The sequence below is a fragment of the Pararhizobium sp. DWP3-4 genome, assembly GCF_049898205.1.
In the GTDB taxonomy this organism is placed as follows: domain Bacteria; phylum Pseudomonadota; class Alphaproteobacteria; order Rhizobiales; family Rhizobiaceae; genus Pararhizobium.
Window position 1 is genome coordinate 1 of sequence record NZ_JAFCXF010000012.1, and the last position, 57235, is coordinate 57235.

Sequence of the window (57235 nt, forward strand, 5' to 3'; positions counted from 1 at the left end):
ACCATGGCGACCATCGGCACCTTCACCTCTACCGAAACCGGCTTCTCAGGCTCGATCCGCACCCTCGCCCTCAACGTCAAGGCCCGCATCGCCCGCGTCGAAAACCCCTCCGACAAGGGCCCGCAGTACCGCATCTACGCCGGCGCCGTCGAGCTGGGTGCCGCCTGGCAGAAGCGCTCCGAGCAAACTGACCGCGACTACCTCTCGGTCAAACTGGACGACCCGAGCTTCCCGGCTCCGATCTACGCAACCCTGACCGAAGTCGAAGGCGAGGACGGCTACCAGCTGATCTGGTCCCGCCAGAACCGGGACTAGAATCTCGAGGCTCCGCCCATCGGGCGGGGCCTTCTCCCCTAGACAACACAGCCAGGTATGGCCTCTGTGTAAGGTGTCGAAAGACGTCGGACATTTCATGGTCTCTATGTCGAGCGAGGCCATCGATATCGGGTCTGTTGCAGCCAGAATTGCGCCCTATTACACCCAGTTTTCACCTAAGAGCGAGCGGTCACGGTTATCCAGCAAATACAGCAAAGGAGATAACCCAGCCGGCGTTTCACGTCTCGCGGTGTCAGACAATCTTCTGTTTGCGGGGACGGTTTTCGCCGAGGTCGGGCTCCACGGGTCTATATCCTCTTGCCCGCTTTTGACAAACGAGATTGAGGAACAGGTCTACCGCTTCCTCTTCCCGATTGAAGTGATGGGTCATTTTCTGCCCGTTCTTGCCGATGCGGCCCCAGGACCGGATCAAACAGGCCTCTCCGAACAATGTTGCCGTGATTTCCATGGCGTAGTAACGAGCGATGTTCCTTGTAGCGTCGGTGCGTTCAACATAGAGATGATAGGGCTGCATGATCATCTCGGCAGAATCGGAAATTCTCCTGTCTGCGTCCAACGACAGTTTTGAATCGGTTACAACCGATCGATTCATATTTGTGATGAAAGTGTTCGTGACGCCGCTGTTAGGCTCTCATCGCCAGCCAGTCATACCCTGCGACGTTTAACCTCAAAGGATGGCTCGCTACCGTACCTGCCGCGCAAGCGATCGTGCAATGTCGACAATGTCATTGCGTGATGTTGTAGGATCCTCGGCATTCCAGGCGATCCCCAAGCCAATGCGGAAGTCGATGCCCCTCACCTTTCGCAGCGCGACATTGCTGTTTGGAAGGTCCGCCGTCCATTCCGGCGCAAAGCCTATACCGAGTCCGGCCGAGACCAGCGAAACAAGGGAAAAAGTGTCGTCGCATGTGTAGGCGATGTTGCGGGTCAGATCGTGCTCGGCGAATTTCTCGGCAAAATATCTCTCCGTGTAGGAGAGGTTCTGTCGTGAAAATGAGATGATTTTTTGGTCTCGCAGATCGTCGATTCCGATGTCACCGCGCGCTGCGAGTGTATTGCCTTTTTCGATCGCTAGCAGATATCGCTCATGGGCAATGGAGAAAAAGCGGAGCGAACCGATATTCTCGACTGGTCGGATGAATCCAATATTGATCTGACCACTTTCCAAGTTGCGGATGATGTCGTCCGTTGAGCCGCTCGAAATGTGCAGCTGTATCTCCGGGTATTTCCTGGCAATGCGCGCCAGGAATGCCGGCAACACACCGACCGTCGCTGGGTAAATCGTTCCGATCCGAATCCGTGTGACAGTTTTGCCAGCAACCGATCTCGTGATCTCGGTGCTTAAATCGATGTCGCTCAAGATACGAACACATCGCTCGTAGAAAACGGCCCCTGCCCTCGTGAGCTCCACCCGCCGGGTTGTGCGTAAAAGCAACTGAACGCCGAGCTCGCGCTCGAGAGATTGGATTTGCGTGCTCAACGCTGGCTGGGCGATATGAACTCTGGACGCGGCACGAGCAAAATGAAGCTCTTCAGCAACCGCGACAAAGTAGTGAAGCTGGCGAAGTTCCATAAAGCTGTGGTCTGCCCTGGTGTAGAATGAAAACTCATAGGGCCCGCTGGTGGTCGACGTCGATCACAATGCCCTCTGGTACGAATGTAGAGAATACTCCGTGGTTGAATACTCTACAACCGCTTTCTCTGGCGTGTATGGAAATTCGCGAAACATTTGCAAAAAACCTAAGGCGTGTTCGCCAGTCAAAAGGGCTGTCGCAGGAAGAGCTCGCCCACCGGGCTGATCTTGACCGTACCTACATAAGTTCGCTTGAGCGCTCGATATATAGCCCGAGCATAGACGTAGTGGATCGGCTTTCGAAGGTTCTCGGTGTGGAGGCGGCCGACCTGCTTAAGAAGTCGGAGTAACTTTGCGCAGGCTGCATTGATAAACCGACATTATTAATGGCTGCCAATCCATATTAGACCCACTCGCATCTGCCCGTCACCATCCTCCCGGGAACAACAAATCGGGAGAACACGCGGTGAATGCAAAACCATACCTGTCCATAGGCCTTATGCTCGCTCTTGGTGGCGCTGTTCCGGCATCAGCCTTTGCTGAAACCCTGATCGTCAACAGCTACGGCGGTCCTTACGAAGCGATCATTGAAGAACGGATCATCAAGCCTTTCGAGGAAAAGTATGGTGTCGACGTCGTCTATGACGCCGTCGGTTCCGCCTCGCAGGACTATGCCAAGATCAAAGCCACGAAAGGCCAGCCGGGCTTCGATGTAGCGGTCATGACCGCGTCGCAGTCGTTGCAAGGCTGTAAGGACGGGCTACTGGAAAAGCTGGACGCCGGCGCCGTTCCAAACCTCCAGAAACTTGAGCCGACCCTCGCGGCTGTAGCCGGCCCGTGCGGCGCCGTTCACGAGGTGCAGTACATGGCGCTGCTTTATCGGACCGACAAACTGGCTGTTGCGCCGACCTCGTGGTCATCGCTCTTCGATCCGCAGCTTGATGGAAAGATCATCCTGCCGACGTTCCAGAATGTCATGGCGGTCTTCCTGCTCGAAATCATGTCGGTCGTCCGCGGCGGCGACATGATCGAAAACATCGAGCCTGGCTTCGCGGCGATGGCGGAACTTGCCCGGCAATCGATCGGCTTTGAACAATCCTCGGCGATCCTCGAAAGCTACATCAAGGACGGGACCGTATGGGCTATGCCATTCTGGAACGGCCGTGCCCAGTTGCTTGTCGATCAGGGGATACCTGTCGATTACATCAGGCCAAAGGAAGGGACGATCCCGCTGATCGCGACCCTCAACGTGCCGGTCGGCGCGCAGAACAAGCAGGCTGCCATGGCCTTCATCGATTTCTTTCTGGAAAAATCCAGCCAGGAAGCATGGGTGACCGGATACCAGGTCGGAAGTGCGCGCACCGATATCGATATCCCCGTCGATATCCGCAAACGTCAGATCACCACCAAGGCGGATCTTGAAGGTCTGAAACTGCCCGATCTCTCGCGCATTGCCGGAAAGCTCGGCGAATGGGGCGAGCGCTGGGAACGCGAAGTCGTTTCGCAAGCGAACTGAGAGGGTTTCCTATGTCAACCGTTGCACTTGTTGCGCCTGCAGCTTTGCCCCGCATTCCCGCTAAGACATCCGGATACCTGGTTTTGGCGCCTTCCTGTCTCCTCTTGATCATCTTCTTTGCCCTGCCAATGGGCACGATGATCGGGATGAGCTTTACCCATGCAGAGACGCTCGCACCAACGCTCTTCCACTACGAGCGGTTCTTCTCTGATGGCCTTTCGCTTGCCGGCCTCTATCGAACCGCGGTTATGTCGCTTCTCGTCGCGCTTAGCGTCACGGTTCTCGGCTATCCCATCGCCTATTATCTGGCAAGATCGCGATCGCGCTGGCGGGCGCTGGTCTTTGCACTGGCACTGGCGCCGGAGCTGGCCGGCGTCGTATTGCGCACCTACGGCTGGCTGATCATTCTTGAGGATCGGGGCTTTATAAACGACGCCTTGATCAATCTCGGTGTCATTGCCTCCCCCCTCCCCTTGTCGAAGAACCTGTTTGCGGTTGTAGTCGGCTTGACCCACGTCGTCCTGCCGTTCGGTATCCTGTCCCTGACCACCAGCATCCAGGGGATCGATCCCAATCTGGAGCGCGCCGCCCAGATGCTCGGCGCCTCGCGTTTATCGGTCGTGCGCCACATCATCCTGCCGCTCTCGATTCCCGGCATCGTCAGCTCGTTGCTGATCTCCTTCACAATGGCTGCCAGCGCCTATGCCACGCCAGCACTTCTTGGCGGCGCGGGCTTCAAGGTGCTCGCAACCATGATCTACGAGCAGGTTCTGTTCTACATCGACTGGCGCTTTGCCGCCGTCATGGCAATAGCACTCCTGTCGATGATGCTGGCTGTCTCCTTTCTCGGGATCCGGTACGAAACGCGCCGCAGCCTGCGTAGCGGCAACCGCGAAGGAGAAGCCGCATGAACCGTGTTTTGACCTTCATCTTCTGGCTGGCAGTCGTGCTGGTCTTGACCTTCATTACGCTGCCGCTTCTTGTCGTTGTTGCGGCCTCCTTCAGTCCGACCTCTGCCGTCACCTTCGTGCCCTGGGAATGGACTGTCGCCTGGTACGGCGATCTGTTGGCTGATCGGTGGCTGCAGCCCTTTCTGCTCAGCGTCAAGATTGCCACTCTGGTCGCCATCCTCAGCGGCGTGCTGGGCGTTCTTGCCGCTTACGCGATCGTTTATGAGCGGGTACCAGGCAGCGACGCGCTCATGGCAGGCCTCCTGTCTCCGCTTTCGGTGCCGCAAATTGTCAAGGGGGTGGCAATCGTGCTTTTCCTGTCGATTATAGGCCTGCAGGGTTTTCTCGGCACCCCAGCCCTCATTGCAGCCCACGTGGTTCTGGCACTGCCCTTCGTCACACGCATGGCGGCCACGTCGCTCGCCAACTTCGACGGAAACCTCGACCGGGCCGCCCAAAGTCTCGGCGCTTCGAAGCGCCAAAGGCTCCAGCATATCGTCCTGCCGATGATCAAGCCGGGGGTGCTGTCAGGCGTCACGCTCGCCTTCATCATCTCGTTCAACAACATCCCGCTATCCGTCTTTCTCGTTCGCCCCGGCGACACGACACTGCCGATCGCGGTCATCAACTACCTCGAATACAGCCTCGATCCGGTAATGGCGGCCGTCAATGTTGCATCGATGGCCTTCATTCTGACGGTGATTTTCCTGTTCGAGAAGATCGGCGGCTTCTCGGCCCAACTGCATGGTGGAAGCAAATGAGCAATATCGACATCGAACTCGTCTCAGTCAGCAAATCCTTTGCCGGCATACCGGTCGTCAAGGACTTGAACCTGCAAATCCCGCAGGGCGAATTTGTCAGCATTCTCGGACCGTCCGGGTGCGGCAAGACTACCACCCTCAACATGATTGCCGGTTTCAATACGCCAAGTGCGGGAGACATCCGGGTTCGTGGGAAGAGCCAGAACCGGGTTCCCCCAGAACGGCGCAATCTCGGCTTGGTGTTTCAAAACTATGCGCTGTTTCCGCACATGACCGTCGCCGAGAATGTCGGCTTCGGTCTGCGCATGCGGGGGACATCCAGAAGTGACATTGCGGTGGCCGTGGATGCCGCCTTGCACAGCGTGCGCCTTGACGGCCTAGCCGCGCGATATCCAAAAGCGCTTTCCGGCGGTCAGCAACAACGAGTGGCATTGGCGCGCGCCATCGCGCCACGGCCCTCCGTCCTTCTTCTCGATGAGCCCCTGTCCAATCTTGACCTGAAGCTGCGTGAGGCAATGCGGATCGAGCTCAAAGAAATCCAGGAACAGCTGGGCATGACATTCGTCTACGTCACCCACGACCAGGAAGAGGCAATGGCGATGTCCGACCGGATCGTCGTCATGTGGCAGGGTGCCATCGCCCAGCAGGGAGAGCCAGCTTCCATCTACCGCAATCCCGCCACCCGCTTTGTCGCTGATTTCATCGGACGATCTAACATTCTCTCGGTCAAGGCGAGTGACGGCGGCCCGGGATTTCTGAACCTATTGGTCGATGGCACGTCCATCGTCTTGCGATCGAGCCATACCAGCCGTTCCAATTCGGTTGCCTCCTGCTGCATCCGCCCCGAAAGCATTGCGCTCATCACCGTTCCAGCCATTGAGGCCGGTGTGCAAAATCGCCTGGACGGCGTCGTCAAACGGATCGTGAACCTTGGGGCCCAGCTTGAACTCCTAGTGGAGATTTCAGGTGGCCTGAACCTCACCGTCCTTGTCCGGTCAAGTCTGTCAGCCGAGGTGCCGGCTCTCGCAAGCGCCGTCACACTTGGCATCGATCCGCAGGACGTCCTGGTGCTTTCGGACTGACCGGGGATCCATTCGTCAACCGTATCAATGCTTGACGATCGGTATTGGAATGCCCGTCCACCTCGCCCCTAGAGTGGTGCTGGCCTTAGAGGAAGGCCGCAGAAGGAGACAAAAATGCTGACGAAAGAACGACTGCGAGCGGTGCAAAACGAAAGCAATGTTTGCGCCGATATTGAAGGTTTCGATTTCGAATCCTATGACACCCTCGACATCGAGGAACTGCGCCGCTTGTGGCTCCAATATGGTGTGCTTCGCTTCAAGCAGGCCGGCATAACCGACGCCCAGCAGGTGGCGTTTTCCCGCCATTTCGGGGATTTCGTCATTCATCCCAAGCAGAAGCAGGAAGGTGGCCACCCGGATCATCCGGAGATCCTGGTGATCAGCAATGCTATGAAGGACGGCAAGCCGAGTGGTGCGATGGGCAACAGCGAGGCAACCTGGCACACTGACACCTGGTTCTATGAACGGCCGCCGGCCGGCGCCATTCTTCGCGCCGTGACCGTGCCTCCCTCTGGTGGCGACACCTATTTCCTGTCGACCTACAGCGCCTTTGAAACACTGCCAACCGCGTTAAAGAAAGAGACAGAGGGCCGGCAGATTTTCTTCCAGAACGTCTACGACAAGACGGGCGCCCTGCGGCTTGGCAAAAGCGAACCCAGGACCTGGGATTTCCGCGAGTGGAGCGGCATGGTCCATCCATTGGTCCGTACCCATGGCGAAACAGGCCGCAAAGCGCTCTATCTCGGGGGGACCACGGACGGCGCCTGGATCGTCGGCATGCCGCTCGATGAGAGCGCGAGCCTTCTGGTCGAGCTGTGGGATCATACGACCAAGAGTCAGGAAGTGTTCGTCCAGCAATGGGATCAGGGCGACATCATGATGTGGGACAATCGATGCACCATGCACAGGCGCGATGGTTTCGACCCGTCAACGATCCGCATCATGCATCGCACGACGACAGCCGGCGAACGGCCGATCTGAACTGATCCTCCCTCCCTTGAGAGCAATTCCATGACAGCAGATTACCGAATAGAGGCCAGGCCTTCCGCCTGGCCAGCAGATCTGCGCGATCTCCTGGCCGAGGTGGAGACCGCAACGATCGGTCATTTCGAGCATCTGGGCTTTGTTGGCTGCCAGGTGCGCCCGGTCTTTCCCTCAAGGGCGATTGGCAACGCAATCACCGTCGCGGCGCCGGGCCGCGACGGTGTCGTGATCTACAAGGCAATCGACCTTCTTGCCCCCGGCGATATCCTCGTGATTTCGCGTGTCGATCATGACGACATCGCGTGTGTGGGCGGGGGCGTCGCCGCGGCCGCCAGGGCGCAGACCTTACAGAGCCGCGCAAGATTGAGGGGGTCTACTTCAAACCCTATGCCTGCTGCCGCTACATACACCCTGCGATCGATGCGTTCTGCGATTTGAATTCGCAGCATGGCTTTGCAGCCGAAGAGATTGCGAGCATTGAGGTTCAGACATTTGCCTGGGCGCTCAAGCTCGGAAATCGCATCGACCCGGAAAATCTGACCGATATTCAATACAGCCTGCCATACTGCGTGGCGATCACAGCTGCCGATGGCTGCCATGCACTTGCGCCAATTGGCGCGCCTCTGCTGAACCGACCGGATCTATCGCTTTTTGCGCGCAGGGTGCGGATCACCGTGGATGATGCGATTGATCGTCGTTTCCCTACTGAAACGCTCGCTCGCGTGGTTGTCGTCGAAAGACAAGGATACCGCTTTGTTTCCAACGTCACAACGCCGAGGGGAGATGTGGGACGCCCGATGGATTGGGGCGATGTTCGGGAAAAGTTCTTGAGGATCACTGCACCGAAGATGGGACATGAGAAGCAGCGCGCCTTGCTAAATGGATTTGAGCGATTCAAGCAAGGCGATCCCGGACCACTTTTTGCGATGCTGAAGCCGCCCTTGGATAAGTGAGCACTCCAGCTCTCTTGTCGCTATGGGCAATGTGGTCACAAAATTCGCCCGTTGCGAACCACCATCCGGCCGGCGATAAAGACGTCGCGTACCCGTCCGAGGTTCGCACTGTCTGCAACGACAATGTCGGCGCGCTTGCCCTTTTCAATCAACCCCCGATCTCCGGCGAGTTGCGGGAAGGTGCGCGAAACATTCCCGGTTGCCAGTGCAATCGCCGCCGGGGCAGACATCTGCTTCTTGCGAATGATCCGGTGTATCGCCTCCAGTATCCCATCCCAGTGGCCTCCCGCAAAGTCGGTCGATATTGTGTCTACGAGACCGGACCCGATCAGCGCATCAAAATTGACGGCATCGTTTCGCCAGCGGGTCGAAATGCAATCGAGCGTAGACACGTCGATGACGGCGCCGCGATCCCGTAATTTTCTTGCGACCTCGACAGCCTCATCGGGCAGGAACATCGGATGATTGGAATGCCCCGCCACAATCTGTGCCGCGGGGTATTGTTCGACCAGCGCGATCAGGAGGCTGGCCGTTGGAGCGGCATTGTGAAAAATAGCGGGATAGCCCACGCACGAGGATTGTCGGGCTATTTCTTCAAATCCCGTCAAGGCGAGCGAGACGGACGGCATGACGCTGTTGATGACAATGGAGCGGATCTTCTCCGCCCGCGTCATTCCAAGGCCCGATGCATCCAGGATCGTCTGAAGCTCTTCGTCAGGCACCCCGGCTTGCGGATCGAGATGCCGGCCAACGATCGCGTTTTTTAAGCGCCGTGCAATGGACGGATCAATCTTCAGACCGGTTGCAAGCCTGATAGCCTCTGGAATGAACCTGTATTCCTGGGCACCACCGCCGAGGGTCTGGCCTCCTCCAACTTCTCCAAGCGCCTTGGCACCTTGCGCGAGCAACCGGTCAATTTCGCCGTCAACGTGCCTTGCCGACAGCCCGGCGCCGTCGATCGAGAGGGCAGCCTGAATGTTGCTTTTGGTGTGGGCCGTCGAGACATGGATGTCCATCGGATGGGAGGTCGCAGAGCCGTCATCGATTTCATCGGGAAATGCCAGGCCACATACATTGAGGAGCGTGGTCGTCCCTTCAAGAAGATGCCTGTTGCGATGGTGCTCGACCTCGCTGACCTTTAAACTTACAGAGCCACTCGGCATGGACGGTCCATGAATACAGCCGTGGGCATGCGCATTGATGATCCCGGGGATGATCGTGCATTCCGAGCAATCGACCACATCGACAGAGTCCCCCAGATTTTTGTGAAGGCAACCCGATATGTCGATATCGGCTATCTCGCCGCAGCGCACGAGCACATCAGCCCTCGGGAGGTGGGTTGTTCCGTCGCCGGTAATTACGCTCGCGTTCCGAAGGACGATGTTCATCATAATCACTCCATGGCTCTTATCGGGGCCCGGGGTTAGTCGAAATTCCGCTGGAAGAGTTCTCGTCCAAGGCATAGCCAACCGAACGGACTGTCCGGATCAAATCAGAACCGCCTGCAAGCAACAGCGCCTTGCGAAGCCGCCCGATGTGGACGTTCACCGTGCGCGTCTCCACATGGACATTCGGTGGCCAAGCATTTGCGATCAACTCCCGGCGATCGCAGACATGCTCAGGGTGTCGCAACAGATGCTGCAAGAGCCTGAATTCGGTTTGGCCAAGGTGGATGTCAACGCCGTTGCGTTTCACCCGGTGCCCCTCGAGGTCCATCTCGATGCCGGCATAGGCGAGTGGGACGTTGCGGTTTGTTTTACTGGAAATGCCTTCTCCATCCCCAGCGCACGTTCGAAGGTGCTCAAGCAGCTTTATCGGAGCTATCGGTCGCACAAAACACGCGTCGACGCCGGCTTCCAAAAGCTCTGCGAATTGGCTTTCAGCTCCCGGCTCAATCAGCGCGATCAAGGCTAGATCGCCTGTCCGTGGATCGCCCTTCAACGCGCGGCAGGTCTTCGCAGCTGAAAACGACCCAACCCGACTGTCCAGGATGACGGCGTAAGGCATACACTCCGCGGCCAGGTGAAGGACCTCCTCGACGGTTCCACCAAATACGGCGTCGAAGCCCTCGGCCTCCAGAATGTGATCCAGGAGACCATAATAATCTGCTTCCGTGGAGCCTATGACGATGAGAGGTCGCACAACGCGGTCCTGTTTTTCTGGACAGTGGAAACGAGCAGGGCAGTGCCAAGTTTTGAAGAGAGCCCGGGCGGCCGATCTACCGACCGTTGGAACGGTACAGGACCTGCTCGTCTGGCATCAAGCGATTGTATTGCCTGGTATTCCGCAATTATGAGGTGACGTGACATGCGCGACTGACAACAGCGTGCGCCAGGTCAAGGCCCCTCAGTAGCTAGATGAGGTTCAGCCGGACTGCCGTCGCAGCCGCCTGTATTAGTGTGACGGCACCAAGTTTTTCACGGGCGTTGTCCAGATACGCGCGGACTGTCGTGTACCTGATCTCAAGAAGCCTGGCTGTTTCGTCCATCGATTTGCCTTCGGCGGCCCATCGGAGACAGGTCGCTTCTTGCGTCGTCAGCCTGATGCCGCCAAGCGCTCTGTATCGCGGATGTCGCAAGCTGACATATGCGTGGGTCAGGGAAGCGACGGCTATGGAGGGACCATAATCCAGCGCCTGGTTTTCTGTGACTATCGTATGGCTCGAAGCGAAGGTCAGGAGCGTCATATGGCCAAAGCCTGCAGGGACAGGGATGGTCACCCCCGAGCGAATACCCAAAGCATTTGCTTCCCTGGAAAATTCGCGTTTTTTCTCATGCTTGAATTCACGCTCGGCCATCGACCATGTGAAAGGAGCCTTCTTTCGTTTGGCGACTTCAACAACCGGATCCACCTTCTGGTATGATTGCTTGAAATATCGGACTTGCCATTCCCGCGGATAGTTCGAAATGGCGAAGGCGGCCTTTGAGCGAACGTCCAAATAGGCATACATTTCAAATCCGAGATTATGTGCCAGGTTTTGAAGCGACCGCTTGAATTGGCGCTCCCGTGTCGCGAACCGAATTGCATCAATGTAGCGATGAAATTGATTCCATGGATCAATGGGCATTCGTGTCTCCTGCACTGGTTTGCCGTGGAAGCGTGGCCGATCAGATATCTGGCCACCGCCGAGCTCCTGGAAATATGTCCGCAGGATTTCGGCGTTCAGCCAAGCAAGATCGATAGCGTGTGGTGAAGCGCAACGGCCGCAAGTATATAGTCTTCGGGAGCGCCTACCCGTCTCAATCCCTCGCCGCAGAATTTATTGATTGGTGAAAGCGGTTATGACCGACGCAGTGCTTCATGTCGTTGCGACGAAACCAGATGGCGCGACCGCATCGAAGCGGCGGATTGCCAGCCGTAAAGACGATCTGCTCGTCGGCGCGCATGCGCAGGACTTCGTGCGGCTGGATCAACGGCCTGCTCGCCAACAGTTTTGAGCGGGTTCGAGAGGATCCCTTCGACTGGAAGCTGCGGCTGACCTGGTCGATCTCCACAGTCGTCATTCCGCAGCGCCGGGAAATATATTCCGCCGTCTCCGGATCGTTGATTGCCGAGAAGCTGATCCAGCTAACGCTTTCGAACCATTTGCTCGACGCATCGCGACCGCCATAGGTTTCGCGCATCTGTCCGATCGACTGAAAAATCAGCGTCAGCGTGATGCCATACTTGCGCCCGGCATCCCGGGCGGTCTCGAGTATCCGCATATAGCCGAGCCGCGCGACCTCATCGAGGAGGAACAACGCCCGCCCGTTCATGTTTCCATCGCGGTTGTAGATCGCGTTCAGAAATGAGCCGATGATGACCCGCGCCAAACCCGAATGGGTCTCCAGCGTCTTGAGGTCGATGTTGATGAAGACGTCGACCGTTCCGCTAACGATATCCTCGGTCGAGAAACTCGATCCCGACACCAGTGCTGCGTAGTTTGGATAGGAGAGCCAGTGGGTTTCCTTCACTGCGTTTGCATAAACGCCGCTGAATGTTTCCGGCGTCAAGTTGACGAAGGCTGCAACGTTTTCCTTCACGAAGTCCGACTTCGAATTAGCGTGGATTTTCTGCAACCGCTCACGCAGTTTAGGCTCTGGCTCTGCGAGGTTCTGCCGAACCTGACGAAGCGTCTGGTCTTTCACTTCCGTATGACCGGACAGGCAGACATCGGCAATCATCGCGGTCAGCAACTGCAGTCCCGATGCCCGGAAGAAGTCGTCGCGCACGCCGGTTGGCCGGCCGCTGTCGCTCATGATCCAGGATGCAACGGCCGCGATATCTTCCTCCTTCGTGCCGCCGTGCCGGCCAATCCAGTCGAGCACGTTCAAACCCGTGCCGGGGATTTTTGGATCGAGAATGTGGACATCACGTCCCGACTTGCCTCGGTGGCCGGAGACCATCGGCGCGACCTCGTTCGACGGATCGAGGACGACGAGCGATCCACCCCATTTGAGTGCGGTCGGGATCGTCACGGACGTTGTCTTGAAACCGCCGGAACCGGCGAAGACGATCCCGTGCGACGAGCCGAACGATCCGTCGAAGCACAGCAGCGGTGACTTGCCGCCCGCGCCCCAGGTCTCGGGCCGATCGGCGCGAAACGACACGGCCGCAGTGCTGTCCCGATCGACGCGGTAGCGCTCGCCGATTACGATGCCGCCCGTCTCGGAAAACAGCTTTTCCGCCTCGGTCAGTTTCATCCAGTCGGCCTCGCCGTGCATGGCGCGTTTGCCCCTGATGCGCTTCGGTTCGGATCGTGCGAAAGCGGCGTTGCCGATGACACCGACGCGCATGGCGAAGCAGCCGACGATCAGGGCGGCGGCAGCACCGATCATCGTGGCCGGATCCAGATAGGCAGTCACGGATTTGCCCGATGGTACGTTTCCGGCGAAAACCGCAAGGCGGGTTCCCTCACGCAGCGCGGCGACCAGGATCACCGTCACGCTGCCGGCAACGACGCCCCACCCGGCGAAACGGATGTTCACCGATCCGGCCGAGGAAAACAGGAACACCACGCCGATGGCCGCAGCGGCAATGTACGGGGCCGCGATCCCGGCTCGCCCCAGGGTCAGCTTTGCTGCCTCTGTCTTGCCGAAGCCGGCAAGCCAGGTTTCCATTCCGGTCAAGATCAGGGTGATGACGAGCATCAACACGGCTGGCACGATCAAAAGCAAGATCCTATTGCCCGCTCCATCGCCAAAGGCCTCCGCGCCGATATCGCCAAAGGCCTCCGCGCCGATAGAGGTCAACCGTTCCCGCTCACCGTCATCGGACTTCAGACGGCGGCCGAGATCGACGAGCGCGCCCAGCAAGAGCGCGCGCTTCTCGTAGCGAAGTCCAGCTTTGACGATCAGACCTCCGAGCTCGATTTTGTCGCGCGTGTCCTTCTTGCGGGCTTGCGATGTGACGTTCCGACCCATGCGCTCAAGCCTCGCTACCGCTGCCCTGAGCCGCACTAGCCGAGACCGACGCGGTTTCGGACTTCCCAGTGCTGCTTGCGCCTTCCCTCCCCTTCCTGTCCGATCCTTGTCCTCCCCGAAACCGTTTGGCCACGTCCTCGAATGCTGCCTGCAATTCGGTCTCGTCTATTTCGAAATCCCCGAGGCCTGCTTTGAGCGCGATGCGTCCGATCCGCTCGGCTTCACGCGTTTCAGCATGCTTCAACTGGTCCTGCAGCTTGGCGATTTCTTCGCGGATCTTTGAAGATGGTCTCTTCATTTTCGATTGTCTCCTTGCCGAGAAAGCTTCTCTTTCGAGGCAAGAATTCCAGAGCGGAGTGCGGAACGCACTACTGTGAATCCTACAATCGCCAAGGGCGATGCTTTGGTGAATGATCCCAGCCGTTCGCAAGGACGGCTTCCAAGGGCGCAATTATACGTCGCTACCACGACGCCCTGCTTTCAGTGCCCCGGCGGGGCCGCCTCTTGCGAACAAGCTGTTGATTTCATTTGCAACCGGGAAAGAATTCTGCCGTGGCCGTCCCGCATTTCTCAGTCAGCATCGTTGCCCGCGGCTCCGGCCGCAGCGCGGTGCTGTCGGCGGCTTACCGGCACTGCGCCAAGATGGAATTCGAGCGCGAAGCCCGCTCGATCGACTACAGCAGGAAGCAGGGCCTTCTCCACGAAGAGTTTGTCATCCCGGCTGATGCGCCGGACTGGCTGCGCTCGATGATCACTGAGCGCTCGGTCGCCGGTGCCTCGGAGGCCTTCTGGAACATGGTCGAGGATTTCGAGAAACGCTCGGATGCGCAGCTCGCCAAGGACGTCACCATTGCCCTGCCGCTCGAACTCTCGGCTGCCCACAACATAGGCCTGATGCGGGACTTCATCGCTGAGCACATCAGCTCGAAGGGGATGGTGGCCGACTGGGTTTATCATGACGTTCCTGGCAACCCGCATGTCCATCTGTTGACGACGCTGCGACCGCTGACCGAGGATGGTTTTGGCGCCAAGAAGGTGGCCGTGCTTGGCCCGGACGGCAAGCCACTGCGCAATGATGCCGGCAAGATCGTCTATGAGCTTTGGGCAGGGAGTGCCGACGATTTCAACGCCTTCCGCGACGGCTGGTTTGCCTGCCAGAACAAGCATCTTGCGCTTGCCGGGCTCGATATCCGCATCGATGGTCGGTCTTTCGAAAAGCAAGGTATCGAGCTCGCGCCGACCATCCATATCGGCGTCGGCGCGACGGCCATAGACCGAAAGAGCGAGCAGACCGATGGGTCGTCGTCGACGCCCTCGCCAAGGCTAGAGCGGATCGAACTGCAGGAAGAGCGGCGGGCGGAGAATGCGCGGCGGATCCAGCGCAGGCCGTCGATTGTCCTCGACCTCATCACGCGGGAGAAGAGCGTCTTCGACACCAGAGACGTCGCCAAGGTGCTACTTCGCTATGTCGACGATGCGGGTCTGTTCCAGAGTCTCATGGCCCGCATCATGCAGGACCCGGATGTCTTGCGGCTCGACAAGGAGCGGCTTGAATTCGCAACCGGGACCCGGGTGCCTGCGCGGTATACGACGCGCGAGATGATCCGGCTGGAGGCCGAGATGGCAAATCGCGCGATCTGGCTCGACAGTCGCTCCTCGCACGGTATTCGCGACACTGTGCTTGATGCGACTTTCGCACGCCACTCTCGTCTTTCGGATGAACAGAGGGTGGCGATCCGCCATATCGCGGGAGACGCGCGGATCGCTGCCGTGATCGGCCGTGCGGGTGCTGGTAAGACGACGATGATGGCGGCAGCGCGCGATGCATGGGAAGCCGCCGGCTACCGGGTCGTTGGTGGCGCTTTGGCAGGGAAAGCCGCCGAAGGTCTGGAAAAGGAAGCGGGGATCGCTTCTCGCACATTGTCGTCGTGGGAGCTTCGTTGGGAACAGGGCCGGAACCAGCTGGACGACAAGACGATCTTCGTGCTGGACGAGGCTGGCATGGTGTCGTCGAAGCAGATGGCGCTTCTCGTCGAAGCGGCGACGGTAAGCGGCGCCAAGCTCGTTCTTGTGGGCGATCCCGAACAGCTCCAACCGATCGAGGCGGGGGCCGCCTTCCGCGCCATCGCCGATCGCATCGGCTACGCGGAGCTCGAAACCATCTATCGCCAGAACGAGCAGTGGATGCGGGATGCCTCGCTCGATCTCGCCCGCGCCAATATTTCCAAAGCAGTCGCCTCTTACGCCGCCAACGGGCGGATGATGGGTTCTACCCTCAAAGCCGAAGCGGTCGATCACCTGATCGCCGACTGGAACCGGGACTACGATCCAACGAAGACATCGTTGATCCTGGCGCACCTTCGCCGTGACGTCCGGATGTTGAACACGCTCGCCCGTGCCAAACTGGTCGAGCGCGGAATAGTCGAAAGCGGCCACGCCTTCAGGACAGAGGACGGCAATCGTCAATTCGCAGCCGGCGACCAGATTGTATTCCTGAAGAACGAAGGCTCGCTCGGCGTCAAGAACGGCATGCTGGCCAAAGTCGTAGAAACCGCGCCCGGGCGTATCGTCGCGGAGATCGGCGAGGGTGACAATCCGCGCAAGATCACGGTCGAACAACGTTTTTACAACAACGTCGGTCACGGCTACGCCACCACCATTCACAAGAGCCAGGGTGCGACCGTCGACCGGGTAAAGGTGCTGGCGTCACTGTCGCTCGATCGGCACCTGACCTACGTGGCGATGACCCGTCACCGCGAAGATCTCGCCGTCTATTACGGGGCCAGATCCTTCGCCAAGGCCGGTGGGCTGACCGAACTTCTGTCGCGCAGGAATTCCAAGGAAACGACGCTCGACTATGAGAAGGGAGCCTTCTATCGCGCCGCTCTCCGGTTTGCCGATGCGCGTGGTCTCCATCTCGTCAACGTCGCCCGCACGATCGTCCGGGACCGTCTCGAATGGACTGTCCGCCAGAAGCAAAAACTCGTCGATCTCGCAAGCCGTCTCACCGCGATCGGCGCGCAGCTCGGCTTCAAGTACACGACCAAACCCGCGATCCCCAACCCCATGATGGAAACGAAGCCGATGGTATCGGGCATCACCACATTCCAGAATTCGCTCGAGCAGAGCGTCGAGGACAGGCTTTCCGCCGATCTTGGGCTGAAGAAGCAGTGGCAGGACGTCACGACACGGTTCCATCTCGTCTATTCGGATCCGGAGAGCGCCTTCAAGGCGGTCAATGTCGATGCCATACTGAAAGATAAAACCGCCGCGACATCGACGCTGGCTAAGATCGCCAGTGAACCGGAAAGCTTTGGCCGGCTGAGGGGCAAAACCGGTTTCCTCGCCGGGCGCGCGGAGAAACAGGAGCGCGATACGGCACTGGTCAATGCACCAGCTCTTGCCCGAAACATCGAGCGTTATCTGCAAACGCGGACGGAAGCGGAACGCAAGCACGAGACAGAGGAACGGGCGGTCCGTCTCAAGGTGGCAGTCGACATTCCAGCGCTTTCGCCATCCGCCAAACACACCCTTGAGCGGGTCCGCGATGCGATCGATCGCAACGATCTTTCCGCCGGTCTCGAATTCGCGCTTGCCGACAAAATGGTGAAGGCGGAGCTGGAAGGGTTTGCCAAGGCTGTGAGCGACCGGTTTGGCGAAAGAACCTTCCTCGGCGTTGCCGCCAGGGAACCGAATGGAGAAGCGTTCAAATCCATTACGTCGGGCATGTCGGCGGGCCAGAAATCTGAGGTGCAGTCGGCATGGAATGCGATGCGAACCATTCAGCAGCTCGCAGCGCACGAGCGTGCGACGGAGAGCATCAACCAGGGGCAAGTCCTCCGCCAGAGCCAGACCAAGGGACTGTCCCTGAAATGAGCGACCTTGTGCACATCCAAACGGGTACTCGGGCTCAACGCAAGACAGCGGCGACCATTGTCGTGACAGCAGGGATTGGTGCACTCATGGCTTTTACCTTGGGATGGTTTGGCGGGTTTCGGGTCAATCTGACACCGAGCGAACCGCTCGGCCTCTGGCGTATCGTTTCGCTCGATCGGCCAGCGGTTATTGGCGATGTCGTGTTCATTTGCCCGCCGGGGACTGCGGCAATGCGCGAGGCCAGGGATCGGGGATATCTGCGCGGCGGTCTTTGCCCGGCTGGCTATGCGCCTCTCATAAAAACGATCGTTGGCGTGGAAGGTCAGGAGGTTGAGGTTGGCGTCGATGTCCGGATCGCCGGTTATCCCTTGCCGCGTTCCCACGTCGCGGGCGTTGATGGCGATGGGCGTTCATTGGCCCGCTTCAGCGGCGGCGTCATCCCTCATGAATATGTCTTTGTCCACTCCGAATTCATCGGCTCGTTCGATTCCCGATATTTCGGTCCCATCCCCGCAACCGGCATTCTCGGACTGGCCCGGGAGGTATGGACTTATGCGCCGTAAACTCGCTCGGCCGGCGGTGCTCATCGGTCTGTCAATCGGGACCGGATGGATCGCCTGGAGCGGCGTCACGTTGTTCCTGCCGGTCTCGCTCTTATGCCCGGTTCTGTGGTCAGTTGCCCCAAGTAGAAAGATCGCGGCAATGATCTCGGCCGGGTACTTCCTTGCGGCATCGAGAGGTCTGCAGCAGGGTGTCGCAACCTTCTACCAATCCGATCTCTGGCCCGGCCTTCTGCTCTGGCTTTGCGCGTCATCAGGCTTCGTCGTAGTTCACACTTTACTTTGGACAGCGAATGCGTGGGCACGACCGTTTTGCTATCTCGCAGCTATCGTGCTCATGGCGGTGCCACCGTTCGGGATTACAGGCTGGGCGCATCCGATCACGGGTGCCGGCGTCCTCTTTCCCGCATGGGGATGGTGGGGGATCGGCGCCATGACAGCGGGCCTGATGGGTCTTGTGACCCGTGCCTGGCCGGTGGTCGTCATCGCGGTTTGGGGCGTCTGGCTGTGGTCCGTCGCAACCTGGACCGATCCAGCGTTGCCGGATGGATGGGTTGGGCTCGATCTTCACCTCGGTGCTTCGCTCGGGCGCGAAACCGGGCTCCAACGCCATCGTGACCTGATCCAGATCGTGCACGAGGCCGGCCATGGTAAAACGGCGTTTGTAGCCTTGCCGGAGAGTGCCCTTGGTAGCTGGACGCCGACGGTCGAGCGGCTTTGGATCGACCGCCTTTCAGGCACGCCCATCACCGTAATCGCCGGCGCGACTATGGTAACAGCCAAGGGCTATGACAACGTCTTGATAGCAATTTCCGCAAAAGGCGGCACTGTCCTCTATCGGCAGCGCATGCCGGTGCCCGGATCGATGTGGCAGCCTTGGCAGTCATGGCTTGGTCAGACCGGGAGTGCCCGAGCCGATGTCTTCGCCAATCCCATTGTCGAACTGGGTGGAAAACGGGTTGCTCCAATTATTTGCTACGAGCAACTGATCGTCTGGCCGGTGCTTCACTCGATGCTGCACGATCCCGACGTCATGCTTGCTGTCGGCAACGGCTGGTGGACTGACGGAACGTCCATCGTCGACATCCAGCGGGCCAGCCTCAAAGCCTGGGCGCGCCTCTTCGCCAAACCCCTCGTCATTTCCTTCAACACCTAAATTTCCGGAGCCATCATGCTGGACGCTGCCTTGATCCAACAATGCGCCGACCCTTCGTTGAAGCCAGCGATCGTCGAGCAATTCGTCGATGCGGCCGGCGCACCCGATCCGCTGACCGTCACCGTCAAATACGGCGGTCGCGTGTTCCTGGTGCCAGTGCCAAAAACCGCAGACGAGGCGTTGGTCATCATCCGCGAAAATGTTGGCCGAGCCATCGTGCGCGTCGGCCTGACGCAGTTTCCGGCCGGCGTCGGTGTCAAGGATGCATCCAAGCTGACGGTCGATCTCGTCGATGCCTGCGAGAACCTCCGTGTGGGAACGAGGATGTTTGCAAAAATCCTCCGCGTCGTCGCCAAGTGGTACGGAAATCCGGAGAACGACGAGGTCTTTCCGCAGATTTTCGAGGATGCCATTTATGCCTGGAAAACCGGAGAATTTGAGGGCGTGGGGGTGTTTCAGGCGGCAGATCCAAGTGGGCCGATAAACAACCAAAAAGAACAAGCCGATGTCAGTGAGAAGGTGGTTTCGGAACCGGAGACGCCACCCAATGCTGAGTCGGATCCGCAGGATCAAAAGGACGTCGATGCTGCCGGCATGCGGATCGACCTGTCCAGGATCGTCGGAAACTGACCCGTCAGATTCCGGAGGCGATTGTTGGTCGAGTTTTCGACGCCTGCCGACCGTGGGCCTATAGGAAGCAACTTACGCGGGGGTGACAGTGCATCAGAAACCCCTTTGGCGCTTCTGAAGGTTGTGATAGGTTTTTTGCATGGAAAAGAGAACTGCTTCCGTTGCGACGAAAGGCGAGCCTGGACGGCTCACTCGTGAACGCGCCGAGAAAATCAGTGCGGTCGAAGGGCTTGTACTATCCCCGCGCATGAAGCGTCTTTTCGAAATCTCCGCTGACAAGACGGCAGACGAGCGGCGGGCGTTGTTCCGCGAGCAATTCGCCAACAAATCCGCCTAATCCTTGGTCTATACCGCCGAAGCAGATCCCCTCTGCTTCCGGGAACAACCGTGCTGAGAACCGCGGATTCAGCAGGCGTGTAGGCACGCGGTGCGGTGACCATAATCATTCTCCTTAAGGAGAATATGTAACGCACATGATGGTTGTCTTAAAGTCTCAGCACTCTTTCGCCGTGGCATGGATGCGACTCTGAAAAACGGGTTGCTGACCAGTGGCGCTATTTTGCTTTAATCAAAAGCTCTGCCGGCTCGACACCAAGAGCTGTCGAAATCTGGCCGACAACGGTGACGCTGGCGGACTTATCGGCGCGCTCGATCGCCCCGATATAGCGGGCGCTCAGGCCCGCGCGATGTGCCAACTCTTCCTGCGTCAAGTTCTTCTCATGACGGATCCGACGCAGGTTGATCGCCATGATCTCCTTGAGATCCATGACGTTAGCGGAACCTGAATAGGAACCATAGTTCTAGGAACGATAGTTCCGATTCGTTCGGTTGTGTGATACTGGCACGGAGGATGGCCTTTTAGGGCTTCGGGACCCAGTTGGGACGTCCACACGTTGACGAGGTCATACTGTGGTGGCCTAAGCCAGATAATATAGACGGCAGGTCATGGTCTGGCTGTCAAAGGAGTGGGTTGAATGGAAAACGAATGGGACATGTAGGCTCGTTCGATGGCGAAGGAAACGAGGGGCCATTGCGCTATAGTTCCATGCAAAAGTCAGAGCTTGAGGTATTGGCAGTTGCTGCGATTCACGAGCACCGCCGCCTTCTCGCGGCAGACGAGGCCGTCTACGAAGACTGGACGCGGGCGAACGATGATCCCATGGTGACGGGTTCCGTACTGTGCTCCCTTCAAGATGAGTACCTCGCACGGCAGAAAAAGTCCGAGGCGCAGCAGCAAGAGCTCTCCGAGATCATCGATGCCCTGGGCTACGTTCCCGAGGTGCCAATCGAGGATGATGTTGCTGAGTCAGATTAATCCGCGCTCTTTTGCCATCACCGCCAGCTGCGGTATGGTTTTGGCGTTAAACTTCTCGCGCGCGCCGTCGAGATAGTGCTGTACCGTTCTTGCGTTAATGCCGGTGAGCACGGCGGTTTCATGCGTGCTCTTTCCCTTTGCAGCCCACATCACGCAGAGGGTTTCCCGTGGTGACAACATGCGCTTTGGCGTGATGACCGTCGATGCCGCGATGAGCTTCAGGCGGTAGTGGACAGCCATGACGATCTGGAGCGCAGTTTTGGAGTCGAGCGCCGCCGGGATCCCCACTTTGCCGTCAGGAGATGCAAAAGTCAGCATCATGGTAGAGCCGAAACTGCCTTCGACCGGAATGGTGACGCCGGAGCAAATGCCGTGATTGACAGCCTCGTCGCGGAAACGACGAAGTTCTGAAGATCCACGCGCCGGCCAGTCGCCTGCGGTCCATGCGAAGATATCATATCTGCGCTTTGCTTCCGTCACGACTGGGTCGATACGGGAGTAACGGCTGCGTGAGATAGACGCCCTCCCATGGCTCCGGATAGGTGTTGAACGTCCTTACCTCCAGACCGTCGGTCTGGAGGTAAGCGAAGCGATCGTAACCGCAGCGATAGGCAAAGGTTTTCAGGGCGCTCTTGATCATGTCCTCGCCTTGTGCAGCGTCCAACATATCAATGAGTGAGCGAACGGTTCCGTCCACGGACTGTTCTCCTATTTTCTGGCCCGGCTGCATGGCTTTGCCAGCAAGGCAATGGCACCATGGCCGTGTCGAGGCCAGCAGACGGGCGGACATCGGATGACAAACGCGAATTTCGCGGCCTGTCTGTTCTCGGCCCGGCAACCGTGGGTACTCGCACCCTGAGGAGCAGTCCCGCGAACCGTGTACTTCAGCGCTACGGCGACTCTCAAGTCTCGTCAATCTAAAAGTGGAATTTACGACGAAAGTATATCCACAACAAACCCCTTCTTCAGATTATGACGCAACCACGCGCACGGGGATCATGCTCCATGGCCATGTCGGGCTAATTTCTGCGGTAGGCCGATGGAAAGACGATGTCTTGATCCACAAGAACATTGAACTTGTAACCCGGGCGGATGTTGATCGTTGGCTGCACGTTCAGGCTCTTGGAAATTGTCTGCTCTGCTACCCGACCGAAACTTTCGGCAAAGTTTCGGCGCGCAGCGTCCGACGCGGTGTCCTGGGTAGCAAGCGTCGAGCTTTCTGGCATCGACATGTCGATCCCGGTTCCTATCAGCGCCACAAGTGCGGCTGAGCCGAACGTTCGCCAAAGGTGCCGATCGACTGTGTCCTTGAAGCCTCCATAGCCTTCGGCGTCCGTGCCAGCCATACCGCCGATCTGAAGCGTTGAACCATTTGGAAAAATCAAATCGGTCCAGACGACAAGGACGCGTTCCTGGCCGAAAGACACCTTTGAATCGTAGCGGCCGAACAGTTTTGCGCCCTGCGGGATGAGCAGGCGGTAACTGGTCGCACTGTCGTAGACGTTTTGGCTGATCTGCGCCGTGATCCTGCCGGGGAGGTCGGAGTTTAGACCGGTTATCAGTATCGCGGGAATGACGGAGCCGCGTTTCAGCTCAAACGGTGACATCTGCGGCACCACCTTGTTGGGCAAATATCCAAGGTCCTTGATATCCTGATTGAAGAAGTCCTCCTTGGTGGACTGCCCGTTCTGATCGGCGTTCTGACCCATCACACCAGATTTCATGGCCGCCGCATAAAGGTCGGAAGCGCTGTTCGTCGCGACGGGTGCAGGCTGCTGGCCGTTGGCCGCACTTTCATTCGCGGATTTTCCAAGATCGGAGACATCGACCTTCAAAGGTGAGTCCAATGCCGTTGCGCGTGCCTGTAGACGCGCCATCCGTTGACGTTGCGCTTCCCGCAAATACTGTTCGTCCTGCTCACGCTTAAGCCGCGCTTTCCACTCTTCCTCCGACTCGAGCGCTTGGCGGCGATCATTCCTGATCTCCGTTCGAGGATCGACTGCCGGTTCGCTCGTCCGCTCCTTCTCGACAACGACCGGCGTCGGCTGAAATATCTCCTGGCGTTCCGGTTCCCCGATGATCCCGTCGGAAACGCCCCGCTTCAACTGGTCTCCGAACGTCGTCGCCGGGGAATTCGTGGCGCTCTCCAGTTCACTGCTCCGATTGAAGGATAGGCCGCGCCATGAGAGACCGACCACGACGACGCCCAGGAAAAGAAGGATCACGACGATGGTGATGATGATCGGGAGGCGGTTGAGCCGCCGCATGCCCTGCTGATCGTCGGCATTGCCAGCGCTACCCAGTTGCAAAGATTGAACCACGATCGCCTCCTGTCAGTTTCGCTGCATGATCGACAATGGACTTGCGTGCGTGGCACCCGCGGTAGTCGGCGTGTAAGCGCGAGCAAGCGCGATCGATGGCGTTGTCAGACGCGCCAGAACCTGGCCGCCGAAGCTGTCGATCGACCAGGCGAGCTCGACCGGCTTTTGATCCTTGGCGGCCTTCCCATCGACGATCACGGTATAGCCCCAGCCCTTCAGCGCGGCCTCAAGTGCCCCCGCATAGTCCGATGTGTCCTTATCCATCTTAATCGTCGTCGTGCCGGCCGGCCCGATCTGCTCAGTGAGCCTGCTTGCCATATCACCGGCGATCGCCCCGGCAGTTGCCCCGTTGATCGCAACAGGATCGGAGTTTGTGGTGAGCGCTTCGTCGGGGGTTTGGCAGCCGGCAAGAGACAGTGCCGTGAGAAGGGGAGTGAGGAGTCTGCGCATCGCTTACCCTCCGCGCCGAATGGTGATTTTCTGCTGCCGCCACCCCACGCCTGAAACAAGGATCGCCTTGTCTACCGCATAGTCGACAATCATCATGTCGTTCTTCATACGATAGTTGACGATCCTGTTCTGGCCACCGCTGACAACGAAAAGAACGGGTGCATCCTGCCCTGAGATTGACTTCGGAAACTGGATGTACGTCTTGTCGCCGTCGGAATAGACGCGCTTCGGTTTCCAACGGGCACTGCCGCTGACCGAATAAGAAAAGTTGAGCTTATCGGGAGCAGCGCCCGGGATGCCGCCAGCCTCGATGCGAGCGTTGATGTCGGCGAGCTTGGTGGAGACGTCTTCAGGATATTCGAAGCCGACGCGGGCCATGTACTGGCTTGGATGGGACTTGAGCTGGATGTGATAGGTCCGCCTTGAGGTCGTCACGACCATCGAGGTGACGAGCCCGGCTTCTGATGGTTTAACGATCAGATGGATCGCCTGGCCTCCCGTCGCACCGGAGGTGGCAGGTTCTACCTTCCAGCGCACGGTATCCCCGACCAGGACGTCTCGAACGATCTCGCCACCTTGCAGTTCGATATCGCAGACCTGGAGGGGCGAGCAGACGACGGAGGGCTGGGTTTCCCCAAACAGGAAAATGACCTTGCCATCGGGTCCGGTAGTAACCAGGCCCGGTGTCCCTCGCCATTTGCTGGAGATCTTCGTTCCCTTGACCTCATTTGATGTCATGGATTGCGCATACGCGCTGCTCAGAGCCAAAAGTCCGGCCATGCAGCCGACAGCCGCTATCATTCCTGTTCGTTGCATTTCATTCCCCTGCGCTTAAAGCTGTGCGGTCCAGTCGAAATCCTGGATGTAAAGACCGATCGGGTTGAGGCGGATGATGGCCTCGTCCTGCGGTGCGCTCAGCGTCACCGTCGCGATCCCGCGGAACCGGCGCGTGCCGGTTTCCTTGCCCTTGCGGTCGCGCTCGTACTCAGTCCAGTCGATCTGGTAGGTCTGATTGGAGAGGGCCACGATATTGTTGACCTCGATGGAGACCGTCGATGTCTTCGCCTTTTCGAACGGCGAATTGCCACGAAACCAAGCGTTGACTTTCTGGGTCGACGGATCGGAAGTCCGCAGCAGCGCGTAGGTCCGGTCGATATACTGCTTCTGGACAACAGCATCCGGGGTGATAGAGCGGAAGCTTGTGACGAAATTGCCAAGCGTGGCCCGCACCACCCGGGGATCGGCGTATTCGATCTGCTGCGGGAAGCCGGCTGAAATCGAGGTGCCGAGTTTATCGACCTCGACGATGTAAGGAACCAGCTTGACCTGGGTGCTGAGATACATCGCGTAACTAAAGCCAATCACGGCCATCGAGAGGCCGAGAATACCAACGATCCGCCAGGCGCGCGCCGCCTGGACGTAAGAACCGTAACGCTCTGTCCATTCCTGTCGGGCGGCAAGATACGGACTTTCCGGACCGTGATTTGAAGCCATCACATGCTCCCTTTCTGCTTATGGTTTGTCATTGCGTTCGGGGGATGATATTGGCCCGCTGTGACCGCTGCGGCTCTCATCGAGCTTTGCGTTTGCCAGTCCCATGATCGAGCCGGCATAGGCACCAGGAGATCCGATCGCCTTATCTTTTGCCGCGGAGCCGGCAGCTTTGCTGGCATATCCAATTCCAGACCCCATGCCGCGCAATGCGGCGCCGGCAACTGATGAGCCCGCGGCACGGGCCGCTTGCGCTGCAGCAAAGCCGGCGCCAGCAGCGCCTGCGGCAAGAAATGCACCGCCCGCAGCAAAGGAGGCGGCTTGCCCGCCATGGCGGATCGCCTCCATGCCGCCAGACACGGAAGCACCTTGCACGACGCCCTGGATGATGTTCGGCACATACATGGCGATGATAAAGACGACGACGGAAATGCCAGCGATAGCGAGGGTCGTGATGAACTGGTCGGACTCCGCCGTTGGGGCTTGGGCGAGCCCGAGCAGGACTTCCGACCCGATCTTGGCGATCATGACCAGCGCCATGAGTTTCATGCCGACGCCGAAAGCGTAGATCAGGTAGCGGATCGCAAAGTCCTTGGTGGACGACGAGCCGCCGAGGCCAAGCATGATCATGCCGGCAAGAAGGCCGACATACATCTCCACCATGACAGCCACGAAAATAGCCGCGACAAGAGAGAAACAAATCACGACCACGCCCATCGCCAGAACCGCGGCAATTGCCAGGGCATTATCTTCGAAGACGCCGAACTTGGCTTGCTGGGACATTTGCGAGGCGACGCGGAGGCCGGCGTCGAAGACTTCGGCGGGAGAGGCAGAGCCGCCTCCGGCGCCAATCTGATACAGGCTATTGACGACTGCCCGGGCGAATGTTGGTCCCTGGTTCAACACGAAGGCGAAAAAGCCGATGAACATGATGCGGCGAACAAGTTCGGCAAACCAGCTGTCCAACGAGGCAGCCTGAAGCGCCAGCCACACTGCCGCAATGCCAACCTCGATCCCGGCGAGGATCCAGAACAACGACTTCGCCGCGTCCATGATCGTGGTTTCCCAGCCTTTTGCAGCTGTGGTCACCTGATTCTCCAGTTCGGTTAGAACCTGGCCCTGTTGGGCGAATGCGGGGCCTGCAAGAAGAAGGCAGATCAGCCCCGTGAGGACAAGCATCCGTTCGAGATCGCTCTTTACCATCGTGGTCGCATCTCCTGGCCCTTTTCAATCGGCGGGAGCTCGTTGCCGGAACCGAAGACCGTTTGGCGGGTGAGCCGTTGCTCTTCCGTCATGCGAGGATCTTCAGTGCGGTTCGATCTGATGACCCACATGGTCGTGGCGGACATAGTCGCAGCTGCCACGAGCAGAGCGAGGACAATAATGGCAGGACGGTTCACCAGCGGGGCTCCATCTTCTGGCCGCTTGGTATCGTCGTCACATCGGCGTTGAAGAATTTATCCCGTCGTGCCTGCGCCAGATCCTTGTCGGTCTGTTCGGTCTGAAGCCAGGTGCCCAACATGGTCATCTGCTGGGAGACAAGACCGCGCAGCTTTTGCATCTGCGCGACTTGCTGGGCGGCGATTTCATGACCGACCTGAAGGGCTTTCACCTGGCCATCGGCCGACTCCGACATGTTGCGAAGAGAACTCATAGTGCTTTCTTCGCTGTCGAACTGGTCGGCGGTCAGGCTTGCAGCCTTTAGCGTGCTGCCGATCGTGTCGCGGTTGGTGTCCGACCAGGTCTGATAGGTTGAAGAGAAGCTCTCGGCGTTCGGAAGGCTGGTCTGCAGGTCCGCATAACTTTTAAAGCGCTGCTTCAGCACGTCGTCGGCATTGCCCATGGAAAACGCGATGCTCTGTCCCTGATCGACAATGCTGCGAAGCTGGTCGAGATCGCCCTCGACCTGTCCCCAGATGTGGTTGGGCAACTGCGCGGTGTTCTGCAGCATGTTTTCGTATATCTTCAGCTGGTTCTGGATCTGCTCCGCCAGCTGACTGATCTGGGTGAGCTGATTGTCCACCTGCAGACCCGAGCTTTTCATCAGGTCGATGAGCTGTGCATTGTTGGCGAGCTGCGTCCACTCGGTGGCAGCGCCTGTTGCTGATCCCGCCTGAACTGTTTCGAAGGACATCGACAACGTGACGCTGATGGTCAGGCCGGCAAGCCATTTATGTGACATTGAGGTGCGATGCGGCATCATGGATTCCTCTCGATTCAAGCCAATGGATCGGCCAGTCATGGCCATGCTCTAAATTCAGCGCGCGGATGCGTTTGAGATCGTCTTTTCCGGAGGCGCCGACGAAACTCAGCGCGACCGGGCCAAGCGACATGTCAAACAGCCTCCTCCCCTCTGGCGTCGCGACGTAATATTCGCGTTTCGGGACTGCGTTTGAGACGATCTCGATCTGGCGTTTGTTGAAACCGATCCGCTCGTAGAATTCGCGGGTCCCGGCCTCGCGGGCAGCACCATTCGGAAGGCAGATCTTCGTCGGGCAGGATTCCTTCAGAACGTCGATAATGCCCGAGCGTTCGGCGTCCGAGATCGACTGGGTTGCGAGAACGACAGCGCAATTTGCCTTGCGTAGCACCTTCAACCATTCCCGGATCTTGGCGCGAAAGACAGGATGACCGAGCATCAGCCAGGCCTCGTCGAGCACGATCAGGCTTGGGGACCCGTCGAGGCGCTTCTCGATCCGGCGAAAAAGATAGGTGAGAACCGGCACCAGGCTGCGCTCGCCCATATTCATCAGCTGTTCGATTTCAAAGCATTGGAACGCGCGCAGCGTCAGTCCATCCTCTTCCGCATCGAGCAACTGACCCATCGGCCCGTCGACAGTGTAGTGATGAAGGGCATCCTTGATTTCACGCATCTGAACACCACTGACGAAATCCGATAGCGACCGCCCTGGTGCACCCGCCATGAGGCTGACCTGGCGGGATATCGCGTTGCGATAATCGGGCGTGATGGTCACGCCCTGCATGGCGACAAGCGTCTCGATCCATTCGCTCGCCCATGCCCGGTCGCCATCCGTGGCAAGGTCCCAGAGCGGGCAGAACGACAATTTTCTCTCGCTCGAGTCCCGGTCGCCGCCTATTTCATAGTGATCGCCACCAGCAGCCAGTGTCAGCGGCAGAAGGGAATTGCCCTTATCGAACGCAAAGATCTGCGCGTGCTCGTACCGGCGGAACTGCGCGGCGATCAGCGCTAGAAGCGTCGATTTGCCCGACCCGGTTGGCCCAAAAATGAGCGTATGCCCGACGTCATCGACATGGAGGTTGAGCCGGAAGGGCGTCGAGCCGCTTGCGACTTGCATCAGTGGCGGCGAATTCTGTGAGTAGAAGGGGCAAGGTGCTACTGGCGACCCCGACCAGACCGAATTCAAGGGCACGAGATCGGCAAGATTGTTGGTGTTGATCAGCGGCTCGCGGATGTTGCAGTACCAGTTTCCCGGGAGACTTCCGAGATAAGCGTCGGTCGCATTCAGCGTCTCGATCCGAGCCCCGAAACCTTCGGCCTGTACAAGTCGCCGGATGGCTTCAGCCTTTTCCTGCAGCGCTTCCCGGTCGTCATCGAAAAGAATGACGACCGGGGTGTAGTAGCCGTAGGCGACGAGCTGCGATGACGCTTGCGCGATGGCGTCCTCGGTCTCGGCCACCATGGTCATAGCGTCCTGGTCGACGGATCGGCTTTGGGTTTGAAACAGTTGATCGAAGAATGGGCGCACCTTCTGCTGCCATTTCTTGCGCGTTCGTTCGAGCTTCTGCCGCGCCTCTTCCGCATCCAGGAAAACGAAACGCGACGACCAACGGTAGGTCAGGGGCATGAGGTCGAGACTACCGAGGATCCCGGGCCAGCTTTCCGCCGGCAGCCCATCGATGGCGACCACTCCAAGGAAGCGGTTCTCGACCTTCGGCGTCAATCCGTGCTGGAGTTCGGCCGTTGCCAGCCAATCGAGATACATCGGCATGTCTGGCAGACGAACGGGATGGTTTTCGCCCGTGATGCAAAACCGGATGAACTGCATGAGCTCGTCGTACCGAACAACGCGTTCCCCTCCCCGCTCGGTCGTCTCCCGCGTTTCCATGCGCCGGATCGACAGGATACTGGCCAGATACTGTTCGATCTCGCGGACCGCGTTTTTGAAGATGTAGAGCACGGTGTCCGCATAAGACTTTTTGCGGCTCTCCTCGTCGGAGTAGATGTATTTGCTCAAGCCGGTCCTCTTCGATTCGAGGGGCCGGTGCGTCAGGATCACCGCATGCCGGCTCTCGAAATGCCCCTGCTCCCGCCGGAAATGCGCCCGGCGCTCGGCATCGATTGCGCGCGTGACCGGGTCCGGAAAATGGCAACGGTCTTCTGACGGATAATCAACCGTCGGGACGCGAATGGCCTCGACCTGGATCATCCATCCGCTGCCAAGCCGCGACAGAATGGCATTGATCTGACGAGACAGCTCGTTTCGTTCGAGATCGGTCGCACTTTCGGTATCTGGGCCGGCAAAATACCAGCCGGCCATCAGGCTGCCGTCCTTCAGCAGAAGAATGCCATTGTCCACCAACCCGGCATAAGGGACGAGATCAGCGAAGGAGGGACCAGTGGCCCTGAAGCGTTTTAGAGCGACCACTCTCGCCTCCTCAAAATCTGCGCCATGGCGAGGTGGTCGGCCGGTACGTCGGTTTGTAGGCGATATGGCGGAGGTAGACCTGCCGCATCATCGGGTCGGATTTCGCCATCATGCGCAGCGCGCCGACGATCACGATCCAGACAGCAATGCCGAAAATGGCTGAGTAGACCGTCAACACCACGAAGATCAGGATGACGGCCGCAAGCCCGGTGATCAGCACGAGTTCCCTGTCGGCTCCCATGAGAAGGTTCGGACGGGAGAGCGCGCGGTGGATGCGGTTGCGACGAAGGCCCGACATGAATTCAGACATGTGCGCCCTCCCCTCCCCGGCTTGGGCTAATGGTCGCAACGGGATTATCGATCAAACCGATTGAGGCGCCAGTTGCGCCGAACAGGCCGACGATCGTCGTGGCGCCAAGCAGAATCCCGGCAACGAGCACGACATAGACCAGGCGCCGGGCGAAATCGTTCAGTTCTCCCCCGAAGATTAGCATCCCGCCGGCGATCGCCACCGCCGCCAGCGCGATGTAACCGGCGACTGGTCCGGTGATGGATTCCTGGATCTGCTCGAGCGGACCCTCCCATGGAAGACTGCCGCCTGAACTGGCGAGTGCCGGGGCGGCTGCTGTGAGGACGAACGGCACGACCAAAAGTGCAAGTGCGATGGCGGGTTTCCTAGGCGACATTGCGCGCCTCCTGTTCTTCGGTGAGTTTATCGGACTGGGTTTCGTAGTGGCCGTTGACGAACCGCTCCACGTGAATGACATCGCGTACGCGGCGTCCTCTGGGTGTCCTCTCAATCGAGATGATGAGATCAATCGCCTCGCCGATCACCTCGTGCATCGCCTGTTGACTGGCTTCGGCCGTGAGTTGTTCCAGTCTGCGCAAAGCTGATATGGCCGTGTTGGAGTGGATCGTCGCCACGCCTCCGGGGTGACCGGTGTTCCAGGCCTTTAGAAGCGTGAGCGCGGCTCCATCTCGGACCTCGCCCACGACGATGCGGTCGGGGCGTAGGCGCATGGTGCTCTTCAGGAGGCGGGCCATATCCACGGCGTCGCTGGTGTGCAGGAGGACAGCATTCTCGGCGGCGCACTGGATCTCGGCGGTATCCTCCAGAATGACGAGACGGTCATCCGGTGCGGTCTTGACGATTTCGGCGATGACTGCGTTCGCGAGTGTGGTTTTGCCGGATCCGGTTCCGCCGGAGATGATGATGTTCAAACGTGCACCGATAGCACTTCTTATCGTTGCGGCCTGGTCATCGGTCATCACACCGATGCGAACGTAGTCATCGAGCGGAATAAGTCGGGACGCTCGGCGCCGGATCGTGAAAGCTGGCTTTGCGACGATGGGAGGCAGCAAGCCTTCAAAACGATGTCCGCCGATCGGCAATTCTCCAGAGATGATCGGCTGCTCCATATCAACTTCCGCCTGGAGCGCGTGGGCGACCGTACCGATCACCATCTCTGCTGCGGCCGCCGACATTTCGCCGGCCGCGACAACGCCGTGGCCGAGCCGTTCGATGAAAAGCTTTCCATCAGGGTTCAGCATGATCTCGACAACGCTGGCATCTTCCAGCGCGATGCACAATTGGTCGCCGAGCGCCTCTTGAAGTTTGCGGACGAGCCGAGGATGAGAGCGAAGCTGAGTCACGGGTGCTCCTTATGCGGCCTTGCCGAGTGGGTGGTGAACTTCGATTGATAGTCTGCTGGCCGGAGCTTTTGGAAGATCTCCGAACTGGCCGGCAAAGTACCTGCCACCGCCATGGTGACGCCGATCTTCTTTGGCTCGCCGAGACGCGCGAGCGGCCAGCCCACACGCGCCAGTATTCGTTCGAACCTGAGATCGGTGACGGTGATGATTTCTCTAAAACCGTTTGCAATTGACCATTCGATGATCCCTGCGAACATGGTCAGCGTTACCTCGTGTACCGAGCCCACTCCCTTTCCCTCGCCGAGCGTGGTGTCCACACAAAAACGCGAACTCTCGATCATGGCGGCGTGGGCATCGAGGTACCCGGAGGGGAGGAGCGAGGGGAAAACGTTCACCAGCATCGTCGGACCGGACGCAGGAAGAAGGCGAGCGCAGCCCGCTAGCTGGCCACTACTTGAAATAGCGAACACGTACGTTGGCCCAATCCCGTCGAACCCATCCGCCTCGCACCCATCGACAACATTGACATCCCAGCCCAGGCGATCGGAAAAGACGCGCGCTCGGAGTTCGTGATGGCTCTGAAGGACACGGGCCTCATCGACATCTTGCGGTGTTGAGAATGCCAGAATCTGCATGAATTTCTCCGTCGCTGTTGGTCGGCGGGAAATGAGCACAGATAGGAATCAAGGTGCAGTTGTATAATCCTACAAGGACGCAGCGGTGAGTCGCACTGTTGGCGGAAGGGTTCACATATAGAAATCCCTTGTGGCGTCGGAACGTGCACGAGCGACGGTGCGCCAAGATCGTGACACTTGGATCGCAAAACGTCAGCCACGCTTGCGGTTGGAGCCGCATCGTATTGTCTTTATTGACGAAACATCCGCTAATATAAGACACCCTCACAGCAGAATGCTGGAACTTCTTTAGCGGCGGCTAATCGTACGATGCTCTAACCCATCAGGTCATGGCAGACCGTACTGCCTTGAGGAAATCAATGGAGAGTTTGACGATTTGCTGTTGCGGCGTCCGCAAGCTGATTTCGGCAGCTATTGAGGAGAGTGCAGACCGCAACTGGTCCGGATGGAAGACATGTATCTTCGAGTGGGAAGATTCCCGCGCATTCCCAACCTCCGACAGTTGTAGGTGTGTTTCAAGAAATGGTAACGCTGCGGGAGGAAATCGTCAATCTTCTGGAAACTCAGGAATTCTCAAACTTTATGAGCGGCAATAATGCTCCATAGTCGGCAGCACATACGGAATTCAAACCCCAAATACTTAAATGAACTTGTACTGGCTTAAGAAGAGCGCGGTCCTTCCGGTCCGACCTCCTGCTAACCATCCCAAGTAACGTTAACAAAGGGTAAATCAGCAAGGCATCTGAAGCTGTGGCATTGTGGAATTGTCGGGCCCGTGCCCGGAGTATTTGAGCACCAAAAAATTTGGAGCCTTCGCTGGAGACAGCGGAGGCTCCACCTTATCGTCCTACAGTGTAGATGGGAGGTCTGACCGGCTGGGGTGTCGGCCAGACCTCATATCGTCGGATGGATCGGCGGCGCCCGACGATGCCTTAACCTAGCGTTTTTCCCAATGAAATCGAGCTGATAGAAAGAGCTATGTCAGTTACGCAATTCGATTGACGTTGGCGACTCATATTGCACAACCGCTTCTCACTCGCCGTTGTCGCATTCGTCAGTTGCCCTTTGCCGGACTGGTCCCAACGCAATCGGATTAGATGAGCCGGTCTGGGAAGAATGCTACGATGGGTGTGCATCGACTTTTGGGGGATAAGGCGGTCAAGCATTGCTAGTTTGGCGGCGGCTTTATTTCAAAACCGCCGTCGGCTAAAAGTCGACCAGCAGGTTTGCCTGTGCCGCATTCGAGCGCGAACCATCGGCAAATTCGCCTGAATAAGTCAGTGTCAGGCGAGCGGACTTGGAGAGCGCGGCAGATATTCCCGCCTTGACGACCACGGCATCGCGCGGCGTTGCTACACCCTCAAGCATGAATGGTGTACCACCGGAAAATGCAAAACGGGAAGACGGTTTCACGTCGCCAGCGGTGTGCTGCCAGCCGAGCATGGCAGTCAGGGCGAGCGGGAAATCGCCGGCCGGCAGATCTGCCGACAGTCTGACACCGGCTGTCGATACTGTTATCGCATCAGAGCCGCCGCCCGCAGACAATGCTGCCGCGCCGCCCTCTTCCCTGAAGCCGTCGGCATTGAGATGGATGTAGGCAAGATTGGCGAAAGGCTGGACACTGATGTCATCCATCATCAGTGTCCAGGAAATATCCCCGAAAACCTGGGTCGTGGTGCTGTCATATTCGGCCGCGAGCCGATCGGTGAATGTGCCGAAAGACAGGCTGCGACGGACAGTCGCCTCGTTGCGGGAGTAAACGGCGCCGCCGATGAAGTCCAAGGGACCGATGTCGCCCGCCGTATAGAGGCCGGCATGATAGGACACTGCACGCGCCTGCGGCTGCATTGAAAGATGGCTATAGCCAAGCAGCCCGCCGAGGCGCCATTCGTCGGAAATCGCCGCATCGACCCCTATAAACGCACCGGCAGCACGGCCACCAACGCCCGTTGCATTGCCGTCGCCGGGGACATCGTTGGCGGCGACGAAGCCGGAACTCCAAAATGCCACATCGTCGTCCTGCCCGGAGTGCCGCGCCGCAGACAGGGTCATCCGATCGATGATTGCGTCACGCTGGAAGCGGCTCTCCCACAACAGTTCGCTTTTGAGGGAGGCGTGAACCTCTCCGTTCAACTGCGCGAAGGCGCTGCCAGCGGTCTGCGCATCCAGTGGCAGCACTGCCAGAAAGAGCGGGTTTCCCGTCCCGAGCGCCTCAACGGCACCTGCTGTCGTGCGATCGTTTGCGGTTGCCGCGACAGCTGCGAAATCCACGTCATTGCGATCAAGCCCGAGATCGACCGTCGTGGTGCCGTAGGTCAGCGTTGGAGAAAGAAAGGCAAAGTCACTGGTAACGTTGTCAAAGGCGCCGGTGACACCGCCGGCGGTCAGGAGCGTGTAGTCGGTGGTCAGGCCGTAGCTGCCGCTTGCAGCCTTGATATCCAATGTGCCACCTGCAATGACAAGTGCGCCGGAGGCATTCACCCGATCGGACAGACCGCTAGCGTCAATATCGGCCTCATAGGTCGATCCGGCCCTAAAGGTCAGGTCGCCGTTGACCGCAAGCGTCTGGATGCCCGGTCCCGGAGCAAGTGTTCCGCCCGCATTGACTGACAGTCCGCCGGCAACCCCGCTTCCAGACAACAGTCCGCCGTCAAAGACATCGATCGTTCCGGTGACCGTTCCTTCATTGACGAAGGCGCCGCCCGTTACCAAAGCTGTCCCGTTGATCGTTCCCGTGTTGGAGAAGGTCCCCTCACTATTCACAAGCGATGCGATCGTGCCGTCATTTCGCACAGTACCGGCATTCGCGACCGCACCCGCCGTTGAACCGCTATTGTTTGTGAAGCTGCCCTGCGTCCCGATAGTGACGTCACCGGCCGCCGCGTTGTTGACAACGCTACCACCCCTTACCGTCGTGGTGCCGGTAACGGTGCCGCCGCCATTGTTCGTGAAGGTCCCGGCATCATTCTCCAGGGATGCGACGGTGCCCGCATTCGATATCGTGCCAGAGTTCCGGATCGCTCCGGCCGTGGCGCCGCTATTGTTGACGAAGGCGGCTACGGCCGCGACGTCGGCGTCCGAAATGACGAAGTTATTCGCAACGGTTCCACCGGATATGGCCGTTTTACCTGCGATCGTGCCGCCGGCATTGTTGGTAAAGGTTCCCGCTGTATTGGTCAGTGAGGCAAGCGAGCCGGCGTTCGACGAATTGCCGGCATTCGTCACGGCGTCTGCGTTTGCGCCTGTCGTGTTTGTAAATGTGCCGTCCGCACCAACATTGACGGTGTTAAGGGCCGCATTGTTCGTGACGCTGCCGCCGGTAACGGACGTTGCACCCGTTACCGCCCCGGAGAAGTTGTTGGTGAATGATCCAGCGTCATTCTGGAGCGAGTCGATAGTGCCCGAATTCGATACGGTGCCGGAGTTCCTGATCGCCCCCGCGGTTGCACCATTGTTGTTCACGAAAGCGGCCGCAGCGGAGACGTCCGCGTCGGTGATGACAAAATTGTTGGTGACCGTGCCACCTGAAACCATAGTCTTGCCGGAGATCGTGCCGCCCGTGTTGTTGGTGAAATTTCCTGCAGTATTCGTCAGGGCTTCGAGATTTCCACCATTCGATGCCGTGCCGCCATTGGTGAGCTTGCCGGCAGTGGCCGTGGAGTTGTTGACGAATGTTGCCCCCGACGAGGCGGCGACATCGCCCACCGTTCCATTGTTGGAGAGCGACGTGCCCGTACCGACTGCTGCACTACCAAGCGTGCCGTTGACAGAGACGTTTCCGTTATCCAAGGTCAGCCGGCCATTGAGGTCGCCATCGACGAACAGGCTGCCTCCGCTGAGGCTCACGTCCGAGTTCAACGCGCCTCCAGCATTAATGCCGACACTGCCCGATGTGATCGTGCTGCCGCTCTTGACGGTGAGTGCGCCCGTGTTGGTAATCGTGAGATTGCCGCCGTTCACTCCCAGCGCACCGATCGAGATGTCATTGGTGACCTGCGGCGAACCATTGTTGACGTCGGCTGTATCGCCACTCCCCGGCAGCACAGGATTCCAGTTCGAACCGTTGCTGAACTCGTTATCCGCGGTGCCCGACCACACGGATTGAGCAAACGAAGGTACAGTCAACGCAACGGATACCATTGCTGTGAAAAATCCCAGACGCCGCGAAAATGCCGGAAGCAGTTGGTTTTTCATTGATCGGCCGATGCAAAGCAGGTGCCGAATCCATCGGCGGAACACATGACAATCCTTACCCAAGCGTGGTTAATGAATATTTAATCTTTTCAACCCGCTCGCCATTTGGTTGCAGGATGTCGTGCAGGGCAGTTTGGGGAGATGCACGCGACCACTGCCGCCACACGGTATCCGGCGCCAAAGCGTGTTCGTTCGGATTTTGGCTCAGGTCCGGTCAGCGCTCGAATGGTTCGCCGAGCGAGGCGACACCGTTCAGCTTCAAGAGGCGCCGGTCTGCCGAGATAATGCCAAGCACGATAATCGTCACGATGTAGGGCAGACTCGACAGCAACTGCGAGGATACGTCCATTCCTGTTGCCTGAGCTGCGAGACCCATCAGCGAGACGGCGCCGAAAAGGCAGGCACCAAGGAAGATGCGGCCGGTAAGCCAGGTGCCGAAAACCACAAGAGCAATGGCTATCCACCCACGGCCGGCAATCATCCCGTCCGCCCAGAGCGGTGTGTATATCGTTGCGGCATAGGCGCCGGCAAAACCCGCCATCGCGCCGCCGAATAGAATGGCGGTGACCCGAACGGTGATGACCGAATAGCCAATTGCGTGGGCAGCCTTGGGGTTTTCGCCGACGGCGCGGACAACCAGACCGAGTTTGGAGTAGGTGAACATCGCCCATAGACCGAACGTTGCCACAAGCGAAATCCACACAATGATGTCCTGGTTGAAAAGTCCGCCGACCACCGGGATCTCAGACAACCAGGGAAAGGCAAGCTTCGGCAGCGCCTTGACCGTCAGGCTTTCATAGGTCTTTCCGAAAAGCGCTGAGAGGCCCTGGCCAAGAATTCCGATCGCCAGGCCAGTCGCCACCTGGTTTGCCCGAAATCCGAGAGCGACAATGGCAAACAAAAGCGAAAGCCCAGCACTTGCGAGACCTGCAACGACAAAGCCAAGAAAATGTCCGCCGCCGTGATAGACGACAATGAAGGCAAGCACGGCACCAAAGGCCATAAGCCCTTCGACACCAAGGTTGAGAACACCGGCGCGCTCGACGACGAGTTCACCGAGAGCCGCCAGAAGAAACGGCGTCGCCGCCGCAAGCATGCCGGAAATGATGAATTCGATGGCGTTCATGATGGGCTCCGCTGGGCGGTCTTTTTGGCGACCTGCGGCCACTCCAGCCGGTAGCGCACGAAGGCCACGGCGACGAGGTAGGACAGCAGAAGGCTACCTTGGAAAACGCGCACGGCCGCGATCGGCAGGTTGGCCGAGACCATGGCATTGTCACCGCCGATATAGATGACGGACATGACCAGGGCGGACGCGACTATGCCGAGCGGATGCAATCCGCCAAGATAGGCCACGATGATCGCAGCGTAGCCATAGCCGGTAGAGATCGAGCGTTGCAGCTGCCCGATCGGTCCGGCGACCTCGGCTGCGCCAGCAAGTCCGGCAGCAAAGCCGCCGATCAAAAGTGAAAGCCAGATTGCCCAATTCTCGTTGAAGCCGGCATAGCCGGCAGCGCGCGGTGCAAGCCCGCCGACCTGCAGCTTGTACCCGGCAAAGCTCTTCTGCATGAAAACAAACGCCGCAACCGACAGCGCGAGTGCAATGAGAAGCGAGACATTGACGCGCGTGCCGGAAATCAGCGTCGGCACCAACGCGTCATACTGGAACATCACCGACTGCGGGAAATTAAAACCGTTTGGATCCTTCCAGGGTCCGAGCAGCAGATAGTTGAGCAGCTGGGCTGCAACCAGGCTCAGCATCAGCGACACCAGGATTTCGTTGGCATTCAGCCGGACGCGCCAGAAGGCTGTGATCGACGCCCAGAGCGCGCCGCCGATGGCGCCGAGCAGCAGCATGGCCGGCCAGATCCACTGGCCGGTCGCCTGCGGAAACCAGACGGGAATGGCGGAGGCGAAGATCGCACCAAGGATGAACTGGCCCTCGGCACCGATGTTGAAGACCTTGGCCCGAAAGCCGATCGCCAGACCCTGGGCTATGAGTAGGAGGGGTCCTGCCTTCAAAAGTACTTCTGAAAATGATGCCCAAGAGAGGAAGGGCTCAAGCAGCATGGCATGGACGACCGCAACCGGGTCACGGCCCATAACCATGTAAAGTCCGAGATTGAGGATGATGGCGGCCAACAGGGCGACGACAGGCGCAAGGAGGGTCGCCGCCAGCGAGGCGCGCTCGCGGCGCACGAAGCTGGGAAAGAAGGCCATGGACAAAACGCTCATGCGTGCGCCTTCTCTGGGGAATGCTGCGCCCCGATCATGTACCGGCCGATGTCCTCAGGTTTGGTCTCGCGAGTAACAAGCCGCGGGCTCAGCGCTCCGTGATGCAACACCTGGATTGAATCACAGAGTTCGAAAAGCTCTTCGAGCTCTTCGGATATGACGAGGATCGCCATGCCCTCATTGCGCAATGCCACAAGCCGGCTTCGCACCGCCGACGCAGCGCCTATATCGACGCCCCAGGTCGGCTGCGCCACAAATAGCAGCTTCGGCGACAGCATTATCTCCCGCCCGACGATGAACTTTTGCAGATTGCCCCCGGACAGGCTGCCTGCTTCCGCGTCCGGGCCGGGCGTGCGGACATCGTATTGACGGATACAATCTTCCGTAAACGCGGCCGCGCGTGCCCGGTCGACAAGACCGCGCCGCAGGAGTTTGAGCGGATGTGCTGTCAGCAGGCTGTTGAGCACAAGCGACATTTCCGGCACGGCACCGCGCCCAAGCCGGTCCTCCGGAACGAAGGCAAATCCGAGTTTCCTGCGGGCTGCTGCATCGAGCCTGCCGACGTCCTTTCCCATCATGTAGATCCGGTCGCGCTGTTCGCGCCCAAGCAGCGTTTCGCCTGATATCAGAGCGGCAAGCTCACTTTGGCCGTTGCCGGAAATCCCAGCGATTCCCAGAATTTCGCCGGCCCGCACCTCCAGGCTGATGCCCGAGAGCGGCACACCGAAAGGATCGGAGGGCGTGTGGTCGAGACCGATGATCTCGAGCTGTTTTTGCCCGCCGGCCTGCGGCAGCGCCGGCATCGGTGCCGGCATGTCGCGGCCGATCATCATGCGGGCCAGGTCATGGGCATCGTGCTCGCGCGGATCGATATCGCCGGTCACCCGTCCGCCACGCAAGATCGTCGCCCGGTCACAAAGCGCCCGGATTTCCTCCAGCTTGTGGGAGATGAACAGGATGGAAACGCCGCCATCGCGCAATCGGCGCAGGGTATCGAAGAGCTTTTCCACCAGTTGCGGCGGCAGCACCGAGGTGGGCTCATCCAGGATCAGCAGTTTTGGATTGGTCATCAGGCAGCGGATGATCTCCACCCGCTGCCGCTCGCCGACGGATAACGCATGCACATGGGCGAGCGGATCGACGTCGAGACCGAACTCCCGCCCAAGTGCCTTGATGCGGTCCTTGAGATCGGTTTTGCGCCCGGGAACAACCAGCCTGATGTTCTCCACCACGGTCAGGGTCTCAAACAGCGAAAAGTGCTGAAACACCATGCCGATGCCCCTGCGCCTCGCATCCGCAGGAGAGGCAAGGTGCACAGGCTGTCCTTGCCAGATGACGGCGCCGTCGTCAGGTTGCTCGACGCCGTAGATCAGTTTCATTAGCGTCGATTTTCCCGCCCCGTTTTCTCCGAGGATCGCATGGATCGACTGCGAAGCCACATTCAGGTCGATTGCCTCGTTGGCATGGATCTGGCCATAGCTCTTGGAAATGCCGCGGAGCGACAGGAGCGGGATGTTCATGGCCTATTTCGGCAGTGGCGTGGTGACGCCCTTGACGTGCCAGTCCAATGCAACGATTTCGGTATCGGGCATGGTCGCTCCGGCAGCCAAGCCTTCGCTTCCGTCGGCCTTGGTAATGGGCCCAGTGAATGGCGAGAAGCTGCCGTCGGCGATTTTCGCCTCGATCTCCTTGATCTTGGTCATCACGTCGGCCGGAACGTCCGGGCTCCAGTCGATGACTTCGACAACCTTTTCAGTGACGCCGAGGAAGGTATTGGCGCCCTTGAAGGCGCCGGCGAGGTGCGCATCGACAGAAGCCTTGAAGAAGGGCGACCAGTCGGTCGAAATGCAGCCCAGATAGGTTTTCGGGGCATACTTCTTCATCGACGAATTGAGATTGAAAGAATAGACGCCGGCCTCCTCGCAGGCGGCGATGACAGAAGGCGTATCCTGGGCGTTAGAAAAGATCACGTCGCATTTCTGAGCGATCAGCGCCTTGGCAGCTTCCTGCTCCTTGGCTGGATCGAACCACGAATTCACCCACACCACCGATACCTCGATATCCGGCTTGACCGCCTGCGCGCCGAGCGTGAAGGCGTTGATGGTGGTGATCAGTTCCGGGATTGCAAAGGCGGAGACGGAACCGAGCTTGCCAGTCTTGCTGAGCGCAGCCGCAGCCATTCCGAGCAGGTAGGAGCCCTGGAAATACTTGGCGGCGAAGGGCGAGAAGTTCGGAGCAACCTGGAAACCGGAAGCATGCAGCACGGTGACGCTCGGATCGCGGCGGGCGATCTGCAATGCGCCGTTCTGATAACCGAACGAGCCAGCAATCAGGAACTTGTTGCCGTCCGCAACCGTCTTGGTCATGATGCGGTCGGCATCTGGTCCTTCGGCGATGTTTTCCAGAATTGTGACCTTTACCTTGTCGCCATACGCAGCCTTGATAGGGTCAAGTCCGGCGGCAAGCGCATGACCCCAACCGACGTCGCCGATCGGCGAAGGGACGACGAGCGTGATGCCGAGCGGCTCATCGGCGGCAAAGGCGATGCGGCTGCCGAGCGCACCGGTAAGGCCGGTTGCGGCTGCAGCCTTGATCAGGTTTCTGCGGGTCAGATTGTTCATGGTCATAGTTCCCTTTTTTGATTTTTTAAAATTGCACGGTTGCTAGTGCAGCCTCCGCGTCGGCAAACAGTTTTGCTTCATCAAGCCCGGGGAATTCGCCCTTCTGCCAGACAATTCGCCCATTGATCATCGTCATGTCGGTTGCCATGCCGATGCCCACGCGGGGGATCAGGCTCAGCGGATCATGCCGCGTGCCGATATAGTCCATGCGGCGTGTGTCGATGGCAAACAGGTCGGCGGCCATGCCGGGTGCAAGCCGGCCGATATCGCGCCGGCCGAGCAGGCTTGCACCGCCGGTCGTTGCATAGCTCAAGAAATCGGCTGGTGGTGGCACGGGATGGGCGCGGGTCGATGAGACGAGGCATTGGAGCATGTAGGCCGAGTGCAGACAGTGCATCAGGTTTGAATTATCGTTTGAAGCGGTGCCGTCGCAGCCCAGACCAACACGCAGACCAAAGGCCGACATGGCGGGTATATCGGTGACTTCGGCCCCGACCAGATAGACGGGCTCGGGGCAATGCGAAACACCGGTGCCGCTGGCTGCCATCGACCTCAGCTCGTCATGGGTCAGTTCCCAGCAATGGGCATAGAAGGCATCGGGGCCCGCAAAACCAAGCTCTTCGAGATAGTCGACGGTGCGCATGCCGTGACGGCCCTGAATGACCGGGCTCTCGCCCTCGCCAACATGGGTGTGCATCATCACGCCACGGCCTCGTGCCAGCGCCACCGATTCGACGAAAGTCTCTCGGTAGCAGTTGACCGGCTGGCAGGGTGCTACCGCAACCTGGCGCATGCTGAAAAGACCGGTGTCATGATAGGTGTCAATTAGACGGGCGCAGTCGTCAATGAATTCATCCGTCGTCTCCAGCATTTCGTCTGGAATGGTGGAGCCTTCCGATTTTGGCAGAGTATTGCCGCCCCGGCCGGCATGGAAGCGCATACCGAGCAGCTCGGCCGCCTCGAACTGGCGATCAATCAGCCGTTTTCCGGCATGCCTGGGGAAATTATACTGGTGATCGAAGGCCGTGGTGCAGCCATGCTTGATCAGTTCTGCCATCGCCGTGACGGAGGAGTGGTAGAAGCATTCCTCATTGAGCTGGGAAAAGATCGGATAGATGCGGTCCAGCCATTCGATGACTGACAACTTCGTCCAGTCGAGATCGGCGCGGTTTCGCACGAAGCACTGGAAGAAATGGTGGTGCGTGTTCACAAGCCCCGGATAGACGAACCAGCCGGTGGCGTCTTGTACCGCCGTGCCAGTGGGCAATGTCTCTGGCCTGAGATTTTCGCTGATCGCCTGGACGGCCGGGCCGTTGGTTAAGAGATCGACATTGCGATGGACTGCCGGCCCCTTGCCTTCGTCGACGATCACGGCCGCGCAATTCTTGAGAAGGTAGCCGGTCATCTCACGCCTCGCCCTGTTCGATATAAGGTTCGGGCCTCAGTTCATGCAGCCGGTGAATGCCGGGCATCTCGATGAAACGATCGAGGCCACGCAGTGCGCGCGACCAAAGGCGGATCGCGGGATAAGGATCAAGTGACACGCCGCCGTCGGGGGCCAGTGCGACATAGGGAAAGCAGGCAATGTCGGCAATCGTCGGCCGGCTAGCAGCAAGGAAGCGCATGCCGCGGAGCCTTTGCTCAACAAGGGCCGCTTCCAACTCGCGAAGAGCGAGAACCCCTTGCGTCTGCAGCGCACCAATATCGCCCGGCCGCAGCAGCATTTCGGTTAGCCGCGCGCCGCCCAGACTTGCCGTCAGCCGGCCCGAGAACGATAGCCATTGCTGCACCCGCGCGGCTTCGCCGGGACTTGCGCTGCCCAACCATTCGGGTGCCGCCTTGGCCGCGACATAGACCAGGATGGCCGCGGATTCCGTCAGCAGCAGATCGCCATCTTCGAGGATCGGAATTGAGCCTGCCGGATTGAGCGCGAGGAGTTGGGTGCCCTTGTGTTCAGCACCGGGATGGAAATCGACCGGGCGGATATCGAGCTTCACGCCGGCAAGCGCCGCCATCAAGCGTACCTTGTAGCAGCTGGGCGAAAGGATATAATCGTAGAGCTTCATTGTGCCACCAGCTGTGCGCCATAGGTATAATTGTGGCGTTTGAGCCAGCGGCGGTAGGCGACCGAGGTCAAATCGGCACGCGTCGGGATTTCCATGCCAGGATCAAGCGGCAGGAGACGGGGGATCTGGTTTTCCAGGATCGACCGGTCCTGCAGGAAGATCGTCTGCTGGAAGTGGATCAGATCGGTCAGGGAAGTCGTGTCATCAAATAGCGCCATCCATGGCCACACGTCGCAGAGGTCTTCAGCAAGCGGCTGAACGAAGAGCGTGATGACATCCCATTCGCTGGGGCGCGGCGGGCATGTCTTGTATAGTACCGAGCAGGTAGGCGCGGGCACACGGTACATATATTCCGTGGTGATGCCGCCGCTTGCCGACTTGGCTGCCTGGGGCTGGTAAAATTTCACCTGTGTTGCCCAGACCTCGTCAACATCCTCCCGGATCTCGACCTTGTAATTTTGGACTTCCGTATGGGGCTCGGCGCCGAGGATATCGGTGTGCACGAACGGAAAATGCGCGATATCGAGGAAGTTCTCAACGGCGCGCAAGGGAGAGCAGCGCACGCGGACCACGCCGACATCGACAAAACGGCGGCCCGGCTGATCGGCCTCGGGAATTGGAAAAAGTTCCTTCTTCGGTTCGCCAAGTGACGACCAGACATGCCCGTAGCGAACGCGCACCGGAAGGGTGCGGCCGCCGGCAATTACCCTGGCGTTTCCTTCCGCGTCGCGTCCAACCGTGATTGGCTCGCCCATCAAGGCAGTCTGGCGCCCTGCCTCATCAAGCTGGCTGAAGAGCCCGACCGGAAACCATTCGTCGGTCATTGCCTGCACGGTCATGGGGCGATCCCCTCTTTTTGAAGATTCTCAGCCTTACGGCGCAGGCTTTCGACAGTGCGTGAAGCGGCAATGCCTGCTGCCGGATCAGAAACTGCCTTGAGAAGCACATGGATCAGTGTCTTACCCTCATCCTGCGCAGACAGCAGTAGAACGATTAGAGCAGCCCCCAGGGTAATCTCCACGAGCCCCTCCGGGCTAACCTCCGCTGCCGCTGCGGCTTCTATTGTGGCGAAGCTCGCAGCCACTGTTAGCGAACGCAGGGGAATGAGGCCTTCAAACCGAGGAGGCCCAGCCTCAGGTTTGCCGGTGGCAACCCAAATTATTCCATCGGATTCTTCAACAGGGTGCGTTGCCGCCCGGATTGTCTCCGGCGGTACCAATCCCGGATGCGCCGGGATGCGAAGACAGTTTCCCGCCTGCGCATAGCTCCAGCCGTGGTAGATGCAGGAAAGAGCTTCGCCGCGCACAAAACCATGGGACAGGCGCATGCCGCGATGGGGGCACCGATCATCGGTGGCGGCCGTGTGCCCGGAGGCGCTCCGCCAGAGGGCAATGGATCCGGCGGCTGTATGCACCGGCATTACGGTTCCAACCGGCAAATCTGCGGAAAGGGCGACTGGCGTCCACGAGCCCGTCGTGTCGGAATGCATGGCTAAACTCTCTGAACGAAATCAATAAGTAGCCAGATTATGTTCGCGCAATTTGACGCGCGGCCTTTCTCCAGCGACCGTTACGTTTGCATAAAAATTTCGCATTGGCAATAATGAACAAATAAAGTGCAAAGGTTGTATGTGGAGTTAAACTCGCGTGTCAGTTAGCCGTTCGCGCAGCGATCTCCCGACGCTCGATTGCTTCGACCCAAACGTCGATCGGGCCGAGAGAGCAGCCTATTTCCATCATGTCTAGCAGCTCTCGCGCCCCCTCGACTTCAAGCTCAATGCGCTCCGCACTGACATGGGTTATTGTCTGCGAAAGCCCTAGCTTTGCGGCATGGCGCCGGATCCAGGGAACGAATGAAGACGCCTGTAGATCGCCAATGATAACGATCTGTTCCCGGAAGCGCCCCTCTAAGGGATCGTAGTGCTGCTCTTTCATAACACGCCCCAAATTCCGCTTGCCTGTTTCCCAACATACCGACGAAGCGAAGCTGGGAATAGGGGAAATCCGATTCCGAATTGGGCAGGGCTCGATTGTCCGGCGAATTGAAGTTGGATCTAATTCCTTAGAACAGCTTCTCTTTCCCAAAGTTTGCTGGGCATACAATCGCCGGCAGGACGCAACAAGTATGGGGTGGGTCCAGAAGCTGTCGCCGGCTTTCAAACAACACTTTACCAGAAGGCCGACCCATCTACGCAACAAAGCCGCGCCTGAACGCAGGCACGGCCCCTTAAATTAAAATTGGTACTTGATCAGATCTCGGGGCATCCGCGTGTGTTAGCGAAGGTAATGCGATCCGGGCCGCGACGGGTCATACCCTGGACCACGACACGACGGTCGGTGACGCGCACGACCTCGGGATCCCGAAGGCCGGAATCGCGAGCCGCAGCACGGGCTTCCCGCTCACCACAGCGATCTCTTCGACGGTCGACACGCTGACCGTCGCGATCGCGATCTCTGTTGCGGTCTCGGATCACGGGATTTATCCCATCCGGGCCGATATTAAGCTCAAGGTCTTGGGCGTCCGCTGCCGAAAATGGAGCACTTACGCCAGCCACACCCAGCGCTAGCGCAAGGCCAGCTATATAAAGCATATTTTTCATTTTATCTCCTCCGGCGTCGACGACGCTTGGTTAATCGGAAAGATAACATTTCTCAAGGCTAATTGTTCCAGCGTCAGACGCAATGGCCGGGTGTTCACCCAAATATAACTGGCGCACAGTTCACTCAGGCGCGATCACGTTATCTCGAGGTCAGTCGGGACTGGCTTCAACAAGGCTATCGCAGTCTGCGACAAACAGGCTCCCTCTACACACCGGAGCGACTTCCACAAACCCGCACCGTGGAGGCATGCCCGTTTTCCGTTCGAGATCATCGCTCTTTTGCGCCAAGGCCAGCCGCCGGGGGCGACCACTGACCCGCTTGCCATTACCGGACTGCGGCAACTCAAGTAACCGGCGCCGACGGGTCAGGCGGTTAGGCTAAACGCGACGTGAACTATTGAGTTCGCTTTGTAATTCGAAAAGTGCGTTCTCCTACTTTGGAGCGCTGGCGCTGTATCTGCCAGCCAGGCCAACGGCCTGGTTAAGCGGATGAACCGCACATTCAAACGTCATGGAGCTGCGGCTGGCTGGGATCGATAACATGAAGGCTGGCAACGCGTTCTTGCCGGTTTTTCATGGAGGGTTATAATGCGCAATTCGCAGTTGTCCGACCCGACCCGATGATTTGCATCGGCCGCTAACACGCGCCGGATCGGAACTTCTCCCGTCGGGTGAATGACCTCAACTGACGAGAGATACCAGGGGTGATGAATCCCCATTCACATTCCTCGCAGTGGCCGTAAATATTTTCTGTCGCCAAGTTGCGAAAGAGAAACAGTCGACCTTGGCGACGTGATGGGCAGTTTCCGGCGTGGTAGCTGAGCATACTCTTCAGTAGGGCAAAGATAATTTGATATCCACCGCTGAGACGTAACCGCCCGATTGCTACCGCGTAGATTTCGCTTTGATGCGAGTGACGAGGAGCTCGTCGTCAACAAAGCTGTCGAGGAAGTTGTTCCATTCTTGGGGTGAGCGGCGGGCGTCTTTGAGCATCTGCTCCAATTCGTCCATGCCGTCGTCTGTCAGTGCGGTGACGTATTCGTCGTCTCCGGTGTAGACGGAGATGATGCTGCCGTAGCTCAGATTATCATCGTTGGAGACGATTGCCTGAAGAAGCTCCGGGTCCTCTTCGAGAATTTCGGCAACAAATTTGATCGTACGGACGTAGGTGACTGTCGCCATCAGGCTGCCTTTGCGTCGGTTGTGGTGATCGCCGACCAGTTCCATGGAAGCAATTCGTCTAACCTGTTGATCTTGTGATCGTGGATGCGATCGAGCACGTCAGCCAGATATGCCTGCGGATCAAGACCATTCATCTTGGCTGTCTCGATGATCGTCATGGCCCGCGCCAAAGTCTCCGCCCCGGTGTCGGCTCCCGCGAATAGCCAGTTGCGCCTTCCAACGCCTATTGGACGCAGAGCCCGCTCGGCGGCATTGTTGTCGATCGCGACACGGCCGTCTTCGAGGAACAGGCAGAGCGAGGACCATCGGCTCAATCCGTAGCGGAAAGCTGCCGCCAGATCGCCCTTGCCCGGAATGCGCGTTAGTTGAGCTTCAGCCCAGTGGCGGAATGCTTCAGCCTTGGGCTTGCTCTGCGTTTGACGCGCGGCAAGGCGGATCTCGGGAGGCTGGCCGTTGATGCCTCGCTCGATGTCGTAAAGCGCTCCGATACGATCGAGAGCCTCTCGCGCGATCTCGGATTTGTTCGATGTCCAGATATCGTGGAAGTCACGTCGCCAATGCGCCCAGCAGGCGGCTTCCTTGAAGCGAGATTCTCCCTTTTCTCCAGGCGAGTACAGCTTGCCATATCCTTTGTAGCCGTCAGCCTGAAGGATGCCGCTTGATTGCTTGAGGTGGCGGTGGACGTGCTCTTCCTTCCAGTCAGGAGCAAAATAGTAGACTGCACCCGGCGGGGAACTGCCTGCCCATGGACGCTGATCGCGGACATACGTCCAAATTCTGCCCTTCTTCACGCCTTTACCCAGCCCTTTGTCTCGCAGCGAGCGATCCAACACCCGGATCGGGGTATCGTCCGCATGAAGGAGATCACTTGCCATGATCGCAGCTCCGATCCGTTCAATAAGAGGCTGAAGCACCTGCATGGCGCGACCGCACCAATCAACCATCGTGCTGTCGGGAATGTCGGCGCCCATGCGGGCGAAGATCTCGTTCAGCCGGTACAGTGGCAAATGGTCATGGAACTTCGAGACCAGAATGTACGCGAGGAGGCCAGCGCCGGCCATGCTGCCAGGGATCGGGCGGCTGGGCGCTGCCACCTGCACCATCTTCTCGCAGCACCGACAGGACTTCTTCAACCGGGCGACTTCGATCACCTTCATCTGCGCTGCAATCATGTCGAGGATTTCGCTTGTGTCCTCACCGACAAGACGCAACTCACCTCCGCATTCCGGGCAGCAGGAGCCAGGATCGAGTTCTCGGCGCTCGCGAACCGCCTTGTCGGACACGCGTGGGCGCCGGCGCATGATCTTTTCCGACGCATCCGCCAGGGGCACAACAGACGCCGTCTCATCGGTTTCATGGATCGGGGCCGTATTGCCCTCAGCAGCGGCGATCAACAGATCCTCAAGCGCCAGTTCCAACTGCTCGATTTCACGCTCGATCTTTTCGGACGACTTGCCGAAGACCTGCTTCTTCAGCTTGGCGATGCGCAGCCGCAGGGTTTGGATCAACTGGTCGTGCGCTTGCAACGTCGCCGACATCTTCGCGTTTTCTGCCTGCAACGCGATTATCATTGCCTTGAGAAAGGCTGGATCATCAGGAAGATTTGTCGTTGCGTTTGACATGATCCTGACTACCATAAGTCAGGAGAAATTGCCATAAAAACGAGCAGATTCAGAGGGATAAAATCACCCGACACGGGCCGGTGGAGCACCCCAATCAGGACGACGCCAATCGATCCCTTCCCACAACATCGCCAGTTGCGCCGACGTCAGTCGCGCTGTCCCGTCTGACGCTGAAGGCCACGGGAAACGACCTTTCTGCAAAATCTTGTAATACAGGCAGAAGCCTTGGCCATCAAAATACAGCAGCTTTAAACGATCGCCTCGTTTGCCCCGAAAGGCGAAGACCGCACCGCCCGTCGGCTTCTGACGCAAGACATCCTGCGCAAGCGCAGCCAAGCCTTCTATTCCTTTGCGCATGTCCGTGATACCGCACGCAAGATAGACCCGAACGCCGGTCCCAGGCCCGATCATGCTGCTTCCACCGCCCGGATGAGCTGCGTCAGCGCCGCCGTATCGACCGAACTGCCAAAGCGAAGGGTGCGGCCACAGCTCAATCGCAGCTCGACCATCCCGGAGCACCTTTCCCGGTCATCAGCGACATCCACTTGCACCGCTTTCATATCGACGGGCATGAACAATGCATTCGAAGACCCGGAGAGCAGCCCCTTCTTCTTCAACTCGCTACGCCAGGCATAGATCTGCTGCCGCGTAATATGGTGCCGATGGGCAACCTCTGTGATCGTCGCTCCACCATCCCCAACCGACATGGCAATCGCGAGCTTCTCATCGTCGCGCCATCGACGCCGCCGCTCTTGCCCAAGAATTTCAACCCGCATCGCAATCCCCGCATAAGACACGTCGCTAACGACGTCGCTAAACACGTGTCTTAGGCCATCAAGGCGCTATGCGGCAGGCGGTGCCAATCGGGCGGTTACGCTGAGACCCGTTTGGCTACGCAAAGCGAGGTGCCAGGCCACTCCACTCCGACTTGGCCGCCCCAAAGTGATCGGCGTTTTCCATGTTGGTTAAACCGGTGGTAACCGCCACGGGCTGTGATGCTCGCCAACTGCGTTTGGAGGATTCACAAATGCCGTACGGTTGGATGTTCATTGGGGCGCTGGTCGCTTGCGCGCTAAGTCTCCTGGCGATCGAACATGATCCGCCCGACCTGACACCCTCGCCCTCGCTTGTCGTTGTCAAACAAACGCCCTAACCATGCGACTTTCCAGTGTTTCGGAACTTTTGACTATCGATTGGGTTCCCCCGTGGAGGAGACCCACGATGGTTGAAACGTGTTGTTCTTGATCGTCGTAGTGTTCTTCGCTGTTTCGGTTCTGCGGATCTACAATGCCTACTACAAGCCCGTTTCGATGAGCGGCGTAGGCTTGCCAGCTGTCACCGATCAGAACTAAATTTCCTAACTCAGGAGAGAGATGTGCTTCCACTCTTGGCTTCTGCAAAAATCTGGTAACCATACTTCATAAAAATAGCCCAAGAACAATGCTGACTTGCCTAGTTTACTAGTCCGCGACCACAATAGTCATCGTCCAGGCCAATTTGCGACAACATAATTTGCTCGTCGGCAGACAAATTGCCGACAAATTCTTCGAAAAGCGATGTGGCCAAGCCAGAAGGCACTCGAAAGTTAGAGTGAAGTCTTCCTCTTATATCACGAGCGGCCCGAACAAAATCCAGTGCCCCTTTTTGCACTTCCGACCTGACGAGCTTCGTTTTCTCGTTAATTATTTCCTCCTTATACACCGGCACTCCACTGCCTTCAAACTTAATGAGTTGGGTATCATCAGCGCTAAGCATTTTCTCCAGAATGAAGCTTTGCTGGTAAAAGATTGGGGCATTTAGATTTTTGGGTGTTGCGTGCACAAAACACCCCTTCGCAAAGACTCCCCTTTCTTGGCAAGGACCTTGTGAATCTTCGTCTGTTGCCAAGTAAAGGCCATCAATTTTTCGCCCGGTAAAGTCTACCAGATTTCTCTGAATGGTTGCACTATATCCTACATCTACGACAGCGTTTCGCCGTGTATCGTCACCAAACTGACTCTTCAGATACACATGCATTGGAGCGGCTTCCGCTACCGCGGAAGAGATGATTCTATGCTCAAAGTGGGCAAGAAGATCACGTATTTCGGATATGTCTCCGTGTTGAATTGTAATACGATTTCGTCGCAGCCAAATATTTTTCTGCTCCAAGAAACCCCAATCGGTTTGAGACAATTCAATACCGAAACGCTCTCGAAAAAACTGATCTGCCGAACCACCAAGGTAGTTGCTGGATTTTGCGATCAGCTGAATATGATCGAGATTTTTGATATTAGGCACTGTAATAGCGCGCCGTGAGGTAAGTAGATACTTGCATTCGGGGAGATCCGGGAGACCCTCTGCCCACAAACTAAAAGCGGACTTTAGCAATTTACCTTCTCTCGAAAGAAAATGTAATGTGTCAATCTGGTTGGATCTAACCTCTTCAATAAGCCACGATGAGAAACTGCAAATAGCAGGACCCAGGATCATAAATCCAGCTTTATAAGGATTGTTTCCTGTAATATCATTCGGTTGGAACTCACGATTAGTTAGATCGGAATAGAATTTCTGAGAAAACACCCCGAAGACAATTTGTGCATTAATGTCGTCTAAGTTTTCCGAGGGAATAAATCGTGAAAATCTTGGAACACTTCTTAAAAGAGCAGCAGGGCGCATTATGTGGGCAGTCTTGATGCCAGCGTCCTGAGGTATCTGAACATCGGAGTGTTCATTATCGCCTATCATTAGAATTTCTGACGGCGACAGTTGTTCACTTTTCATAATGTGCTGGTACATAGCGCCGCTGTCTTTGCGATACCCAATATCAGACGACAGATAAATCTCGGACCACCCAACGATCCCGCAGTCATCCAACATTCTCTTAATTACATCGCGGGGAAGAAACATGTCGCTAGCTAGCGCAACGCGTTTATTTGCGGCAAGTGCGCTACGAAACAAATCAATTACAGCATGACGTGGCGACACCGCATTGATTTCAATCTCAATTTCAAGCTGCATTATTTGGTTAAGCGGACCCCATCCGTCGGCCGGCTCGATCACACTGTAGATTTCGAGGAGGGTGACATCGCTACCCGTCCCTATCCGCGCCTTTTTTTCCGCATTTATCCGAACCGCCTTGAAACCATGTATCCCCTTTTCGGCTAGCCGCGCTTCCAGAATGTCTTTGATGCGATCCCCGAAGAGAAGCGGGCGAGTTATCAAAGTTTCAAAAATATCAAATAGCACCAATTTCGTTTGCGAGGATTGGATAAGGTTTGCAATGCGCCGATTTGGCCGATTTGTATATTGTTCGAAACGCCATTTTGACCAGCTTGGATTTTTGGAATCCCGTAGAATTCCAAGCTCGTGTCCTCGTGACAGAGGCAAAATCCCTAGCATCCTCTCTAAGCAATGAGCGAGTGTTCCGTCTGTTTGTCCCGCTTCTTCAACAAACTCTTCCAACTTAATCCCTGCTTCATACAACGGTAGAATAGACTCAACTCGCGCCCAAAACATCGATCCAACAGGAAAATCTATATACCCATAAGGTACTTTCGATAACCCCAGTCGTTTAGACCAAGTTATTGCCGTGTTATAATTTGCGAGCCAAGTATTGGCGATATATGGCAAATCATGAAAACACTGAGGATAAATCAAGCCATACTTTTTACTCGACAAAAGTCCAATAATTTTTATTATACCTTGTCGATCGGGAAAAAGTGATGACAGTAAATATTCTCTCCAGTTCCCGGTAGCGCCTTCGTTGTACAGAGACTTTTTTGAGTGAATGTGGGCTATTATCTCGTGTTTTCTAATTTCCTTTGAGAATTCGACAACGAAAGGAGCTATGTCCCGCCCCCTATTTTGGACTATGCGAACATCGAGGGCAGCGCAACAGTCGAGGTGTCCAAATGCTTCTTCGGCAATCAGCTTAGCATTCTCGGTTGCAACCGAAACATAGAGAGAAACAGGCAAAGGAACCCGGCTAACATAGCGGGCCATGTCCTTTGCAAGGTCAGCATAATACAAGTGGATGTGGATACCAATGGAGATATCGGGGACATTATCTGTTGTGATCTCATTGAGGTCAACAAATACTCCTGATGCGCGTTCCACGGTTTTCCGTCCTTCGGAGGAGGATTTTTGTTGGTACTCCAATAATTCTGTGACAATCCCAAGTACTCCGCGAGCGTTGTAAGTCTTCAGAACGAAGCGCATGAAATCATTTGGATTCTCAAAAGGTCGTTCGGATATGAGTTTTGCTATACCTCGCGCCCCGGAAATGATTGACAATTTATAGCTCATTGTAGGCCCTTGTCTGACTATGCGGGACGGCTCCAACTCCGTTGGAACCTCCAAATCACGAGTGTCCAGCCCGCCCCCCCCGCAGAACATGAGGTTTAAGGAGTAGCGGTTTTTGTTTTGATGGCAAATTTGCTAGGGCATGCTGTCCCGGATGCTCGCTAGAATCAACGAACCGATCGACCACAATATGAAACAAGCGCCGAAAACCAGACCGGTGTTCACTCCAACTTGTGGATATAGCGCTTTTTCAGGGAGTGAGGCTGGAACCACGATGGCTAGATAAAGCTGTTGTTGCTCCATACGCCTTCTCGCAGTTTCATATGAGGCGCGTGAAAGGGTATATATTTGCTCGGAGAATTCCTGTCGGAGCTTGAGCAACTCAAACTCTTTCAACTGCGATGCTACGGCATTTGAATCGGCTTGGTTGGTAAGCATCGAGTTGAGCTTTCGAATCTGGTCATTCGTCGCTCCCAGTTTTGCTTTGAGCTGCTTATCTCCCGGACGATCTGTCGCACCTACTAAAACTGATGTAGCCAGTTCACTTTCGATTTGAATCTTTTCTAAAGTGAGCGTTGAAACCAACGTTGTCAGACGTTTCGCTCTGTCAATAGGATCAATAGAGCCGGACCGCTGCTGGAATTCAAGAAGCTCAGACCGCGTACCAGCAAGCTCAGTTGCTGAGTGGTTCACATCGTCTTCAGCGCGCCGAAGAGAATCTTCTCTGGTTCGATAAGAAATCCTGTTAAGCAGTTCCTCGCTCCGACGTACAATTCGGTCAGTAAGATCGAGAGCATCAATCGGGGTGAAGCCGTTGACGCGAATCGTTATTATCCCGGATGGGGCATCGAGTGAAACTAACACTCGCTTTTTCCAATAGGCCCAAATTTCTTCAAACTGGCGTGAGGAATCCAATCGTGAAAGCCAATCGATGTCGGTTCGATCGTACATTTTCCTCATGAGTTCCCGACCACCGACGTCGGTAACGGCTGCGCGGCTTTTGAGGTAGTCTAAGACTATCATGGAGTCCTGAGCGGTACCAGCGCTGTTGGTTACGCCCAATTTACTTAGAATAGAGGTACTTGAGCTGATTTCACCCTTATTCGACGATTCTCGAACCGTCACTCTCGCCTCCGCAACGAAAATGTCCGATGCAATAAAGCAAAAATAGATCATCGCTATTACCGACGGCAGCGCAACAAAGATCAGGAAAGTGCGCAATAAGTTGCCGCCAGCACCCGAAGCCGCGAGCACGGTGCTGTCAGGCTCGGCGGTAAGTGTTAACAGTTTTCTTGCCTTCAGACTTTCAATGAGCGAAGTCGGCGCTAACGACGAATTGATGCTCTCGTTTACAACTTCGCGGCGCCAAATTCTTCGAAGAGAATTCTGTATACTCTCACCGAGTCGCTTCCGTGCGATCTCGTCTCGAAAGTGGGTATGGTCTTTGTTTTTCAATAATCACCTTTAAAGGCTTTCAGGTTGGTCATTAACCCTTAAACCCATCTCGACAGCGGATGAAGCGAAGGAATAGAGCGCTATGTCCTCGTCCAATAAATCCGCGATGAGGCCTATCCGCCGGAGTTTTTCTGCAAGGTTTTGGACCCCTGGAATCGTTTCCAACTCCGTTTGCGGAAATATTCCTCCGTCTACCACCGCACCTATCATAGATACGAATTCGTTGAAATATTGTCGAGTTCCGACAACGTCAAAATACGCCAGATTGTCCAATGCCATTGTGACATGGCGACGCTGCAATTCCTCGTCCGGAGTTGCGCCCAAAGTTGAAGTCGCCGGAGAACGAAACAATCGGCGCTGGTCAGCAGACAGTCGCCGGAAAGCTGTCAAAATAGACTTTTCGTCTTCAACATCCATACCCTCTGTAAAATTAGAGAGAGGAAGATAGGCCTGCGCGAACAATCCACTTGTTTTTTGAGCATCCTGTTTGGAGAGATATATAAGAAACTGAAGCCTCTCAGCCAATTCTTCAAAAGGATCGCGCAAAAGTGCGATATTGAAGAATCCCTTCTCACGCGCTAAAGAACCGTGTCTTTGCCAATTCGGTTGGCCAAAAACCAGTATAGAATTGCAGTAGTTATTGAAGAAAATTGAATTTATGGTTTCGAGAGAAAATCGTTGTACCATTGGATAGGACAACTTAAAGTTCTTCATCATCTTGCGAAGGATTTTTATCTGAGGATATGCGCTCGGGTCAAGGAAAAATATCTTCTTGTCGACTACAACTTCTTCAGGAACTCTCTGATATATTTGCAAGCCGCTATCTGGCTCTATAATCGATAAAATCGCCTCATCACGCAGGCCAGGGAGGAGTTGTTCATCAATGTGAAATCCGACCTGGCCACTCGCATGCATACCCAAGTCGCGAATATCGAGCCTAGTCACATTGGCTTTGAAGCGAACGTCCTGTCGGTTGGGGATTTTTATCAGAAACTCCGGAGTTTCCGATGGATTATCTAGCACAAGCCATCCGGCGATCATGCTCGTGTTGTCAATATCGACGTGAAAATGCATCCCCTATGCCGCCATGTGATCTCGGGCGAAGGTAGCCAAACCCGCCACGACAGCCCATGCAAGAAACATAACACCCATTACTATTATTAGGCTTAACGGCCTTTTTGGATACTCGGCCTCTTCCGGCAGATTGGGTGTGACGTAGGTGAGAAGGTATGAGCGTTGCGTTTCGATTGTTTGTCTCGCTTGTTCGAATGTTACGGAAGCGATTGCAAATGCCTCTCGGGCGATTTGCGCCTCTACCTCCTTCTGCGCCATGTTACTAGCTTTAGATGCGAGATTTACAACGCTCTCGCTGTTAAATTTGGCGGAACCTGCAATGCTCTCATCATAGGAGGTAATTTGCTGACGCAGCGCTTGCGCGCTTGCCTGCAAGGATGTCAGTTGCGGGGAAGCGCTGGCTTGACCATTGGTAAGCCCATAAATCTTTTGCTCAATTTTGGACAACTCAAGTCGCAACGCAGCAACAATTCCAGAATACTCTCCTGCTGTAACTTCAACATTCAATAGACCGGCCGCGTTGCGTGCATCTCTCAACGAGGCGGTCGCTCGTTCCAAATCGCTTTTCGACCGGTCTAGCTCTTTTTTCGAGCTGTCAAATGCGTCCTGCTCATTTTTTTGAGTTAACCTATTTACCATTTTTTCAGAAGACTCAATGATTGCAGACAAAACCTTGAGGCTGTCCTCCGGTCTGAAAGTTCGAACCTTAACAATCACAAGCCCACTATTCCGATTGACCTCCACATCGATCTGACGCCGCCAATAGGTCACAAATTTGTCCATCGTCGCATCTGATGGCAAACTGGAAAAGTAATCTGCTTCTGGCCCTCTAAAGATATCGCGAAGGGGCAACTGTCCCTCAAGTTCGTCGATAAGGGCGCGGCTCTTTATGTACTCGGCTATCATCAAGCCGTCTTTACTTTGGCCCGTGTCAATAAACGAGGAAAGGCCGGAGAAGCCAGCAATGCTTGTAGAACCGCCAGCCTTAACAGTGAATCGTGCCTCTGAGATATACTGATTCGAAGCTACTAGCGTAAAGTAAACGGTTGCCGAAATCGTTGGAACAATGAAGATGGCTATAAAACTAAAGGCCAAAAAGTAGCGGAAAAGGCGCTCGCCCCTACGAGCACGGAACCCGCCACCACCACTAATTATCGGGCGGGGTGTCCGTGCCTTACGAGCCATTTTTCTAAGCTCTATAGAGATAGACGATGCTTGACGAGCCCCAATTGCCCCCACTTGGGCCGGGTTAACCATATGTTTTCCGATAGGGTCCATGTCGTATTCTAACGATTTAGCTGGTTGTAGAGTTCGATGGCGTCATCGATATTCGAAAATTCATGGAACAAGCCATGAGCGAGTACGATTGCCCGAGTGCAATATCCCCTGATCATTTCCATTGAATGAGATATCATAATGACGTCCGACCTGCCTCTTCGCTTAGCGATCTCATCGTGACACCTAGCTTGGAAGCGAGCATCCCCGACTGCGAGAACTTCATCGATAAGGTAACACTCGAAATCGACGGCCATTGATAATCCAAAAGCCAACCTCTGCGCCATGCCCGAAGAGTAGGTTTTGAATGGCTCATCCATATAAGCGCCTATTTCCGCGAAGTCTTCGACAAAATCCAC

The 57235-nt window shown here is 57.2% G+C and carries 54 protein-coding genes and 2 pseudogenes (1 of these 56 cut by a window edge); 15 read left to right on the top strand and 41 right to left on the bottom strand.

From position 1 onward, the window contains the following. The first annotated feature begins 3 nt into the window (after window positions 1-3). The gene (locus ACP7E6_RS24320; protein ID WP_426232384.1) at window positions 4-315 is read left to right on the top strand and encodes a DUF736 domain-containing protein; all 312 of its coding nucleotides are present in this window, start codon (window positions 4-6) and stop codon (window positions 313-315) included. A 253-nt stretch (window positions 316-568) separates the two neighbouring features. Here ACP7E6_RS24320 and ACP7E6_RS24325 read toward each other — a convergent pair whose 3' ends face one another. Both ACP7E6_RS24325 and ACP7E6_RS24330 read right to left on the bottom strand, forming a co-directional pair. Then, entirely contained in the window at window positions 569-856 is a 288-nt protein-coding gene (locus ACP7E6_RS24325; protein WP_426232272.1) for a WGR domain-containing protein, read from the bottom strand. 162 nt (window positions 857-1018) lie between these two features. Further along, on the bottom strand, window positions 1019-1909 hold the full coding sequence (locus ACP7E6_RS24330; protein ID WP_426232273.1) for a LysR family transcriptional regulator: 891 nt from the start codon (window positions 1907-1909) through the stop codon (window positions 1019-1021). A gap of 137 nt (window positions 1910-2046) precedes the next feature. Between ACP7E6_RS24330 and ACP7E6_RS24335 the strand changes: the two genes are divergently transcribed. The 8 genes and pseudogenes from ACP7E6_RS24335 to ACP7E6_RS24370 all read left to right on the top strand — a co-directional run bounded on the left by ACP7E6_RS24335 (window position 2047) and on the right by ACP7E6_RS24370 (window position 8155). Further along, on the top strand, window positions 2047-2259 hold the full coding sequence (locus ACP7E6_RS24335) for a helix-turn-helix domain-containing protein (RefSeq protein ID WP_426232274.1): 213 nt from the start codon (window positions 2047-2049) through the stop codon (window positions 2257-2259). A 149-nt stretch (window positions 2260-2408) separates the two neighbouring features. Then, window positions 2409-3425, top strand: coding sequence for an ABC transporter substrate-binding protein (locus tag ACP7E6_RS24340; RefSeq protein ID WP_426232385.1), 1017 nt, complete (start codon window positions 2409-2411; stop codon window positions 3423-3425). Between the two features lie 11 nt (window positions 3426-3436). After that, complete coding sequence (locus ACP7E6_RS24345; RefSeq protein ID WP_426232275.1) at window positions 3437-4336, top strand: ABC transporter permease; 900 nt, start codon at window positions 3437-3439, stop codon at window positions 4334-4336. Then, the gene (locus ACP7E6_RS24350) at window positions 4333-5136 is read left to right on the top strand and encodes an ABC transporter permease (protein WP_426232276.1); all 804 of its coding nucleotides are present in this window, start codon (window positions 4333-4335) and stop codon (window positions 5134-5136) included. The genes ACP7E6_RS24345 and ACP7E6_RS24350 overlap by 4 nt, the downstream gene beginning before the upstream one ends. Further along, complete coding sequence (locus ACP7E6_RS24355; RefSeq protein ID WP_426232277.1) at window positions 5133-6218, top strand: ABC transporter ATP-binding protein; 1086 nt, start codon at window positions 5133-5135, stop codon at window positions 6216-6218. Before ACP7E6_RS24350 ends, ACP7E6_RS24355 begins: the two co-directional genes overlap by 4 nt. A gap of 114 nt (window positions 6219-6332) precedes the next feature. Next, window positions 6333-7199 carry a TauD/TfdA dioxygenase family protein gene (locus ACP7E6_RS24360; protein WP_426232278.1) on the top strand — a complete coding sequence of 289 codons (867 nt, stop codon included), beginning with the start codon at window positions 6333-6335 and terminating at the stop codon, window positions 7197-7199. Between the two features lie 30 nt (window positions 7200-7229). After that, a pseudogene (locus ACP7E6_RS24365) lies at window positions 7230-7544 on the top strand (RraA family protein); the annotation flags it as partial. 92 nt (window positions 7545-7636) lie between these two features. Then, the gene (locus ACP7E6_RS24370) at window positions 7637-8155 is read left to right on the top strand and encodes a hypothetical protein (protein WP_426232279.1); all 519 of its coding nucleotides are present in this window, start codon (window positions 7637-7639) and stop codon (window positions 8153-8155) included. 35 nt (window positions 8156-8190) lie between these two features. On the opposite strand, the gene ACP7E6_RS24375 is transcribed toward ACP7E6_RS24370, so the two are convergent. The 5 genes from ACP7E6_RS24375 to traC form a co-directional block, all read right to left on the bottom strand. Beyond that, window positions 8191-9546, bottom strand: coding sequence for an amidohydrolase family protein (locus ACP7E6_RS24375; protein ID WP_426232280.1), 1356 nt, complete (start codon window positions 9544-9546; stop codon window positions 8191-8193). A gap of 16 nt (window positions 9547-9562) precedes the next feature. Beyond that, window positions 9563-10297 carry a winged helix-turn-helix domain-containing protein gene (locus tag ACP7E6_RS24380; protein ID WP_426232281.1) on the bottom strand — a complete coding sequence of 245 codons (735 nt, stop codon included), beginning with the start codon at window positions 10295-10297 and terminating at the stop codon, window positions 9563-9565. A gap of 211 nt (window positions 10298-10508) precedes the next feature. Next, entirely contained in the window at window positions 10509-11222 is a 714-nt protein-coding gene (locus ACP7E6_RS24385; RefSeq protein ID WP_426232282.1) for an autoinducer binding domain-containing protein, read from the bottom strand. Window positions 11223-11394: 172 nt separating this feature from the next. Then, window positions 11395-13557, bottom strand: a complete 2163-nt coding sequence (gene traG / locus ACP7E6_RS24390; RefSeq protein WP_426232283.1) for a Ti-type conjugative transfer system protein TraG — start codon at window positions 13555-13557, stop codon at window positions 11395-11397. Window positions 13558-13561: 4 nt separating this feature from the next. After that, complete coding sequence (traC, locus tag ACP7E6_RS24395) at window positions 13562-13855, bottom strand: conjugal transfer protein TraC (RefSeq protein ID WP_426232284.1); 294 nt, start codon at window positions 13853-13855, stop codon at window positions 13562-13564. A gap of 254 nt (window positions 13856-14109) precedes the next feature. Between traC and traA the strand changes: the two genes are divergently transcribed. The 5 genes from traA (at window position 14110) to ACP7E6_RS24420 (ending at window position 20116) form a co-directional block, all read left to right on the top strand. Continuing rightward, window positions 14110-17433 carry a Ti-type conjugative transfer relaxase TraA gene (gene traA, locus ACP7E6_RS24400; protein WP_426232285.1) on the top strand — a complete coding sequence of 1108 codons (3324 nt, stop codon included), beginning with the start codon at window positions 14110-14112 and terminating at the stop codon, window positions 17431-17433. Next, window positions 17430-17996 carry a conjugative transfer signal peptidase TraF gene (traF, locus tag ACP7E6_RS24405; protein ID WP_426232286.1) on the top strand — a complete coding sequence of 189 codons (567 nt, stop codon included), beginning with the start codon at window positions 17430-17432 and terminating at the stop codon, window positions 17994-17996. The genes traA and traF overlap by 4 nt, the downstream gene beginning before the upstream one ends. Beyond that, window positions 17986-19149, top strand: coding sequence for a conjugal transfer protein TraB (locus tag ACP7E6_RS24410; RefSeq protein ID WP_426232287.1), 1164 nt, complete (start codon window positions 17986-17988; stop codon window positions 19147-19149). The genes traF and ACP7E6_RS24410 overlap by 11 nt, the downstream gene beginning before the upstream one ends. A 15-nt stretch (window positions 19150-19164) precedes the next feature. Further along, the gene (locus ACP7E6_RS24415; protein WP_426232288.1) at window positions 19165-19779 is read left to right on the top strand and encodes a TraH family protein; all 615 of its coding nucleotides are present in this window, start codon (window positions 19165-19167) and stop codon (window positions 19777-19779) included. Window positions 19780-19918: 139 nt separating this feature from the next. After that, the gene (locus ACP7E6_RS24420; RefSeq protein ID WP_426232289.1) at window positions 19919-20116 is read left to right on the top strand and encodes a hypothetical protein; all 198 of its coding nucleotides are present in this window, start codon (window positions 19919-19921) and stop codon (window positions 20114-20116) included. Between the two features lie 217 nt (window positions 20117-20333). On the opposite strand, the gene ACP7E6_RS24425 is transcribed toward ACP7E6_RS24420, so the two are convergent. Continuing rightward, window positions 20334-20546 carry a helix-turn-helix domain-containing protein gene (locus tag ACP7E6_RS24425; RefSeq protein WP_426232290.1) on the bottom strand — a complete coding sequence of 71 codons (213 nt, stop codon included), beginning with the start codon at window positions 20544-20546 and terminating at the stop codon, window positions 20334-20336. A gap of 218 nt (window positions 20547-20764) precedes the next feature. On the opposite strand from ACP7E6_RS24425, the gene ACP7E6_RS24430 reads away from it, so the two are divergent. Next, window positions 20765-21094: a transcriptional repressor TraM gene (locus ACP7E6_RS24430; protein ID WP_426232291.1), complete on the top strand. Its 330-nt coding sequence runs from the start codon at window positions 20765-20767 to the stop codon at window positions 21092-21094. Here ACP7E6_RS24430 and ACP7E6_RS24435 read toward each other — a convergent pair. The 33 genes and pseudogenes from ACP7E6_RS24435 to ACP7E6_RS24595 form a co-directional block, all read right to left on the bottom strand. After that, window positions 21086-21791 (bottom strand): annotated as a pseudogene (locus ACP7E6_RS24435) (autoinducer binding domain-containing protein). The gene ACP7E6_RS24430 and the pseudogene ACP7E6_RS24435 sit on opposite strands and share 9 nt — an antisense overlap. Window positions 21792-22113: 322 nt before the next feature. Beyond that, window positions 22114-23415, bottom strand: coding sequence for an IncP-type conjugal transfer protein TrbI (gene trbI, locus ACP7E6_RS24440; protein WP_426232292.1), 1302 nt, complete (start codon window positions 23413-23415; stop codon window positions 22114-22116). Window positions 23416-23427: 12 nt separating this feature from the next. Then, on the bottom strand, window positions 23428-23865 hold the full coding sequence (gene trbH, locus ACP7E6_RS24445; RefSeq protein WP_426232293.1) for a conjugal transfer protein TrbH: 438 nt from the start codon (window positions 23863-23865) through the stop codon (window positions 23428-23430). Window positions 23866-23868: 3 nt separating this feature from the next. Then, window positions 23869-24681, bottom strand: a complete 813-nt coding sequence (gene trbG / locus ACP7E6_RS24450; protein ID WP_426232294.1) for a P-type conjugative transfer protein TrbG — start codon at window positions 24679-24681, stop codon at window positions 23869-23871. A gap of 15 nt (window positions 24682-24696) precedes the next feature. Then, window positions 24697-25359 carry a conjugal transfer protein TrbF gene (locus ACP7E6_RS24455; RefSeq protein ID WP_426232295.1) on the bottom strand — a complete coding sequence of 221 codons (663 nt, stop codon included), beginning with the start codon at window positions 25357-25359 and terminating at the stop codon, window positions 24697-24699. Between the two features lie 18 nt (window positions 25360-25377). Continuing rightward, entirely contained in the window at window positions 25378-26559 is a 1182-nt protein-coding gene (gene trbL, locus ACP7E6_RS24460; protein WP_426232296.1) for a P-type conjugative transfer protein TrbL, read from the bottom strand. After that, window positions 26553-26705 carry an entry exclusion protein TrbK gene (gene trbK / locus ACP7E6_RS24465; protein WP_426232386.1) on the bottom strand — a complete coding sequence of 51 codons (153 nt, stop codon included), beginning with the start codon at window positions 26703-26705 and terminating at the stop codon, window positions 26553-26555. The genes trbL and trbK overlap by 7 nt, the downstream gene beginning before the upstream one ends. Before the next feature lie 47 nt (window positions 26706-26752). Next, entirely contained in the window at window positions 26753-27556 is an 804-nt protein-coding gene (gene trbJ / locus ACP7E6_RS24470) for a P-type conjugative transfer protein TrbJ (RefSeq protein ID WP_426232387.1), read from the bottom strand. After that, on the bottom strand, window positions 27528-29984 hold the full coding sequence (locus ACP7E6_RS24475; RefSeq protein WP_426232297.1) for a conjugal transfer protein TrbE: 2457 nt from the start codon (window positions 29982-29984) through the stop codon (window positions 27528-27530). The genes trbJ and ACP7E6_RS24475 overlap by 29 nt, the downstream gene beginning before the upstream one ends. 10 nt (window positions 29985-29994) lie before the next feature. Beyond that, entirely contained in the window at window positions 29995-30294 is a 300-nt protein-coding gene (locus tag ACP7E6_RS24480; protein ID WP_426232298.1) for a conjugal transfer protein TrbD, read from the bottom strand. Then, window positions 30287-30670, bottom strand: a complete 384-nt coding sequence (locus ACP7E6_RS24485; protein ID WP_426232299.1) for a TrbC/VirB2 family protein — start codon at window positions 30668-30670, stop codon at window positions 30287-30289. The genes ACP7E6_RS24480 and ACP7E6_RS24485 overlap by 8 nt, the downstream gene beginning before the upstream one ends. Beyond that, window positions 30660-31637 carry a P-type conjugative transfer ATPase TrbB gene (gene trbB / locus ACP7E6_RS24490; RefSeq protein WP_426232300.1) on the bottom strand — a complete coding sequence of 326 codons (978 nt, stop codon included), beginning with the start codon at window positions 31635-31637 and terminating at the stop codon, window positions 30660-30662. Before trbB ends, ACP7E6_RS24485 begins: the two co-directional genes overlap by 11 nt. Continuing rightward, window positions 31634-32272: an acyl-homoserine-lactone synthase TraI gene (gene traI, locus ACP7E6_RS24495; RefSeq protein ID WP_426232301.1), complete on the bottom strand. Its 639-nt coding sequence runs from the start codon at window positions 32270-32272 to the stop codon at window positions 31634-31636. The genes trbB and traI overlap by 4 nt, the downstream gene beginning before the upstream one ends. 1206 nt (window positions 32273-33478) lie before the next feature. Further along, on the bottom strand, window positions 33479-36412 hold the full coding sequence (locus tag ACP7E6_RS24500) for an autotransporter outer membrane beta-barrel domain-containing protein (RefSeq protein WP_426232302.1): 2934 nt from the start codon (window positions 36410-36412) through the stop codon (window positions 33479-33481). Between the two features lie 268 nt (window positions 36413-36680). Further along, window positions 36681-37592 carry an ABC transporter permease gene (locus ACP7E6_RS24505; protein WP_426232303.1) on the bottom strand — a complete coding sequence of 304 codons (912 nt, stop codon included), beginning with the start codon at window positions 37590-37592 and terminating at the stop codon, window positions 36681-36683. After that, window positions 37589-38701, bottom strand: a complete 1113-nt coding sequence (locus ACP7E6_RS24510; RefSeq protein WP_426232304.1) for an ABC transporter permease — start codon at window positions 38699-38701, stop codon at window positions 37589-37591. Before ACP7E6_RS24510 ends, ACP7E6_RS24505 begins: the two co-directional genes overlap by 4 nt. Then, window positions 38698-40221: an ABC transporter ATP-binding protein gene (locus ACP7E6_RS24515; RefSeq protein WP_426232305.1), complete on the bottom strand. Its 1524-nt coding sequence runs from the start codon at window positions 40219-40221 to the stop codon at window positions 38698-38700. The genes ACP7E6_RS24510 and ACP7E6_RS24515 overlap by 4 nt, the downstream gene beginning before the upstream one ends. 3 nt (window positions 40222-40224) lie before the next feature. Continuing rightward, a complete protein-coding gene (locus ACP7E6_RS24520; RefSeq protein ID WP_426232306.1) occupies window positions 40225-41322 on the bottom strand; it encodes a BMP family ABC transporter substrate-binding protein in 1098 nt (365 codons plus the stop codon). Window positions 41323-41347: 25 nt separating this feature from the next. Further along, window positions 41348-42727 (bottom strand): amidohydrolase, encoded by a 1380-nt coding sequence (locus tag ACP7E6_RS24525; protein WP_426232307.1) that lies wholly within the window; start codon window positions 42725-42727, stop codon window positions 41348-41350. A gap of 1 nt (window position 42728) precedes the next feature. Then, the gene (locus ACP7E6_RS24530; protein WP_426232308.1) at window positions 42729-43388 is read right to left on the bottom strand and encodes a glutathione S-transferase family protein; all 660 of its coding nucleotides are present in this window, start codon (window positions 43386-43388) and stop codon (window positions 42729-42731) included. Further along, window positions 43385-44227, bottom strand: a complete 843-nt coding sequence (locus tag ACP7E6_RS24535; protein WP_426232309.1) for an aromatic ring-hydroxylating dioxygenase subunit alpha — start codon at window positions 44225-44227, stop codon at window positions 43385-43387. The genes ACP7E6_RS24530 and ACP7E6_RS24535 overlap by 4 nt, the downstream gene beginning before the upstream one ends. Beyond that, the gene (locus tag ACP7E6_RS24540) at window positions 44224-44877 is read right to left on the bottom strand and encodes a Rieske 2Fe-2S domain-containing protein (protein ID WP_426232310.1); all 654 of its coding nucleotides are present in this window, start codon (window positions 44875-44877) and stop codon (window positions 44224-44226) included. Before ACP7E6_RS24540 ends, ACP7E6_RS24535 begins: the two co-directional genes overlap by 4 nt. Window positions 44878-45037: 160 nt before the next feature. Further along, window positions 45038-45322: an acylphosphatase gene (locus ACP7E6_RS24545; protein ID WP_426232311.1), complete on the bottom strand. Its 285-nt coding sequence runs from the start codon at window positions 45320-45322 to the stop codon at window positions 45038-45040. Window positions 45323-45636: 314 nt separating this feature from the next. Further along, a complete protein-coding gene (locus ACP7E6_RS24550; RefSeq protein ID WP_426232312.1) occupies window positions 45637-45987 on the bottom strand; it encodes a hypothetical protein in 351 nt (116 codons plus the stop codon). Between the two features lie 885 nt (window positions 45988-46872). Beyond that, window positions 46873-47169 carry a hypothetical protein gene (locus tag ACP7E6_RS24555; RefSeq protein ID WP_426232388.1) on the bottom strand — a complete coding sequence of 99 codons (297 nt, stop codon included), beginning with the start codon at window positions 47167-47169 and terminating at the stop codon, window positions 46873-46875. Continuing rightward, a complete protein-coding gene (gene tnpC / locus ACP7E6_RS24560; protein ID WP_426232313.1) occupies window positions 47169-48791 on the bottom strand; it encodes an IS66 family transposase in 1623 nt (540 codons plus the stop codon). The genes ACP7E6_RS24555 and tnpC overlap by 1 nt, the downstream gene beginning before the upstream one ends. Before the next feature lie 63 nt (window positions 48792-48854). Beyond that, entirely contained in the window at window positions 48855-49202 is a 348-nt protein-coding gene (gene tnpB / locus ACP7E6_RS24565; protein ID WP_056533973.1) for an IS66 family insertion sequence element accessory protein TnpB, read from the bottom strand. Then, entirely contained in the window at window positions 49199-49567 is a 369-nt protein-coding gene (gene tnpA / locus ACP7E6_RS24570; RefSeq protein WP_426232314.1) for an IS66-like element accessory protein TnpA, read from the bottom strand. The genes tnpB and tnpA overlap by 4 nt, the downstream gene beginning before the upstream one ends. A gap of 676 nt (window positions 49568-50243) precedes the next feature. Beyond that, entirely contained in the window at window positions 50244-53075 is a 2832-nt protein-coding gene (locus ACP7E6_RS24575; RefSeq protein ID WP_426232315.1) for an HAD-IA family hydrolase, read from the bottom strand. A 132-nt stretch (window positions 53076-53207) separates the two neighbouring features. After that, window positions 53208-54527, bottom strand: a complete 1320-nt coding sequence (locus tag ACP7E6_RS24580) for a hypothetical protein (protein ID WP_426232316.1) — start codon at window positions 54525-54527, stop codon at window positions 53208-53210. A 9-nt stretch (window positions 54528-54536) separates the two neighbouring features. Next, window positions 54537-55601 carry a hypothetical protein gene (locus ACP7E6_RS24585; RefSeq protein WP_426232317.1) on the bottom strand — a complete coding sequence of 355 codons (1065 nt, stop codon included), beginning with the start codon at window positions 55599-55601 and terminating at the stop codon, window positions 54537-54539. 3 nt (window positions 55602-55604) lie between these two features. After that, window positions 55605-56879, bottom strand: coding sequence for a hypothetical protein (locus tag ACP7E6_RS24590; protein ID WP_426232318.1), 1275 nt, complete (start codon window positions 56877-56879; stop codon window positions 55605-55607). Between the two features lie 8 nt (window positions 56880-56887). Next, window positions 56888-57235, bottom strand: partial view of an ABC transporter ATP-binding protein gene (locus tag ACP7E6_RS24595; RefSeq protein WP_426232319.1) — the 3' portion only. Its footprint extends 306 nt past the window's final position; 348 of the gene's 654 nt are visible here — the last part of the coding sequence; the start codon falls outside the window, past its right edge — the gene reads right to left on this strand; it ends in the stop codon at window positions 56888-56890.

Excerpts from the sequence above, each read along its gene's own strand:
- ACP7E6_RS24540 (WP_426232310.1), bottom strand. The coding sequence starts at position 44,877 with ATGCATTCCGACACGACGGGCTCGTGGACGCCAGTCGCCCTTTCCGCA.
- ACP7E6_RS24350 (WP_426232276.1), top strand. The coding sequence starts at position 4,333 with ATGAACCGTGTTTTGACCTTCATCTTCTGGCTGGCAGTCGTGCTGGTC.
- ACP7E6_RS24535 (WP_426232309.1), bottom strand. The coding sequence starts at position 44,227 with ATGACCGTGCAGGCAATGACCGACGAATGGTTTCCGGTCGGGCTCTTC.
- ACP7E6_RS24585 (WP_426232317.1), bottom strand. The coding sequence starts at position 55,601 with ATGCATTTTCACGTCGATATTGACAACACGAGCATGATCGCCGGATGG.
- trbJ (WP_426232387.1), bottom strand. The coding sequence starts at position 27,556 with ATGCCGCATCGCACCTCAATGTCACATAAATGGCTTGCCGGCCTGACC.
- trbK (WP_426232386.1), bottom strand. The coding sequence starts at position 26,705 with ATGTCCGCCACGACCATGTGGGTCATCAGATCGAACCGCACTGAAGAT.
- ACP7E6_RS24530 (WP_426232308.1), bottom strand. The coding sequence starts at position 43,388 with ATGAAGCTCTACGATTATATCCTTTCGCCCAGCTGCTACAAGGTACGC.
- ACP7E6_RS24480 (WP_426232298.1), bottom strand. The coding sequence starts at position 30,294 with ATGTCTGAATTCATGTCGGGCCTTCGTCGCAACCGCATCCACCGCGCG.
- traF (WP_426232286.1), top strand. The coding sequence starts at position 17,430 with ATGAGCGACCTTGTGCACATCCAAACGGGTACTCGGGCTCAACGCAAG.
- ACP7E6_RS24415 (WP_426232288.1), top strand. The coding sequence starts at position 19,165 with ATGCTGGACGCTGCCTTGATCCAACAATGCGCCGACCCTTCGTTGAAG.
- ACP7E6_RS24355 (WP_426232277.1), top strand. The coding sequence starts at position 5,133 with ATGAGCAATATCGACATCGAACTCGTCTCAGTCAGCAAATCCTTTGCC.
- ACP7E6_RS24485 (WP_426232299.1), bottom strand. The coding sequence starts at position 30,670 with ATGTCGCCTAGGAAACCCGCCATCGCACTTGCACTTTTGGTCGTGCCG.
- ACP7E6_RS24455 (WP_426232295.1), bottom strand. The coding sequence starts at position 25,359 with ATGGCTTCAAATCACGGTCCGGAAAGTCCGTATCTTGCCGCCCGACAG.
- ACP7E6_RS24340 (WP_426232385.1), top strand. The coding sequence starts at position 2,409 with ATGCTCGCTCTTGGTGGCGCTGTTCCGGCATCAGCCTTTGCTGAAACC.
- ACP7E6_RS24430 (WP_426232291.1), top strand. The coding sequence starts at position 20,765 with ATGGGACATGTAGGCTCGTTCGATGGCGAAGGAAACGAGGGGCCATTG.
- trbG (WP_426232294.1), bottom strand. The coding sequence starts at position 24,681 with ATGCAACGAACAGGAATGATAGCGGCTGTCGGCTGCATGGCCGGACTT.
- trbH (WP_426232293.1), bottom strand. The coding sequence starts at position 23,865 with ATGCGCAGACTCCTCACTCCCCTTCTCACGGCACTGTCTCTTGCCGGC.
- tnpB (WP_056533973.1), bottom strand. The coding sequence starts at position 49,202 with ATGATCGGGCCTGGGACCGGCGTTCGGGTCTATCTTGCGTGCGGTATC.
- tnpC (WP_426232313.1), bottom strand. The coding sequence starts at position 48,791 with ATGTCAAACGCAACGACAAATCTTCCTGATGATCCAGCCTTTCTCAAG.
- ACP7E6_RS24420 (WP_426232289.1), top strand. The coding sequence starts at position 19,919 with ATGGAAAAGAGAACTGCTTCCGTTGCGACGAAAGGCGAGCCTGGACGG.
- ACP7E6_RS24500 (WP_426232302.1), bottom strand. The coding sequence starts at position 36,412 with ATGGTATCCGTTGCGTTGACTGTACCTTCGTTTGCTCAATCCGTGTGG.
- ACP7E6_RS24330 (WP_426232273.1), bottom strand. The coding sequence starts at position 1,909 with ATGGAACTTCGCCAGCTTCACTACTTTGTCGCGGTTGCTGAAGAGCTT.
- ACP7E6_RS24590 (WP_426232318.1), bottom strand. The coding sequence starts at position 56,879 with ATGGACCCTATCGGAAAACATATGGTTAACCCGGCCCAAGTGGGGGCA.
- trbL (WP_426232296.1), bottom strand. The coding sequence starts at position 26,559 with ATGGTAAAGAGCGATCTCGAACGGATGCTTGTCCTCACGGGGCTGATC.
- ACP7E6_RS24335 (WP_426232274.1), top strand. The coding sequence starts at position 2,047 with ATGGAAATTCGCGAAACATTTGCAAAAAACCTAAGGCGTGTTCGCCAG.
- traI (WP_426232301.1), bottom strand. The coding sequence starts at position 32,272 with ATGCAGATTCTGGCATTCTCAACACCGCAAGATGTCGATGAGGCCCGT.
- ACP7E6_RS24545 (WP_426232311.1), bottom strand. The coding sequence starts at position 45,322 with ATGAAAGAGCAGCACTACGATCCCTTAGAGGGGCGCTTCCGGGAACAG.
- ACP7E6_RS24320 (WP_426232384.1), top strand. The coding sequence starts at position 4 with ATGGCGACCATCGGCACCTTCACCTCTACCGAAACCGGCTTCTCAGGC.
- ACP7E6_RS24575 (WP_426232315.1), bottom strand. The coding sequence starts at position 53,075 with ATGAGCTATAAATTGTCAATCATTTCCGGGGCGCGAGGTATAGCAAAA.
- ACP7E6_RS24550 (WP_426232312.1), bottom strand. The coding sequence starts at position 45,987 with ATGAAAAATATGCTTTATATAGCTGGCCTTGCGCTAGCGCTGGGTGTG.
- ACP7E6_RS24325 (WP_426232272.1), bottom strand. The coding sequence starts at position 856 with ATGATCATGCAGCCCTATCATCTCTATGTTGAACGCACCGACGCTACA.
- ACP7E6_RS24410 (WP_426232287.1), top strand. The coding sequence starts at position 17,986 with ATGCGCCGTAAACTCGCTCGGCCGGCGGTGCTCATCGGTCTGTCAATC.
- ACP7E6_RS24525 (WP_426232307.1), bottom strand. The coding sequence starts at position 42,727 with ATGACCGGCTACCTTCTCAAGAATTGCGCGGCCGTGATCGTCGACGAA.
- ACP7E6_RS24385 (WP_426232282.1), bottom strand. The coding sequence starts at position 11,222 with ATGCCCATTGATCCATGGAATCAATTTCATCGCTACATTGATGCAATT.
- ACP7E6_RS24520 (WP_426232306.1), bottom strand. The coding sequence starts at position 41,322 with ATGAACAATCTGACCCGCAGAAACCTGATCAAGGCTGCAGCCGCAACC.
- ACP7E6_RS24345 (WP_426232275.1), top strand. The coding sequence starts at position 3,437 with ATGTCAACCGTTGCACTTGTTGCGCCTGCAGCTTTGCCCCGCATTCCC.
- tnpA (WP_426232314.1), bottom strand. The coding sequence starts at position 49,567 with ATGCGGGTTGAAATTCTTGGGCAAGAGCGGCGGCGTCGATGGCGCGAC.
- ACP7E6_RS24505 (WP_426232303.1), bottom strand. The coding sequence starts at position 37,592 with ATGAACGCCATCGAATTCATCATTTCCGGCATGCTTGCGGCGGCGACG.
- ACP7E6_RS24425 (WP_426232290.1), bottom strand. The coding sequence starts at position 20,546 with ATGGATCTCAAGGAGATCATGGCGATCAACCTGCGTCGGATCCGTCAT.
- ACP7E6_RS24375 (WP_426232280.1), bottom strand. The coding sequence starts at position 9,546 with ATGATGAACATCGTCCTTCGGAACGCGAGCGTAATTACCGGCGACGGA.
- ACP7E6_RS24510 (WP_426232304.1), bottom strand. The coding sequence starts at position 38,701 with ATGAGCGTTTTGTCCATGGCCTTCTTTCCCAGCTTCGTGCGCCGCGAG.
- ACP7E6_RS24555 (WP_426232388.1), bottom strand. The coding sequence starts at position 47,169 with ATGGCGACAGTCACCTACGTCCGTACGATCAAATTTGTTGCCGAAATT.
- traG (WP_426232283.1), bottom strand. The coding sequence starts at position 13,557 with ATGGGTCGGAACGTCACATCGCAAGCCCGCAAGAAGGACACGCGCGAC.
- traC (WP_426232284.1), bottom strand. The coding sequence starts at position 13,855 with ATGAAGAGACCATCTTCAAAGATCCGCGAAGAAATCGCCAAGCTGCAG.
- ACP7E6_RS24515 (WP_426232305.1), bottom strand. The coding sequence starts at position 40,221 with ATGAACATCCCGCTCCTGTCGCTCCGCGGCATTTCCAAGAGCTATGGC.
- ACP7E6_RS24360 (WP_426232278.1), top strand. The coding sequence starts at position 6,333 with ATGCTGACGAAAGAACGACTGCGAGCGGTGCAAAACGAAAGCAATGTT.